This window comes from Shewanella mesophila (assembly GCF_019457515.1).
GTDB lineage: Bacteria > Pseudomonadota > Gammaproteobacteria > Enterobacterales > Shewanellaceae > Shewanella > Shewanella mesophila.
The window spans coordinates 1-57671 of sequence record NZ_CP080421.1; the positions used below are offsets into that span (position 1 = coordinate 1).

47 protein-coding genes, 1 pseudogene and 1 riboswitch (1 of these 49 running past the window's edge) are annotated in these 57671 nt (G+C 44.9%); of the genes and pseudogenes, 21 read left to right on the top strand and 27 right to left on the bottom strand.

The genetic code is table 11. From position 1 onward, the window contains the following. From dnaA to gyrB, 4 genes are all read left to right on the top strand, one after another. Complete coding sequence (gene dnaA / locus K0I73_RS00005) at window positions 1-1383, top strand: chromosomal replication initiator protein DnaA (RefSeq protein WP_220062570.1); 1383 nt, start codon at window positions 1-3, stop codon at window positions 1381-1383. 20 nt (window positions 1384-1403) lie between these two features. Then, on the top strand, window positions 1404-2504 hold the full coding sequence (gene dnaN, locus K0I73_RS00010) for a DNA polymerase III subunit beta (protein ID WP_220062571.1): 1101 nt from the start codon (window positions 1404-1406) through the stop codon (window positions 2502-2504). 69 nt (window positions 2505-2573) lie between these two features. Next, complete coding sequence (recF, locus tag K0I73_RS00015) at window positions 2574-3656, top strand: DNA replication/repair protein RecF (RefSeq protein WP_220062572.1); 1083 nt, start codon at window positions 2574-2576, stop codon at window positions 3654-3656. Window positions 3657-3672: 16 nt separating this feature from the next. After that, the gene (gene gyrB, locus K0I73_RS00020; protein WP_220062573.1) at window positions 3673-6090 is read left to right on the top strand and encodes a DNA topoisomerase (ATP-hydrolyzing) subunit B; all 2418 of its coding nucleotides are present in this window, start codon (window positions 3673-3675) and stop codon (window positions 6088-6090) included. A gap of 177 nt (window positions 6091-6267) precedes the next feature. On the opposite strand, the gene pxpA is transcribed toward gyrB, so the two are convergent. From pxpA to glyQ, 5 genes are all read right to left on the bottom strand, one after another. Beyond that, on the bottom strand, window positions 6268-7020 hold the full coding sequence (gene pxpA / locus K0I73_RS00025) for a 5-oxoprolinase subunit PxpA (protein WP_220062574.1): 753 nt from the start codon (window positions 7018-7020) through the stop codon (window positions 6268-6270). Next, entirely contained in the window at window positions 7010-7942 is a 933-nt protein-coding gene (locus K0I73_RS00030) for a 5-oxoprolinase subunit C family protein (RefSeq protein WP_220062575.1), read from the bottom strand. The genes pxpA and K0I73_RS00030 overlap by 11 nt, the downstream gene beginning before the upstream one ends. Further along, on the bottom strand, window positions 7939-8601 hold the full coding sequence (gene pxpB / locus K0I73_RS00035; RefSeq protein ID WP_220062576.1) for a 5-oxoprolinase subunit PxpB: 663 nt from the start codon (window positions 8599-8601) through the stop codon (window positions 7939-7941). Before pxpB ends, K0I73_RS00030 begins: the two co-directional genes overlap by 4 nt. Window positions 8602-8778: 177 nt before the next feature. Then, window positions 8779-10848, bottom strand: a complete 2070-nt coding sequence (gene glyS, locus K0I73_RS00040; protein ID WP_220062577.1) for a glycine--tRNA ligase subunit beta — start codon at window positions 10846-10848, stop codon at window positions 8779-8781. A gap of 13 nt (window positions 10849-10861) precedes the next feature. Then, window positions 10862-11767 carry a glycine--tRNA ligase subunit alpha gene (gene glyQ / locus K0I73_RS00045; protein WP_110458781.1) on the bottom strand — a complete coding sequence of 302 codons (906 nt, stop codon included), beginning with the start codon at window positions 11765-11767 and terminating at the stop codon, window positions 10862-10864. A gap of 109 nt (window positions 11768-11876) precedes the next feature. Here glyQ and K0I73_RS00050 point away from each other — a divergent pair, with 109 nt between their 5' ends. Then, window positions 11877-12446, top strand: coding sequence for a DNA-3-methyladenine glycosylase I (locus K0I73_RS00050; RefSeq protein WP_220062578.1), 570 nt, complete (start codon window positions 11877-11879; stop codon window positions 12444-12446). A 394-nt stretch (window positions 12447-12840) separates the two neighbouring features. Here K0I73_RS00050 and K0I73_RS00055 read toward each other — a convergent pair whose 3' ends face one another. The 7 genes from K0I73_RS00055 to fadB all read right to left on the bottom strand — a co-directional run bounded on the left by K0I73_RS00055 (window position 12841) and on the right by fadB (window position 21593). Beyond that, entirely contained in the window at window positions 12841-16035 is a 3195-nt protein-coding gene (locus K0I73_RS00055) for an amidohydrolase family protein (RefSeq protein ID WP_220062579.1), read from the bottom strand. A gap of 186 nt (window positions 16036-16221) precedes the next feature. Beyond that, window positions 16222-16677 (bottom strand): MOSC domain-containing protein, encoded by a 456-nt coding sequence (locus K0I73_RS00060; protein WP_220062580.1) that lies wholly within the window; start codon window positions 16675-16677, stop codon window positions 16222-16224. Between the two features lie 68 nt (window positions 16678-16745). Next, window positions 16746-16991 (bottom strand): sulfurtransferase TusA, encoded by a 246-nt coding sequence (gene tusA / locus K0I73_RS00065; RefSeq protein ID WP_220062581.1) that lies wholly within the window; start codon window positions 16989-16991, stop codon window positions 16746-16748. Window positions 16992-17138: 147 nt separating this feature from the next. Continuing rightward, window positions 17139-17606, bottom strand: a complete 468-nt coding sequence (gene ybaK / locus K0I73_RS00070) for a Cys-tRNA(Pro) deacylase (RefSeq protein WP_220062582.1) — start codon at window positions 17604-17606, stop codon at window positions 17139-17141. Window positions 17607-17625: 19 nt separating this feature from the next. Continuing rightward, window positions 17626-18087 carry a GNAT family N-acetyltransferase gene (locus K0I73_RS00075; RefSeq protein ID WP_220062583.1) on the bottom strand — a complete coding sequence of 154 codons (462 nt, stop codon included), beginning with the start codon at window positions 18085-18087 and terminating at the stop codon, window positions 17626-17628. Window positions 18088-18257: 170 nt separating this feature from the next. Continuing rightward, entirely contained in the window at window positions 18258-19421 is a 1164-nt protein-coding gene (gene fadA / locus K0I73_RS00080; RefSeq protein ID WP_220062584.1) for an acetyl-CoA C-acyltransferase FadA, read from the bottom strand. 21 nt (window positions 19422-19442) lie between these two features. Further along, entirely contained in the window at window positions 19443-21593 is a 2151-nt protein-coding gene (fadB, locus tag K0I73_RS00085) for a fatty acid oxidation complex subunit alpha FadB (RefSeq protein ID WP_220062585.1), read from the bottom strand. A gap of 270 nt (window positions 21594-21863) precedes the next feature. Here fadB and pepQ point away from each other — a divergent pair, with 270 nt between their 5' ends. The 4 genes from pepQ to hemG (K0I73_RS00105) all read left to right on the top strand — a co-directional run bounded on the left by pepQ (window position 21864) and on the right by hemG (K0I73_RS00105) (window position 25939). After that, complete coding sequence (pepQ, locus tag K0I73_RS00090) at window positions 21864-23183, top strand: Xaa-Pro dipeptidase (protein WP_220062586.1); 1320 nt, start codon at window positions 21864-21866, stop codon at window positions 23181-23183. A gap of 12 nt (window positions 23184-23195) precedes the next feature. Further along, window positions 23196-23810 (top strand): YigZ family protein, encoded by a 615-nt coding sequence (locus K0I73_RS00095; RefSeq protein ID WP_220062587.1) that lies wholly within the window; start codon window positions 23196-23198, stop codon window positions 23808-23810. 144 nt (window positions 23811-23954) lie between these two features. Next, window positions 23955-25412: a TrkH family potassium uptake protein gene (locus K0I73_RS00100; protein WP_220062588.1), complete on the top strand. Its 1458-nt coding sequence runs from the start codon at window positions 23955-23957 to the stop codon at window positions 25410-25412. Beyond that, complete coding sequence (gene hemG / locus K0I73_RS00105) at window positions 25412-25939, top strand: menaquinone-dependent protoporphyrinogen IX dehydrogenase (RefSeq protein ID WP_220062589.1); 528 nt, start codon at window positions 25412-25414, stop codon at window positions 25937-25939. The genes K0I73_RS00100 and hemG (K0I73_RS00105) overlap by 1 nt, the downstream gene beginning before the upstream one ends. Window positions 25940-25964: 25 nt before the next feature. Here the strand turns inward: hemG (K0I73_RS00105) and K0I73_RS00110 are convergent, their stop codons facing one another. Next, a complete protein-coding gene (locus K0I73_RS00110) occupies window positions 25965-26270 on the bottom strand; it encodes an ArsR/SmtB family transcription factor (protein WP_028763438.1) in 306 nt (101 codons plus the stop codon). 273 nt (window positions 26271-26543) lie between these two features. On the opposite strand from K0I73_RS00110, the gene hemG (K0I73_RS00115) reads away from it, so the two are divergent. After that, complete coding sequence (gene hemG / locus K0I73_RS00115; protein ID WP_220062590.1) at window positions 26544-27077, top strand: menaquinone-dependent protoporphyrinogen IX dehydrogenase; 534 nt, start codon at window positions 26544-26546, stop codon at window positions 27075-27077. A gap of 159 nt (window positions 27078-27236) precedes the next feature. Continuing rightward, window positions 27237-27767: a thioesterase family protein gene (locus K0I73_RS00120; protein WP_220062591.1), complete on the top strand. Its 531-nt coding sequence runs from the start codon at window positions 27237-27239 to the stop codon at window positions 27765-27767. Between the two features lie 22 nt (window positions 27768-27789). Here K0I73_RS00120 and K0I73_RS00125 read toward each other — a convergent pair whose 3' ends face one another. Further along, window positions 27790-28437 carry a glutathione S-transferase family protein gene (locus K0I73_RS00125; RefSeq protein ID WP_220062592.1) on the bottom strand — a complete coding sequence of 216 codons (648 nt, stop codon included), beginning with the start codon at window positions 28435-28437 and terminating at the stop codon, window positions 27790-27792. 120 nt (window positions 28438-28557) lie between these two features. Further along, the gene (locus K0I73_RS00130) at window positions 28558-29451 is read right to left on the bottom strand and encodes a LysR family transcriptional regulator (RefSeq protein WP_220062593.1); all 894 of its coding nucleotides are present in this window, start codon (window positions 29449-29451) and stop codon (window positions 28558-28560) included. A gap of 229 nt (window positions 29452-29680) precedes the next feature. Between K0I73_RS00130 and K0I73_RS00135 the strand changes: the two genes are divergently transcribed. From K0I73_RS00135 to K0I73_RS00150, 4 genes are all read left to right on the top strand, one after another. Then, window positions 29681-30367, top strand: a complete 687-nt coding sequence (locus K0I73_RS00135; RefSeq protein ID WP_258405363.1) for a DNA-3-methyladenine glycosylase I — start codon at window positions 29681-29683, stop codon at window positions 30365-30367. A 358-nt stretch (window positions 30368-30725) separates the two neighbouring features. Further along, the gene (locus tag K0I73_RS00140) at window positions 30726-31886 is read left to right on the top strand and encodes an efflux RND transporter periplasmic adaptor subunit (RefSeq protein ID WP_220062594.1); all 1161 of its coding nucleotides are present in this window, start codon (window positions 30726-30728) and stop codon (window positions 31884-31886) included. Window positions 31887-31895: 9 nt separating this feature from the next. Continuing rightward, complete coding sequence (locus K0I73_RS00145) at window positions 31896-35048, top strand: efflux RND transporter permease subunit (RefSeq protein WP_220062595.1); 3153 nt, start codon at window positions 31896-31898, stop codon at window positions 35046-35048. Between the two features lie 126 nt (window positions 35049-35174). After that, the gene (locus tag K0I73_RS00150; protein WP_220062596.1) at window positions 35175-37013 is read left to right on the top strand and encodes a M14 family metallopeptidase; all 1839 of its coding nucleotides are present in this window, start codon (window positions 35175-35177) and stop codon (window positions 37011-37013) included. A 34-nt stretch (window positions 37014-37047) separates the two neighbouring features. On the opposite strand, the gene K0I73_RS00155 is transcribed toward K0I73_RS00150, so the two are convergent. After that, window positions 37048-37830, bottom strand: a complete 783-nt coding sequence (locus K0I73_RS00155) for a class I SAM-dependent methyltransferase (protein WP_220062597.1) — start codon at window positions 37828-37830, stop codon at window positions 37048-37050. A 216-nt stretch (window positions 37831-38046) separates the two neighbouring features. On the opposite strand from K0I73_RS00155, the gene K0I73_RS00160 reads away from it, so the two are divergent. After that, on the top strand, window positions 38047-38814 hold the full coding sequence (locus tag K0I73_RS00160) for a DUF4097 family beta strand repeat-containing protein (RefSeq protein ID WP_220064191.1): 768 nt from the start codon (window positions 38047-38049) through the stop codon (window positions 38812-38814). A gap of 96 nt (window positions 38815-38910) precedes the next feature. Here the strand turns inward: K0I73_RS00160 and K0I73_RS00165 are convergent, their stop codons facing one another. The 4 genes from K0I73_RS00165 to K0I73_RS00180 form a co-directional block, all read right to left on the bottom strand. Further along, a complete protein-coding gene (locus K0I73_RS00165; RefSeq protein WP_220062598.1) occupies window positions 38911-39789 on the bottom strand; it encodes a phosphatase PAP2 family protein in 879 nt (292 codons plus the stop codon). A gap of 303 nt (window positions 39790-40092) precedes the next feature. Continuing rightward, window positions 40093-40932, bottom strand: a complete 840-nt coding sequence (locus K0I73_RS00170) for a phosphatase PAP2 family protein (protein ID WP_220062599.1) — start codon at window positions 40930-40932, stop codon at window positions 40093-40095. A 141-nt stretch (window positions 40933-41073) separates the two neighbouring features. Next, window positions 41074-41376: a GIY-YIG nuclease family protein gene (locus K0I73_RS00175; RefSeq protein ID WP_220062600.1), complete on the bottom strand. Its 303-nt coding sequence runs from the start codon at window positions 41374-41376 to the stop codon at window positions 41074-41076. Further along, the gene (locus tag K0I73_RS00180) at window positions 41376-43454 is read right to left on the bottom strand and encodes a S9 family peptidase (protein WP_220062601.1); all 2079 of its coding nucleotides are present in this window, start codon (window positions 43452-43454) and stop codon (window positions 41376-41378) included. Before K0I73_RS00180 ends, K0I73_RS00175 begins: the two co-directional genes overlap by 1 nt. Window positions 43455-43596: 142 nt before the next feature. Next, a riboswitch (FMN riboswitch) is annotated at window positions 43597-43787 on the top strand. Between the two features lie 163 nt (window positions 43788-43950). On the opposite strand from K0I73_RS00180, the gene ribB reads away from it, so the two are divergent. Beyond that, window positions 43951-44604 carry a 3,4-dihydroxy-2-butanone-4-phosphate synthase gene (gene ribB / locus K0I73_RS00185; RefSeq protein WP_220062602.1) on the top strand — a complete coding sequence of 218 codons (654 nt, stop codon included), beginning with the start codon at window positions 43951-43953 and terminating at the stop codon, window positions 44602-44604. A 333-nt stretch (window positions 44605-44937) separates the two neighbouring features. Continuing rightward, a complete protein-coding gene (locus tag K0I73_RS00190; RefSeq protein ID WP_220062603.1) occupies window positions 44938-48168 on the top strand; it encodes an EAL domain-containing protein in 3231 nt (1076 codons plus the stop codon). 32 nt (window positions 48169-48200) lie between these two features. On the opposite strand, the gene ftnA is transcribed toward K0I73_RS00190, so the two are convergent. Together ftnA and K0I73_RS00200 are read right to left on the bottom strand one after the other, a co-directional pair. Next, on the bottom strand, window positions 48201-48725 hold the full coding sequence (gene ftnA / locus K0I73_RS00195) for a non-heme ferritin (RefSeq protein ID WP_220062604.1): 525 nt from the start codon (window positions 48723-48725) through the stop codon (window positions 48201-48203). A 229-nt stretch (window positions 48726-48954) separates the two neighbouring features. Beyond that, window positions 48955-49173: a hypothetical protein gene (locus K0I73_RS00200; RefSeq protein ID WP_220062605.1), complete on the bottom strand. Its 219-nt coding sequence runs from the start codon at window positions 49171-49173 to the stop codon at window positions 48955-48957. On the opposite strand from K0I73_RS00200, the gene moeA reads away from it, so the two are divergent. Both moeA and moeB read left to right on the top strand, forming a co-directional pair. Next, a complete protein-coding gene (gene moeA / locus K0I73_RS00205; protein ID WP_220062606.1) occupies window positions 49152-50396 on the top strand; it encodes a molybdopterin molybdotransferase MoeA in 1245 nt (414 codons plus the stop codon). The two genes, K0I73_RS00200 and moeA, sit on opposite strands and share 22 nt — an antisense overlap. 13 nt (window positions 50397-50409) lie before the next feature. Continuing rightward, window positions 50410-51180: a molybdopterin-synthase adenylyltransferase MoeB gene (gene moeB, locus K0I73_RS00210; RefSeq protein ID WP_220062607.1), complete on the top strand. Its 771-nt coding sequence runs from the start codon at window positions 50410-50412 to the stop codon at window positions 51178-51180. 91 nt (window positions 51181-51271) lie between these two features. On the opposite strand, the gene folM is transcribed toward moeB, so the two are convergent. Continuing rightward, window positions 51272-51979 (bottom strand): dihydromonapterin reductase, encoded by a 708-nt coding sequence (gene folM, locus K0I73_RS00215; protein ID WP_220062608.1) that lies wholly within the window; start codon window positions 51977-51979, stop codon window positions 51272-51274. A 128-nt stretch (window positions 51980-52107) separates the two neighbouring features. Then, window positions 52108-52350, bottom strand: a pseudogene (locus K0I73_RS00220) (FolB domain-containing protein); the annotation flags it as partial. 368 nt (window positions 52351-52718) lie between these two features. On the opposite strand from K0I73_RS00220, the gene K0I73_RS00225 reads away from it, so the two are divergent. After that, window positions 52719-54290 carry a BCCT family transporter gene (locus K0I73_RS00225; RefSeq protein ID WP_220062609.1) on the top strand — a complete coding sequence of 524 codons (1572 nt, stop codon included), beginning with the start codon at window positions 52719-52721 and terminating at the stop codon, window positions 54288-54290. A 49-nt stretch (window positions 54291-54339) separates the two neighbouring features. On the opposite strand, the gene K0I73_RS00230 is transcribed toward K0I73_RS00225, so the two are convergent. The 3 genes from K0I73_RS00230 to K0I73_RS00240 form a co-directional block, all read right to left on the bottom strand. Continuing rightward, window positions 54340-55059, bottom strand: a complete 720-nt coding sequence (locus tag K0I73_RS00230) for a 3'-5' exonuclease (protein WP_220062610.1) — start codon at window positions 55057-55059, stop codon at window positions 54340-54342. 7 nt (window positions 55060-55066) lie between these two features. Further along, entirely contained in the window at window positions 55067-56956 is a 1890-nt protein-coding gene (locus K0I73_RS00235; RefSeq protein ID WP_220062611.1) for a DUF294 nucleotidyltransferase-like domain-containing protein, read from the bottom strand. A gap of 266 nt (window positions 56957-57222) precedes the next feature. After that, window positions 57223-57671 carry the end of a substrate-binding domain-containing protein gene (locus K0I73_RS00240; protein ID WP_220062612.1) on the bottom strand. It continues 457 nt past the right edge of the window, so only the last 449 of its 906 coding nucleotides appear in the window; its start codon lies off the right edge, out of view; the stop codon is at window positions 57223-57225.

The window sequence follows — 57671 nt, forward strand, 5'->3', positions numbered from 1 at the left end:
GTGGCGGTTTCACTTTGGCAGCAATGTATCGGACGACTACAAGACGAGCTATCTGCTCAGCAATTCAGTATGTGGATCAGACCGTTACAAGCCGAAATGGACGGGGATACTCTAGTGTTATACGCACCGAATCGATTCGTTCTCGATTGGGTTAGAGATAAATACCTTAATAGCATTAATCAATTTTTCACTGAGCAATTAGGTAGCAACGCGCCTAAGTTGCGTTTTGATATTGGTAGTCGTCCAGCGAACAAACCAGCCACTCCAGCAGCGTCAGTGAGAATGCCTGCTGCGCCATCAGCCAATAAATCGCCCAGCAAGCCCTCTTTTAATACCAATGAACCTTCGGTAAGCACTAATCATAGAAGCAATATCAACCCTACTTATCAGTTTGATAACTTTGTTGAAGGTAAATCGAACCAACTGGGTAAAGCTGCTGCACTGCAAGTATCAGAAAATCCGGGTGGCGCATATAACCCGTTATTTCTTTATGGCGGTACTGGTTTAGGTAAGACCCACTTATTACACGCTGTGGGTAATGGCATTATCAAGAATAATCCGAATGCTAAAGTGGTTTACATGCATTCAGAAAGATTCGTGCAGGATATGGTTAAAGCCCTGCAAAATAATGCGATTGAAGAGTTTAAGCGTTACTACCGCAGTGTCGATGCGTTATTTATTGATGATATTCAGTTTTTTGCTAATAAAGACAGATCACAAGAAGAGTTTTTTCATACCTTTAATGCCTTACTCGAAGGCAATCATCAGATCATCTTGACCTCTGATCGTTATCCAAAAGAGATCGACGGCGTTGAAGATCGTCTTAAGTCTCGTTTTGGTTGGGGACTAACGGTTGCAATTGAGCCACCGGAATTAGAAACTCGTGTTGCTATTTTGATGCGTAAGGCGCAAGAGAGTGGTATTAACCTTCCAGATGAAGTAGCTTTCTTTATTGCGAAGCGTTTGAGATCCAACGTGCGTGAGTTAGAGGGCGCGTTAAACCGTGTTATTGCTAACGCAAACTTTACTGGTCGTCCGATCACTATCGATTTTGTGCGCGAAGCACTAAGAGATCTCTTGGCTCTGCAAGAAAAATTGGTCACTATAGACAATATTCAGAAAACCGTAGCCGAATATTACAAGATCAAGATGGCCGATATGTTGTCTAAGCGTCGTTCTCGCAGTGTGGCACGTCCAAGACAGATGGCAATGGCACTTTCTAAAGAGTTAACTAACCAAAGCTTACCTGAGATTGGTGATGCCTTTGGGGGTCGTGACCACACCACGGTATTGCATGCGTGTCGTAAAATCGCGCAGCTCCGTGAAGAAAGTCATGACATTAAAGAAGATTATGCTAACTTGATCCGTACGTTATCTTCATAAAATCTGGGAAATTGAAACTAATGAAATTTTCAATTGATAGGGATGCCCTATTAAAGCCGCTTCAACTCGTTAGTGGAGCGGTGGAGAGACGACATAACTTGCCTATTTTGGCAAACCTTTTAGTTGAAGTAAGTGGTCACTCACTTAAGTTGACCGGTACCGATTTAGAGGTTGAACTCGTCGGTCAAGCGCAGCTTGAGGGGGAGGTCATTGAAGGGCGGACTACCGTTCCGGCGAAGAAATTTCTCGATATTGTTAAATCACTTCCCGATCAAGTCGAACTTAAAATTGAGCAACAGGAAAACCGCCTGTTGCTGCGCTCTGGTCGCAGTCGTTTTACTTTGGCCACATTACCTGCCGAAGAATACCCGAACGTCGAAGCCTTCCAGGCCGATATTCAATTTACGATCAAGCAGGGTACGCTTAAGTCACTTATCGATGCGACTCAGTTCTCGATGGCCAACCAAGATGTGCGTTATTACCTGAATGGTTTGTTATTTGAGACCGAAGGTAATGTATTACGCGCAATTGCCACCGATGGTCATCGCTTAGCATTAAGTCATCGTATGATTGAAGAGTCTCTACCTGAAAAGCAGGTCATTGTGCCACGTAAAGGCGTGTTAGAGCTGCAGCGCTTGTTTGAAGGCGAAGATCTGGATGTCACAATAGCTATTGGTGACAATGCGATTCGTGCGACGACACAGAGTGCGGTATTTACCAGTAAGCTAGTCGATGGTCGGTTCCCTGATTATCGCCGCGTATTACCAAAGGGTGGCGATAAAGTGGTTATCGCTAGCCGTAACCACCTTAAACAGGCATTGCTACGCGCCTCTATTCTATCGAATGAGAAGTTCCGTGGTGTGCGTGTACAGCTAGAGCAGAATTTAATTAAGATCACCGCTAATAACCCTGAACAGGAAGAAGCGGAAGAGATCTTAGATATCGAATATGACAATACCCCGCTAGAAATCGGCTTTAACGTGAGCTATCTGCTGGATGTATTGAACAACTTACCTTCCGATGATGTGCGCATTACCTTAATCGATGGCAATTCGAGTGCTTTGATTGAGAACCATATCGAAGAAGATTCTATGTACGTTGTTATGCCAATGCGCCTCTAATTCGGTCCTTATTAACGCCACATCCTGTGGCGTTAATTTATTTGCTTAGGCTGAACTACTGAGTAATTAATGAGTTTAACCCGTCTTCATATCGACTCTTTTCGCAATATTACTAGCGCACAACTGCAGTTAGGCGATGGATTGAACCTTATCTATGGCCAAAATGGTAGCGGTAAAACCAGCATACTCGAAGCGATCTATTTTCTTGGTATGGGACGTTCATTTCGCAGTCATCTATCTCAGCGTGTCATTCAAAATAGTGAAGATAAGCTCACCCTATTTGCTAACTTAAGCCAAGGCGATCAAGAGCAAAAAATTGGTTTACGCCGTTTTCGCTCAGGTGATACCGAGGTAAAAATCAATGGCGATAAGGTTAAAAGATTATCAACATTAGCGGAAACTTTACCCATACAAGTGATCACTCCCGAGAGTTTTTCACTACTTTTTGAAGGGCCAAAATCTCGGCGTCAGTTTATCGATTGGGGGGCCTTTCATACCGACAAAAACTTCCACTCGGCATGGGCTAATGTTAGACGAATTTTAAAGCATAGAAATCAAATGCTTAAAAATGAAACGCCCTATCATCAGGTTCAGTTTTGGGACAAGGAATTGGTGCGTTATGCCGAAATTGTCACTGAGATACGAAAGCAATATGTAGGCTCGTTAAATGAACGACTTAAGGGTATAATCGAAGAGTTTTTACCTCAGGTTGATGTTAAAGTTTCCTTTACTCGAGGTTGGGATAGCAAAACTGATTATCATGAGTTGTTGCAGGCACAATATCCCAGAGATTTAGCGGCAGGACATACAGCGAGTGGGCCCCATAAGGCTGACCTAAGGCTGCGTGTTGGAACATTGCCTGTTCAGGATGCGTTATCCCGAGGCCAATTGAAATTGTTAGTGTGTGCGTTGCGCATTGCACAGGGAAAGTTGCTAAAACAACAAATAGATAAAAACAGTATTTATCTGGTGGATGATTTGCCATCGGAATTGGATGCAAGACACAGACAACTGTTGCTGCAGCAGCTAAGCGATACAGGAGCGCAAGTATTTGTGACTGCCATCGAGCCTGCGGCAATAATAGATTCGTTAAACACGCCACCTGCAAAGGTGTTCCATGTGGAACAAGGGCGTGTAACGGTAATTGAATAACCGACGAGAGAATAATATGTCAGAGAATAGTTACGATTCTTCGAGTATTAAGGTTCTAAAAGGCCTTGATGCGGTACGTAAGAGACCAGGAATGTATATCGGTGATACCGATGATGGTACGGGTCTACATCACATGGTATTCGAAGTGGTCGATAACTCTATCGATGAAGCACTTGCTGGCTATTGTAGTGACGTTACGATCAAAATCCATGCAGATGGTTCGGTATCAGTTAAAGATGATGGCCGTGGTATTCCTGTTTCTATCCATGAGGAAGAAGGGGTTTCTGCTGCTGAAGTTATTATGACTGTACTGCATGCTGGTGGTAAGTTCGATGATAACTCTTACAAAGTATCAGGTGGTCTTCATGGTGTGGGTGTTTCGGTTGTAAACGCGCTGTCAGAAAAACTACAGATGACCATTCGTCGTGAAGGTAAGCTTTACGAGCAGTTTTATACTCACGGTGTACCTGATGCACCGATTAACGCGATTGGTGATGCGACAACCACAGGCACAGAGATCCGTTTTTGGCCTAGTAGCGAAACCTTCACCGATGTCGAATTCCATTTCGATATTCTGGCTAAACGTGTCCGCGAACTGTCATTCCTAAACTCAGGTGTGGGTATTCGTTTAGTTGACGAACGTGATGACCGTGACGAGTTTTTTAAGTATGAAGGTGGTATTAGCGCTTTCGTTGACTACTTAAACGTTAACAAGACGCCAGTAAACAAAGAGGTTTTCCACTTTGTTCAAGAGCGTGAAGACGGCATTACCGTTGAAGTTGCGATGCAGTGGAATGACGGTTTCCAAGAAAACATCTTCTGTTTCACCAACAATATTCCACAGCGCGATGGCGGTACTCACTTAGCGGGTTTCCGTAGTGCACTGACGCGTAACCTAAATACTTATATGGACCGTGAAGGTTTCAATAAGAAAGGCAAAACTAGCGCCACAGGTGATGATGCGCGAGAAGGTTTAACCGCAGTTATCTCGGTTAAAGTGCCTGATCCTAAGTTCAGCTCGCAAACCAAAGATAAACTGGTTTCTAGTGAAGTTAAAACAGCGGTTGAGCAGACGATGGGTGAGAAGCTAGGTGATTACCTAATGGAACATCCAAATGAAGCTAAATTGATTGTTGGTAAGATCATCGATGCGGCTCGTGCTCGCGAAGCCGCTCGTAAAGCGCGTGAAATGACTCGTCGTAAAGGCGCATTAGATTTAGGCGGTCTGCCAGGTAAGCTTGCCGATTGCCAAGAGAAAGATCCAGCGCTTTCTGAAATATACATAGTGGAAGGGGACTCTGCTGGCGGTAGTGCCAAGCAGGGGCGTAACCGTAAGAATCAAGCCATTCTTCCTCTAAAAGGTAAGATCCTCAACGTTGAGAAGGCCCGCTTCGATAAGATGCTGTCTTCGCAAGAGGTCGCTACACTGATCACCGCATTAGGTTGTGGTATTGGTCGTGACGAGTACGATCCAGATAAGACCCGTTATCACAACATCGTTATCATGACCGATGCTGACGTCGACGGCTCGCACATTCGTACGCTGCTGTTGACCTTCTTCTTCCGTCAAATGCCTGAACTGATTGAGCGTGGTTATATCTTTATCGCTCAACCACCGCTATATAAAGTTAAGAAAGGTAAGCAAGAGCAGTATCTGAAAGATGATCCAGCTTTGGTTGAATACTTAACGAACTTAGCGTTAGACGGTGGTGAAATTCACCCTTCTCAAGACGCGCCGCCAATGTCGGGTGCACCGTTAGAGAAGTTGGTTTATCAATATCGCGAAGTCGAGCAAATTTTTGATCGTCTAGAGAAGCGTTATCCACTTATGTTGACTGAGCGTATGCTTTATCAACCAGCGTTAACCAGTGAGTTAATGGCGGACGAAGCTAAAGTTAAGCAGTGGTGTGATACTTACGTTGCTGCGTTGAAAGAAGCTGAGTCTGGTGGGTTTATCTTTAGTGGCGAAGCTTTCCTTGACCCTGAGCGTCAAGTGTATCTGCCTAAGATCACTATTCGTAAACACGGTATCGATACTCACTACTTGTTCTCTTACGATTTCTTAGTGTCTAGCGACTATCAGCGTATGTCAAAGCTTGCTGAAGCGCTTGATGGATTAATCGAAGAGGGTGGCTTCGTTAAGCGTGGTGAACGTGTTAAAGAGATCACTTCGTTTGTTGAAGCATTAGATTGGTTGATGACCGACTCTAAGCGTGGCCTTTATATCCAACGATACAAAGGGTTGGGTGAGATGAACCCTGAGCAGCTTTGGGAGACCACAATGGATCCTGAGTCGCGTCGTATGCTTCGAGTGACTATCGAAGATGCTATTGGCGCCGATCAATTGTTTACCTGTTTAATGGGTGATCAGGTTGAGCCGCGTCGTGATTTTATCGAGTCAAACGCACTTAATGTGGCTAACTTGGACGTGTAAGTTTTATTGACCGTTAGTGAAGCAAAAGCCTCAGAGAGATCTGGGGCTTTTTTATTGCTATTTTTTAACTACTTACTGGGATCTGTAATGACTTTAAAGGGGAGCGCTTTATCATCCATTCGCCTTGAATTCACCAGAGCTATTCAATTCGTTTGCTAAAAATAAAAAGCGCGTGGCTTATGCTGATTGGTACAGATGTCGGCTGATAAGCTTAGCGAAGGCTAGTGCGTGTTCATTGTCGCCATGCAAACAAATACTGGTCGCCTTTATGATGACCGATCCACAGTCTAGCGTAGCAATAGGTTGACCGTTGATAATGTTCTCAACTTGTTTCATTGCGGTTTGAGGGGTTTCGATAACGGCGCCTGCAAGGCGGCGTGATGCCAGTGCGCCGCTGGCTAAATAGGCTCTGTCGGCAAAGGCTTCTTCAATAACCTCAATACCTTGCGCACGTGCTTGCTGGACGAGAGAGCTACCGGCTAACATCATGAGTTTTAGATTTGGATCGACGCGCTTTATCGCATCGATAATTATTTGCCCTAAATCGCTGTTGTCAGCGGCTTGATTGTATAGAGCGCCATGTGGCTTAACATGATGTAGTTTTACCTCTAAGGTGTCGCAAATTTGCTTTAAAGCGGTAATTTGACCATATAGCGAGTCCAATAACTTATTCGGGCTTAGCTCCATGGTTTGACGGCCAAAGTTAGCGCGATCTGGATAACTTGGGTGGGCACCTATCAGCACATTGTACTGTTTAGCGAGTTTTACCGTTTGGCGCATGGAGGTTTGATCGCCCGCATGTCCACCACAGGCAATATTGGCGCTGGTGATCATTTGCAGTAAGGCTTGGTCATTTACACCTCCCTCACCTAAATCGGCATTGAGATCGATAGGATAACGCCGCCTAATTTGCTTTGTGTTAACTGCCATCCATTGCCCTCGCTAAACGATAATGATACTGCTGCCATTCATAGTTGGCACTTTGTGCCTGACTTGGACTGATGTGTTGGAATATCAACGCTTGTCTTGGCCTAGTTTGCGCCACCTTCCATAAATCTGCGGCTATCACGCAGGCGATTCTAGGATATCCTCCTGTGGTTTGCGCATCTGCCATCAATACTATCGGTTGACCGTTGGGTGGAACTTGTACCACCCCAGGCATTACGCCATGGGAGCGTAAGCTAATGTCGGTTTCGGTTGAAAGGGGCTGACCATCTAGCCGAGTCCCCATGCGGTTGCTTTGATTGGAGACTTTCCAAGACGTATGCCAAAAGGCTTTTTTACTGAATTGACTAAAGAGCGCTAACTCTGGGCCGGGAAGGGCTCTTAAGATACCGTCGTTAGCACGTTGCACCGCGCCAATCGGACGGCTGAAGTTACCGAGGGCTGTCACGCCGATGTTTAATCGATCCCCCGCTTCAAGATAGCGCCCATGATGCCCGCCAAACTCGTTGGTGATATCGGTGCCTTTACCCTTTAAAACCGTCTCGCAATCTATACCTCCCATGATGGCAAGGTAGCCGTACATCCCTTGTTTCGGACCGCGAATATACAACGACTCCCCTTTATTAACTTTACCGCGCCATCCATTCCATAGGGGTCTGTTACTGATGCTGGCATCAAAGTGTCCGCCACATAGGGCGACCCAAGTGTCGATTTCAAAGCGGATAGTAAATTCTCCAGCACTAAACTCCAATGCGGCACAGTTATCGGGGTTTGCCACTAAGCGATTAGCGAGGGTCAATGCCTGTCTGTCTATAGCTCCGCCGATAGGGACACCTAGATGGGCTACACCTGTGCGGCCTAGATCTTGGATCGTAATATGGCTGTTTGCTTGATCAATGTGCATCATGATGTAAATGACCTGACAGGAACAAAAGTGACGATATCGCCAGGCTGTAATAGGTTGGGAGAGCGCTGCAGCGGGTTAAATAGCTTGAGATTGGTTTGGCCGATAAGCTGCCATCCTCCAGGGCTTTGGCTTGGATAGATGCCTGTTTGCTCTCCGCCTATCCCGATTGAACCAGCGGGCACTTGCTGTCTAGGTATTGATAATCTTGGGGTATGCAATGAGGTCGGTAAGCCATCGAGATAGGCAAAACCTGGTTGAAATCCAATGAAAAAGACTCTGTATCTGGCGCTACTATGCAGGCTTATTACCGCGTCGACACTAAGCTGGTGGGCATTGGCGACATTATCGATATCTGGGCCATACTCACCACCATATATCACGGGGATATCGATATTTCGTTGGGGTAATGAATGTTGCTCAGCCTCATCCCATAGTTGTTGTAGTATCGCTTCACCAGATTTAAGCCGTTCGGGATTGTCAAAATAGAGAGTTAGGTTATTCATCCCGGGAACAGCATTGAGCACACCAGCTAGATTTCGGCTGCTGTCAGCTATCCAGCAAAGTTTACTTTGTAGGGAATAGTCGATAGCAGCTCGCGGCGCTGGGTCCAACACCAAGGCGTTTTCACCTAGAGGATAGATGATACTTTCAGGTACCATGGCAATTTAGACCTAGTTGCGGGAAAGATAGGGTTAAGTCTAACTTGGCTTTGTATCATCGCTCAAGTATTGCACTGAAATGAGTAGATTCGAAATTGTGTGCAGAGGATGTATTACTATCCTCGGTCATAAAAAAACGCACCACTAAGGGTGCGTTTTTATTAGCAAACTTTAGGCTTATTGCAGTAACGAAATGTCTGCCGCGTGTAAGAACTGCTCACGTAGGCTCGATAACAAGGCTAGGCGGTTGTTCTTCAGCGCTTCATCATCGGCCATCACCATCACGTCTTCAAAGAAGGTATCCACGCTTTCACGTAGGTTTGCCAGCAGTGAAAGGGCTTCTTGATAGTTGGCAGCTGCAAACAGTGGTGCAAGCTGAGGTTGAAGTTCATTAAGCTTAGCGGCTAGAGTTTTTTCGGCGCCTTCAACTAACAAGTTATCGTCGATAGCGGCTGGAAGCTCACCTTCGACTTTAGCTAGTATGTTAGATACACGCTTATTGGCTGCAGCGAGTGCTTGAGCTTGCTCAAGGGTTCTAAAGTGAGCAACCGCTTTGATACGGCTTTCAAAATCGGCTGGTGAAGTAGGGCGACGCGCAAGCACGGCTAAGATCACATCGACACTCACATCTTGATCTTGATACCAAGCACGGAAGCGGCCCATAAAGAACTCAAGTACCTGCTCGGCGACTTTGTCATTGCTGAGGTTTTCACCATGAAGCGCTTGTGCTTTTGCAATCAGATCAACAAGATCAAGCGGTAAGTTGTTTTCTAAACAGATACGCAGCACACCAATGGCGGCGCGGCGAAGGGCGAATGGATCGGCTGCGCCTTTTGGTGCTTGGCCAATACCAAAGATACCCACTAAGGTATCGAGCTTCTCTGCTAATGCTACGCAGATAGAGATAGGTGCGGTTGGCACTGTATCGCCAGAAAACTTAGGCTTGTACTGCTCAGCAAGTGCAACCGCTACAGCATCGGTTTCACCATCTAGACGTGCATAGTGCATACCCATGGTGCCTTGTAGATCGGTGAACTCCATCACCATGTTGGTCATCAAGTCTGATTTAGACAATAGACCGGCACGGGCGGCATCTATGCTGTTGGCATCGATACCATTAGCGATGAAGCCCGCTAAAGCCGAAATGCGCTCGACGCGCTGCTTGATGGTGCCAAGTTGCTTTTGGAATACCACGGTTTCAAGACTAGCAAGACGCGTTTCGAGTGACAGTTTTTTATCTGTCTCGAAAAAGAACTCTGCATCGGCAAGACGTGGGCGAACCACTTTTTCGTTACCTGAGATAATCTGCGCCGGATCTTTAGATTCGATGTTAGTTACGAAAATAAAGTTAGGCAACAGTGCGCCCGCTTTATCGAATACTGGGAAGTATTTTTGATCACCTTTCATGGTGTAAACCAAGGCTTCTGCTGGTACGTCGAGGAACTTTTCTTCGAAATTAGCCGTTAACACAACAGGCCATTCAACCAGTGAGGCGACCTCTTCCAACAGATCATCTTCAAGATCCGCAACGCCACCTATCTTAGCGGCAGCGGCTTCGGCGCCCGCTTTGATGATCGTTTTACGTTCAGCATAGTCTGCTAATACTTTACCTTGCTCTTTTAGCGCACTGAGATAGTTGTCGGCATGATCTAGTTCTAATGTATCTACGCCCATAAAGCGATGGCCGCGTATGGTACGCGCAGATTTTATGCCAAGTAGTTCGCCTTCAATTAGCTCGCTACCCATAAGCATGGTCACTGTGTGCACAGGACGGATAAATTGTGTCTTGCTGCTGCCCCAACGCATAGGCTTTGGAATCGGGAGCTTGTCTAGTGCACGCTGGGCCATGTCGGCGATCAGTGACTTTGTTTCTACACCAACCACTTTAGCTTGATGTAATAGCCACTCGCCTTTATCGGTTTTTAGGCGCTCGGCTTGTTCAACGGTAATACCGTTACCACGAGCCCAGCCCATTGCAGCTTTGGTTGGGTTGCCATCGGCATCGAATGCTTGAGCGATTGCAGGGCCGCGCTTCTCTACAACCTTGTCGGCCTGTGCCAATACCAGTTGCTTAACCTTGATTGCCAAACGACGAGGAGCGGCGTACCAAGTTGCCGATTCAAAACTGAGTTCTGCTTTGTTTAGCTCTTCTTCGAAGTTAGCTAAAAACGATTCTGCTAAGTTACGTAGTGCTTTTGGTGGTAACTCTTCGGTGCCTACTTCAATGAGTAAGTTTTCAAATTTCATCTTTTATAATCCTCTACTTACACATTGGGAAACCAAGCGCTTCACGGGCTTGGTAATAGGATTCTGCAACGGCTTTTGCCATGGTACGAACGCGTAAAATATAACGCTGTCGTTCGGTTACCGAAATCGCATGGCGAGCATCAAGTAAATTAAAAGCGTGAGAGGCTTTCATTACTTGCTCATAAGCAGGCAGTGGTAGTGGTGTTTCAAGTGCGAGTAGGTGGTTACACGCTTTTTCGCAGTCATCGAACTGCTTAAACAGCACTTCTACGTTGGCGTGTTCAAAGTTATAGGTAGACTGCTCAACTTCATTCTGGTGGAAAACATCACCATACATAATCTTGCCCATTGGACCATCGGTCCAAACAAGATCATAAACGCTGTCAACCTCTTGAATGTACATGGCTAGGCGCTCTAAACCATAGGTGATCTCGCCAGTGACTGGACTACACTCTAGGCCGCCGACCTGTTGGAAGTAAGTGAACTGAGACACTTCCATACCATTTAGCCAAACTTCCCAACCAAGGCCCCAAGCGCCAAGGGTTGGAGATTCCCAGTTATCTTCAACGAAACGTACATCGTGGATACCCATATCGACACCAAGCGCTTCAAGTGAGCCTAAATACAGCTCTTGAATATTGCTTGGTGACGGCTTTAGCACAACCTGGAACTGGTAGTAGTGTTGCAGGCGGTTAGGGTTTTCACCGTAACGGCCATCGGTTGGACGGCGACATGGCTGGACATAGGCGCTACTCATTGGTTCTGGGCCTAATGAACGCAAGAAAGTCATTGGATGGAATGTACCCGCACCCACTTCCATGTCCAGCGGTTGAACGATAGCGCAACCTTGCTGCGCCCAGTATTCTTGCAGGGTTAAGATAAATCCCTGGAATGTTTTTACGTCGTGTTTCGTCGTCATGTCTACTACTGTCAGCTGGTGATAGAAAATGGTTTCGATTATACCTTGTTGAAAACGGCTTATGTAGGTTATTTTTTACCTTAACTGAGGAAAATTGAGAAAAAATACCATGGAAGTTAAACGTTGTGGTTGGGTGAGCAATGATCCCTTATATCAAGCTTATCATGACGAAGTGTGGGGAAGACCTGTCTATGACAGTCAGGAACTGTTCGCTAAACTCTGTTTAGACGGACAGCAAGCGGGCTTATCTTGGATAACTATTCTTAAGAAACAGCAAAATTATGAGGCGGCCTTTGCCCATTTTGACCCTAAGATCATCGCCACTTTTGATGAGGAAAAGGTAGAAGAATTATTGCAAAATCCAGGCATTGTGCGTAATCGGTTAAAAGTAAATTCGATTATTAAAAATGCCAAAGGCTATTTGGCATATGTAGAGCAGGGTAATGATTTTTCTACATTTTTATGGAGTTTTGTTGGTGGTAAACCCATTGTCAATCACTTCACTTCTTTAGAGCAGCTACCAGCACAAACGCCAGAGTCAGAAGCGATGTCAAAGGCGCTTAAAAAGCTAGGTTTCAACTTTGTCGGCCCGACAATTTGCTATGCATTTATGCAGGCTGTGGGTATGGTTAACGATCACTTGGTCGATTGCTTTTGCTATCAACAGGGTGATAAGTGATGCCGCGTTTAGAGAGGGAGAACTAGTGATAATAAACGTATCTCAAACAGCCCTTTATTCCGCTAACTGTGTTGGATTCACTTGCAATAGGCGGGCTATTGACGCGTAAATATGCCTTGTTTGCAAAACAAATGACAAGTTTGAGATGAAATAAACATAAAACGGCTAATTCATATAGCGTTATTCCATCTCTTAACCCGAGTTCAGGTTATTTATATTCGTCATTTCTAAAGTGTGGTGTCCGCAAAATATTTCTGTGATAAGAAGAAAAGGGTGTTCCACGTGGAACACCCTTTTCGTCTTTTTGATAAAGCCTATTTTTAATCTGATTTTAAATTTTCATGAAATTAAAATTTGCGGCCAAAGTCTGGCAGATTTTAAAATTCAATTATGATTAAAGTTCGAAGAAAAATGGTTTGCGCTTGGTTTTCTTACCGTTAAGTTGGTTCATGGTTTCGGCATTGTAAAGTTTGCCGTTGACCATGGTATAAGTCACTCTGTCGGTAACACGAATGTCTTCGAGTGGATTGCCATCAATTACGATCAAGTCGGCAAGCTTACCTGATTTAATCGACCCCAGTTGATGATCCATGGCGAAGGTAATGGCAGGGTTGATGGTTGCCGTTTTTAACACTTCCATATTACTCATGCCACCTTGGGCGAACATCCACATTTCCCAATGAGCAGCTAAACCTTCGCGTTGTCCGTGTGCGCCAATATTAGGTTTTACACCCAGCTCGTTTAACTCGTTGGCAACGCGTGCAACATTAAAGTGGTTATAGTGTTCATCTGGTGCCGTTGGGCGGCGCATAGAGCGAGCTTGCAACAAGTCACCAGGTACATATTTCGACAGGCGAGGGTGCGACCACACATCTGTTTTATCGTACCAATAATTTTCGCCTGAGATACCACCATAGGCAACCACTAAGGTTGGAGTATAGTGCACCTCAGTTTGGCTCCAGAACTGCTTAATGTCGTTATAGATAGCTGCGGCTGGTAGTGAATGTTCAATGGTGGTGTGGCCATCAGCAATCATGGTGAGATTATGCTGCAACAAGCTGCCGCCTTCAGGTACCACCATCATCTCTAACTCACGCGCCGCGGCGATCACCTGCTGGCGTTGGTTACGGCGAGGTTGGTTGTAGCTCTTAACACTAAACGCACCGACTTTTTTGAGTCGCTCTAAGTGAAACTTAGCATCATCGAGTGAATCGATATGTGAGGTGTATCCTGGTGCATTTGCACCATACAGGATTGTGCCAGTAGAGAAGATACGCGGTCCGGCGATATTACCCGCCTTTTGTTGCTCTGAGGCGGCGAAAATTTCAGTGGTATCGTTAGAAGGATCATGAATAGTGGTGACACCTAGGGACAAGTTGGAGTAAAGCTCCCAGTTCTGTTGCGGAATGATCTCACTTTCACCTTGTGATCCGTGAGCATGTGCATCAAATAAGCCTGGCATTAGTGTCTTGCCTTTGATATCGATAACCTCTGCGTCAGCAGGGACCTCCGTTGATGCATCACCTACAGCAACAATCTTGTTGTCTTTGACAATCACTATGCCGTTATCGATAACCTTATCATCTTCCATGGTGATCACTTGGCCACCAACAAAGGCGATAGTTCCACGTGGAACATCCGCCTTCTTGCTAAAGCCGATATCAGTGATCTTAGGTTCGCTGTTCTCTGATTTGGCGCCTTTTTCTGCTGTGGTGTAGCTGTTATCCACGCTAACTTGATACAGCTCTGGGCCCAGAGTCCAGTAGAGTTGATTGCTGTTGTTGTTCCAACTGATACTCTCACCCGCACGTACACTTAATTGGGTAACTGGCAGATTGCTGGCTTTCGGACCAATATCTATGGTCTCGCCATGTTTAGCGAATGGGGTGACCCAGACTTTAAAGCGCTCAGCAAACGCGAGTTGTTTGCCGTCCGGTGAGACTCTAAATTCGGTGGCGTGCTTACTGGTGTAATGGACTCGCTTTTGAAATCCATGGAGATTAATCGAGGATAGTTGTGGTGTCTCTGCGTGATCGAGAAAGAATACTCGGTCCGATTCTGCGCCGAACTGAGGCTGGTATCCATCGGGTGTGATCTTTGTGTTAGCTTTGCCTTTGATGTCGACCACATAGAGGCCGGGTTCCTGAGACCAGGTTCTTGGCGTGATATTGCCGCCTTTTGCTTTGCGGTAAACGACTAACTCTCCATCTGGGGAAAAGGTGGGTTCAACATATTTACCTGGCTCTTGGGTGAGGATTTTTGCCTTACCACCGCGCGCGCTGATAACACGGACACTACCTTGCTTGTCATCATCCCAAGTGGTGAAGACTATCTGTCTGCCATCGCGAGACCATTGCGGGAATAGCTCTCGCAGATCGGCATCTAGCTTAGTGAGTCGAGAGACCTTGCCATCAGGTAAAGTTTTAACCCATAACTTACCTAGGGCTTCATAGACCACCTTCTTTCCATCGGGAGATACCTGTGCCATACGTAGCATTTTGACATCGAAAATATCCTTGTCGATGTTCTGCTTAAAGCGCACGGATGGTTGTACAGCTAGCTCTGTTTTAACCGAGAAGGGGATCTGGCTAACTTGTTTGTTGTCTATCTTTAGACGGTTTATCTTGCCACCGGCCCAGAATATGATCTCTTGGTTATCGGCGGTCCAGCTCATTGTTGGATATACGCCATGAATCGCCCAAGTCTCCTGCATGTCACGGTCGAGCTTATCGTATAGCTTGGTTTTTTCACCCGATTTTAGATCGAGTAGATAAAGTGTCGACTGGAAACCATCTCGTTTTATATAGGCTAACTTAGTTCCATCTGGGCTAGGTGTTGGACGTATCGCACCACCAGTGCCCTCGATGAGTACTTCTATATCACCCGTTTGAGTATCGTAACGCTTAATCTTATAGATGCCTTTCACCGAATCTTTAGAGTAGTGGAAGGTTTTGCCTGGCGTGGCGTCTTGACTGAAGTAAACGTAGCGTCCATCTGGAGAGTAGGCTGGCTCACCCAAATCTTTCTGTTCGTTGGGTCGTTCTGTGAGCTTAACGCCATCGCCACCAGCAACATGATACAACCAGACTTCACCGGCACCTAAACTGCGGCTACCTGTAAAGTGTTTACGGGCGATCAGGTACTGTGAGTCTGGGCTCCACGCAGGACTATTAAGCAGACGGAACGTTTCCTTTGTGACAGGGCGAGGGTTGCTGCCGTCGGCATCCATAATCCAAATGTTATCGCCGCCATCTTGATCGGAGGTAAACGCGATAGATTTTCCATCTGGGCTATAAACAGGCTGCATCTGCCAAGCGATGCCTTTGGCGATGGCCTTGGCTTCGCCACCTTCGATGGGCATTTGATAAATATCGCCTAACAGATCAAATACTATCGTTTTTCCATCTGGGCTGACACTGACGTTCATCCAGGTGCCTTCGGATACGTCGATTTTGACTTGTTGAAGGGGAGCGTTTGCAGGCGCATTGACCTGCCAAGTCGTTTCATCGGTCTTGTCTTCTGCCCATACAGGAAGGCTAAGGCTTAAGGCTATAGCGGCACAGAGCGGGGTGAGTTTTTGTTTAAACATTAATGTCCCGTTTATTTGTTTTGTTTTGTGGGTGAGTTTTTTACTGATTGTTGATGTTCGTCGAATTTTCGCTGTTATTTATCGCATAATTTGCGTAACAGTAAAACCATAATTCTGTGACATTTAGTGAATAGTTTGCGTGTTCAGAGGGGAACAGCCCACTGATGCAGGCTGTAGAGTGGCGCGTTAAAGCAATTCAAGTTGTTCGGTAAGGTATACTGGGTCACCAATATTGATGTTGGCATCATTTAGTACTCGACAGGTGATGCCGCCACGCCAATCTGGGGTCAGTGCGGCTTTCAAGCCAGGCTGTGTCATTTCCATCTTTTTACAGGGATCGGTTTCGCCAGTGATATGCAGCCGTAGGTCGCCGATATGAAGTACTTTACCTACAGAGAGAGGGCTAAACTCAAAACCTTCGATAAGTAGATTGGCTCTGCGGGTGGTCCAAGGGAGATCTATGTTGAGTTCGTTACAGGCTAATTGCCATTGCTGGGCAGAGAGCACTGTAACTTGGCGTCTACCAGGCTTGCCAAACACATCCTGTGCGACTCCTGTCGTCGTGGTGACGAGTGCATTGCTTGTTTCGAGCATGGGGCCGCCTTTGACGACCTTATAACTAATACCTTGTAAACTCGCCATCTTGTTCCCGTCCTTTTGAGTGCTGTTTTACAGTGTAAACCGCACGTTGGTAGGGATGCAAGATATGCTTATAGGCCTTTTTTTATCAAATACCGATAGGGGGTTGTGGCTGTTTCGCTAGCAATTAGCGTGTGGTCCATAAACTCACAGAAGCTTGGGATATCTCTGGTGGTGGCTGGATCATCTGCGATAATTAACAGGGTTTCACCTTCTTGCATCTTACGCACCGATTTTCGAACCATCATCACGGGTTCCGGACATCTTAAGCCTAAGGCGTCGAGTTGGTGTTGTGCGTCAGAAAAAGTGTTGCTCATAGATATAACCTTGGATGATGAAAAAACCACTTTAAACAGTGGGGGCTAATATTACGCTAGCCAAGGGATTGTGCCAAGTTGGGTTAAGTTTTTTGTGAGTTAAATAGCCGTGAAGTGTTTCACGTGGAACAGCTTCATAGTGTTGGGCTAATCGATCAGATTGCTTAACTGGCCGTTGGTGATTGCTCTGAGGTCATTCGGTGCTAAACCAATATCGAATCCCCGTCGGCCGCCGCTTACGTAACATTGATCTAAGAGTGCGGCACTGTCATGGATAAAGGTAGCGAGTCTCTTCTTTTGACCGATAGGGCTGACGCCACCGAGTACATATCCCGTTGCGCGCTGAACATCTTCTGGTGAGGCTATGGCCGCTTTCTTTGAGCCTGCTGCTTTGGCAAGGCGTTTCATATTAAGCTTTTTATCCACAGGAATAATCGCAACCACTAACTTATGGTTATCGATTTCGGCAACCAGTGTTTTAAATACGCAGGCGACATCCAGATTAAGTTTCTCTGCGGCTTCTAGGCCGTATGCACCGCTACCAGCCTGATGTTGGTATTCGTGAACTGTGTAATTGATTTTTGCTTTATCTAGTGCTTTGGTTGCTGGGGTCATAACTTGTTGTTTCCGATATTTACAGTTGGTTTACCATGATGGATATTGTAGTGCCGTGGCAGTCCTGAGCATCTATTTTCTGCCAGCCTTGTTGACGATATAGCTTGATATTATGACTCTCTGTTTGAAGGTAGAGCGTGGTGATATTCATTGTGCGAGCTTTCTCTATCGCTAACTGAATAATCTTATTGCCCAGCCCCTTACCTCGCTCACTCTTTTTGACATAAACACCACCAAGCCAGTGAGAGTCTTTAGGATAGTCAGGATTTTCTTGAAATCTTAACTGAGCAACAGCGAGTGGTTCATCACCTCGGCACAGCATTAAAATCAATGGTAGTGTATCGCGATTTAAATAGTCAGAGAGTGATGATTGCACGGTTTCTAAGGTGCGATCAGCGCTTAAGTGTCCCCACTGGTGATAATACCAACTTGCAATCGTGCAGGCTGCATTGGGGTTGTCGGCAAGTGTCTGACTGTGCATTGAGTGATCTCGTTTGAATTGATTTGTTGATTATTTTCATAAATCAGGACTGAGTACAAGCTGTGTTTGGGCGAGGTTTTACTCGATGGGCGTAAACCGCAAAAAATGGCGAAAAAAAATCGAGTAACTCTCGTTACTCGATTTCTACAAACGCTCATGGGAGGGAAGCGTTACACTCGTTCAAATACCGTTGCGATGCCTTGGCCTAGGCCAATACACATGGTCGCAAGACCTAAAGAGGCATCTTTGCTTTCCATCAGGTTGATTAGGGTGGTAGAGATACGAGTACCTGAACAGCCTAATGGATGACCCAGAGCGATCGCGCCGCCATTGAGGTTAATTTTTTCGTCGACAACATCCATCAAACCAAGATCTTTAACACAAGGGAGTGATTGTGCTGCGAAAGCTTCATTAAGCTCGATGACATCGAGATCGTTAACGGTTAATCCTGCTCGGGCCAATGCTTTTTGGGTCGCAGGAACTGGGCCATAACCCATAATTGCAGCATCGCATCCAGCCACTGCCATAGAGCGAATGCGCGCGCGGATCGGCAGACCAAGCGCTTTAGCTTTCTCTTCTTCCATCACTAGCATGGCTGAAGCACCATCAGATAGTGCCGAAGAAGTCCCAGCTGTAACGGTACCATTGGCTGGATCAAATACTGGGCGCAGGCTTGCTAGTGATTCTAGTGAGGTTTCTGGACGAATAACTTCATCATGAAAAACCTTAATAAGTGCGCCACTGGCATCATGGCCTTCGATAGCATGGATCTCATTGGCAAAACGGCCTTCGATGGTAGCCGCATGAGCACGTTGATGAGATCGTACAGCAAACTCATCCTGCTGCTGGCGAGTAATGCCATGCATTTTACCTAGCATCTCTGCAGTAAGGCCCATCATTCCAGAGGCTTTAGCCACATTGTTGGCAAGGCCTGGGTGGAAATCGACACCGTGATTCATTGGTACGTGACCCATATGCTCAACACCACCCACAATAAAGGTGTCGCCCATGCCAGTCATGATGGCGCGTGCGGCTTGATGCATCGCTTCCATTGATGAACCACATAAACGGTTGATGGTCACTGCGCCAGCTTGCTTTGGAATACCAGCCAGTAGGGCTGCATTACGTGCAATGTTAAAGCCTTGCTCTAAGGTTTGCTGAACACAGCCCCAAATCACATCTTCGATGGTGTTTGGGTCGAGTTGTGGGTTACGCACTAAAAGTGCTTTCATTAATTCTGCAGAGAGGGTCTCTGCGCGTACATTTCTAAATACTCCAGCCTTAGAGCGGCCCATGGGAGTACGGATACAATCTACAATAACTGCTTGTTTCATTATTCTATTCCTTCCCGCTGATTAGGCTTGGTAGTAACTACCGTTGTTGGCTGCAAGTTCACGCATCTTGTCTGTTACTTGGTATAGACCACCTAGATGCGCATATTTGTCTGCAAGTGCGACAAAGTTGGCTACGCCCATGGTGTCTATGTAACGGAACACCCCCCCTCTAAATGGAGGGAATCCAAGACCATAAACCAGTCCCATATCGGCTTCAGCTGGCGTGGCAATAATTCCTTCTTCAAGACAACGTACCGTTTCGATGATCATTGGGATCATAGTGCGAGCGATGATGTCCTCTTTGCTGAACTCTTTTAGCTCACCAAAGGCTGCGCCCAGCAATTCATAGCTCATGGCATCAATATCTTTCTTCGGCTTACCGCGACGATCGACTGAGTATTGGTAGAAACCTTTAGCATTCTTCTGACCAAAACGCTGCGCCTCAAACATCACATCAATTGCGTCTTTTCCGGTTTTGCCCATTCTGTCTGGGAAACCTTCAGCCATCACAGCTTGTGCATGATGACCGGTATCTAGACCAACCACATCAAGCAGGTAAGCAGGACCCATAGGCCAGCCAAACTGCTTTTCCATTACCTTATCGATAGCTGCAAAATCAGCACCATCGGCAAGTAGGCCACTAAAGCCAGCAAAGTAGGGGAACAATACGCGGTTAACGAAGAAACCTGGGCAATCATTTACCACAATAGGCGTTTTACCCATCTTAGCTGCATAGGCGACAACCGATGCGATGGTTTCTTCAGAGCTGTTCTCGCCGCGGATCACTTCAACTAATGGCATCTTATGCACAGGGTTAAAAAAATGCATACCGCAGAAACGTTCCGGTTTCTTCAGGCTCTTCGCCAGTAAGTTGATTGAGATGGTTGATGTGTTAGAGGCGATGATGGCATCTTCGCTAACGTGTTGCTCTACTTCAGCCAACACCGTTGCTTTCACTTTTGGATGTTCGACAACCGCTTCGACAACAACGTCAGCTTGCTTAATAGCACTGTAATCTAAGGTGGCAGTGATGTTATTGAGTACCGCCGCCATTTTTTCTGGGGTAGAGCGGCCACGCTTGATCTGCGCAGTCAGCAATTTAGATGCTTCGCTTAAGCCAAGCTCAAGGGCTGGCTGGGCAATATCTTTCATTACGATAGGAGTGCCTTTGCTGGCACTTTGATATGCGATACCGCCACCCATAATCCCTGCTCCTAATACGGCGGCAGACTTCGTTGGATGAGCTTGTTTTGAAGCTTTTTTCGCTTTGCCTTTTACTAGCTGATCGTTAAGGAAGATACCGATAAGCGCTTGGGCTACTTCTGTCTTAGCCAGCTTTAAGAAGGCTTGATGCTCAACTTGTAAGGCTTCTGTTCGTTCGGCGCCAGCAGCCTTTTCGATCACATCAATTGCAGCCATTGGGGCTGGATAGTGTTTGCCAGCAACTTGGAATACCATGCCCTTTGCCGTTGCAAATGACATCATAGCTTCAAGTTTAGGTAGGGTTAATGGCGACAGTTTACGTTGACGGCGCGCTTGCCAATCAATCTCTTCTGCAATCGCATCTTTTAGCATTTGAATCGCTGCGGTTTCTAGCGCCTCAGGTGCAACAATAGCATCGATAGCACCGACTTTTAATGCTGAATCTGGGCGCTGGTCTTTCCCTGTGGTGATCCACTCGAGTGCGTTATCGGCGCCAATGACGCGAGGTAGTCGTACCGTACCACCAAAGCCTGGAATGATCCCTAGTTTGGTTTCTGGTAGGCCAATGCGTGCGGTCGTATCCGCTACGCGCATATCTGTTGCTAAAATCGTTTCGCAACCACCGCCTAAGGCAAAACCTTTGATAGCAGAGATGGTTGGGAAGGGAAGATCTTCCAATTTATTAAATACGCTATTGGCTTCTTCTAACCATTTTAGAAGTACGGCATCATCTTGGGCGAATAAGCCTAAAAATTCGGTGATGTCTGCACCAACAATAAAAGCGTCTTTGCCTGAAGTAAGCACTAGACCTTTAATATTATCTACTTGCGTTAGGCTGTCTAATGCGGTGTTGAGAGAGTCGAGGGTTTCTCTGTCAAATTTATTGACTGAGCCCGCGGCATTGAAACAGAGCCGAGCGATATTGTCTTCAAGTAATTCAACCTGAATTGTAGGACTTTGGTAGATCATTGCTTGCTTCCTTATTGCTTAAAGAGCATTACCCACTATTGATTTTGTATGGCGTAGGTAAATCCCTATTTTACAGCAGGCCATCATTTGACCAGTTGTTGCTCAGTGTGCGTCTAAATTAAGAAAATTTCAACACCCAATTTAAACGGTTGTTTAATTTTCTTCAGTTAGGCTGAATTTTGTCCTTTATGTTAGACTCACTGGATCACTGCCTAACCCTATATTGTTAGGGGTAGTCATCTTTATTAGAACAATAATAGGAACCGAGAGATGGAAAACTTAGCGCCTCTTTATCCAAACCATATCTTTGAATTAAATCGTCGTGTTGCTGAGATCATGGCTCGTGAGCAGCTAAGCGGTTTGGTCATTCATTCGGGACAGCCCCATCGCCAGTTTCTCGATGACATGGATTATCCTTTTAAGGTTAATCCGCAGTTTAAAGCTTGGTTACCTGTGCTCGATAATCCTCACTGTTGGTTGTTGGTGAATGGTAAAGATAAGCCACAGCTTATTTTCTATCGTCCTGTCGATTTTTGGCATAAAGTCGCCGATCTTCCTGATGCGTTTTGGGCTCAAGAGTTCGACATTCAATTGTTAACCAAGGCCGACAAGGTTGCCGAGTTATTACCTAAAGATATAGGAAGTTGGGCATATATTGGTGAGCACTTAGAGGTCGCTGAGGTGTTAGGTTTTAAGTCTCGTAATCCTGAGGCGATCATGAGCTATCTGCATTACCACAGAGCCACTAAAACTGAGTACGAATTGGCTTGTATGCGCAGGGCAAACGAAATTGCGGTTAAGGGGCATGATGCAGCAAAAAGTGCATTTTATAGCGGTGCTAGCGAGTTTCAGATCCAGCAAGTTTACTTGGCAGCAACAGAGCAGGGTGAGAACCAGATGCCTTATGGCAATATTGTCGCCCTTAATCAAAATGCATCGATATTGCATTACACCGCACTTGAGCATGACACGCCTGCTCAGCGATTGTCTTTTTTAATCGATGCGGGTGCTAGTTTTCACGGTTACGCCGCGGATATTACTCGTACTTATGCTTTCGAAAAGAATCTTTTTGGTGAGTTGATCACGGCAATGGATACACTGCAACTGGAGATCATCGATATGATGCGTCCTGGGGTTAAATATCCAGATCTTCATATCGTGACTCACCAGAAGTTGGCGCAAATATTATTGGATTTCAAACTTGTCACCGGTGAAAAGCAAGGATTAATTGATCAAGGGATCACCAGCGCCTTTTTCCCCCATGGACTAGGTCATATGTTGGGCTTGCAGGTACACGATATGGGAGGCTTCCTCCATGACGAACGTGGTACTCATATTGCGCCGCCAGAGGCCCATCCATTCTTGCGCTGTACTCGCACCTTGGCCGCCAATCAAGTGTTAACTATTGAACCTGGGCTCTATATTATCGACACCCTACTCAATGAGTTGAAGCAAGATGCTCGACAGCAGATAAATTGGGATAAGGTTGATCTTCTGCGCCCATTTGGTGGTATTCGTATCGAAGACAACGTCATTGTTCATAGTGATCACAATGAAAACATGACACGAGATCTCGGATTGAATAGTTAGGATTGATGACCATTGAGTGAAAGCTATTTGATTCCATCGGCCTCATTAATGGTTGAAGAAGAGATAAAGCATAGTCGCTTTGTTTCTTTCTTATTTCACTGTTCATCAGAGAAAGAGCTTAAGTGTGCGCTCACTAACATCAAGGGGGAATACCCGGGGGCCAATCATTATTGTTATGCCTTCGTTGCCAGTGATCCTAGTAATACCGTCGCCACGGGCTCGAGTGATGATGGCGAACCCGCGGGGAGCGCCGGCCGGCCAATGTTGGCGACATTACAAGGAGCAAACATCGGCGAGTTAGGGGCTATCGTTGTGCGTTATTTTGGTGGGACTAAGCTGGGAGTTGGCGGTTTAGTTAGGGCTTACAGCTCAGGGATTAAACAGGGACTTACCCAGCTTGAAACCGAGATAAAGTTACTTCGTTATCCCGCTAAATTGATGTGTGATTATCATCAACTCAAAGATGTTGAGTATTTCTTGGCTCGTTGCGAGGCGATCGTTACAGATAAGGAGTTTACAGATAAAGTATTACTCCACTTTATGATCCCTAAAAATCAACAATGTCAGCTTTCACAAGAGCTAGCAACCATGAGTCAAGGCTCGCTTAAGCCACAATTTGAAAGCTAATTTTAGCGTGCCATCTGTCATTGTGATTGTTAAAGCGACATGGTTTCACAATGTAACAATAAATTTTATACAACTGCGTGATGAATATGTGCGAAAATGCCGAAGTCTGCATGATGTCGCTATATGGATGAATAGAAAGCTTAGATGCAATATAGAACCATAATAAGAATAACGGGTTTGTTGATGGGCCTGTTTTCTTTGTCACTACTCCCACCTGCACTCGTTGCCGTGATCTATAAAGATGGTGGAGGAACGGCATTTATTCAGGCATTCTTTCTGAGTTTACTTCTCGGTTTTTTGTTTTGGTATCCGAACCGTCACCATAAGAAAGACCTACGAACTCGAGAGGGCTTCTTGCTGGTGGTATTGTTTTGGGGCGTTCTGGGCTCTATTGGTGCCGTTCCCTTCATTTTTTCTAGTCAGCCAGATTTATCTGTTACTGACAGTGTTTTTGAATCCTTCTCGGCACTGACCACTACTGGGGCCACGGTATTAGTTGGCCTAGATACTCTACCGAAAGCAATTTTGTTCTATCGTCATCTATTACAGTGGTTAGGGGGGATGGGGATCATTGTGCTTGCTGTCGCCATTTTGCCAGTATTGGGCGTCGGGGGGATGCAGCTTTATCGAGCTGAAATACCTGGGCCAGTTAAAGACAGTAAGATGACCCCGAGAATTGCCGAAACTGCCAAGGCATTATGGTATATCTACCTTGCGCTGACTATCACCTGTGCCTTTGCTTATTGGGTCGCTGGAATGGATGTGTTTGACGCCATCTGTCACTCTTTTTCGACGATTGCGATTGGCGGTTTTTCCACTCACGATGCCAGCATGGGGTATTTTGATAGTACGGCCATTAATATGGTTTGTGTGGTGTTCTTATTGATCGCCGCCCTCAATTTTAGCCTCCATTTTGCTGCATTTACCCGACGCGGTATTAATCTGAAAGTGTATTTTAGAGATGCTGAATTTAAAGCGTTAATCGTGATTCAATTAGCCTTGACCCTTATCTGTTTTATTACGCTATATCACTCCGGTATCTACGACAGCGCCGAAGAGACCTTTGATTTTGCGCTGTTCCAAGCCGTATCAATATCTACCACCGCAGGTTTTGGTACTGAAAGCTTTCACATGTGGCCGCTGTTTTTGCCAATGCTATTGATTTTTTCGAGCTTCATCGGTGGTTGTGGTGGCTCTACTGCTGGTGGCATTAAGGTGATGCGGATGATCTTATTGTTGCTGCAAGGCTCTAGAGAGCTAAAGCGTCTAATACATCCTCGGGGAATGTTCTCTATCCGTATAAATGGCAAGGCATTACCTGATCGTGTTATCGATGCCGTTTGGGGATTCTTTTCTGCCTATGCGTTGGTTTTTGTAGTGTGCATGTTGATCCTGATGGCTCTTGGCATGGATAATATTACCGCCTTTAGTGCTACCGCTGCCTGTTTAAACAACCTAGGTCCTGGACTGGGTGAGGTTGCGAGTAACTATGCGAGTATCGGCGATGGTGAAAAGTGGGTTTTGGTCGTGGCGATGTTATTCGGTCGATTAGAAGTGTTTACCTTATTGGTGTTGTTTACACCGACTTTTTGGAAGAATTGATGAGTCGTACATTAATTATTTACTCAACTGTTGATGGTCAAACAAAAGCGATTTGTGATCGGATCCAGGAGATTTGTAAGACAGAAACACAGATGGTGACTATGGTTTCGTTAGAAGAAGCTCAGTCAGTCAACCTATCCTATTTCGATAAAGTGATTATCGGTGCCAGTATTCGCTATGGTAAACATAGACCCGAGCTGTTTCAGTATGTAAATCGTCATCGCGCAGCGCTGACCAGTAAGAAGAATGCCTTTTTCACCGTTAATGTAGTGGCGCGAAAGCCTGAGAAAAATACCCCAGAAACCAATCCCTACATGAAGAAGTTTATTCAACTTTCATTATGGCAACCGCAGCAGTTGGGCGTGTTTGCCGGCAAGATTGATTATCCAAAGTATCGCTTCTTCGATAAGTTTATGATCCGTCTTATCATGTGGATCACCAAAGGGCCGACAGATACGTCTGGCACTTACGAGTTTACCGATTGGGATAAAGTTGATGAGTTCGCTAAAGCCTTCAGCGAGCGCTAAAGGCAGTACACACTATCGAAATGATTTATGCGCAGTAACGCTTATAAAGAATTGAGATAACTTCTGTAACCTGTTCATTCTTTAAGGTGTAGTAGACGATCTGAGAACTCTTTCGGGTCGCAACTAAATCTTCTGCGCGTAAAACGGCTAAGTGTTGTGACAATGCTGATTGGCTTAGTGGCACAGTTTCATTGAGCTGGGTGACGCTTAATTCGTTATCGAGCAACTGGCACAAGATCATCAGTCTGTATGGATTCGCAATCGCTTTTAGCCATTTGGCAGCGCTCTGAGCGTTAGTGACCATGGTATCTACATCAATATCTTTTTGCATATGATGACTCTCTTGTACTCTGCTTGATTAGATAATTCTAATTGAATGGTGTGGTGAAAGCAATGATACTCAGATAGTAGAAAGTGCTCAAACTTTATAATGAGCCAACTCGACAATTCCATTACTTCTATTATGTTTCTATTCTATCGCGATTTTTTGTCTCATTTGGTGGTGTATTTCACAAAACCCTTAACTAATTTGTGATCTGCAGGCCTGTTTTAGGTGCACTTTATTGTAACAATATCGTCAGACTTATCTGATAGTGGATGCTTTATGGCTTCGGTACTTATTGTTTACTATTCGCGTGGCGGACATACCGCAAAGATCACTCAAGCTATGGCAGAGCATATTCGTCAACAAGGACGTGAGTGCGATCTGTTTAGGATTGGCGAGCCTAGTGAGATAAATTGGGATCTGTATGATAGCGTTGCCGTCGGCGCCTGCGTGCTTTACGGCACTTATGACAAATCTGTTTTTGCCTTTGTAAACCAATATCAGCAGCAACTAGAAACGAAACCTAACAGCTTCTTTAGCGTCAATGTTGTTGCGCGTAATCCTGAGAAACGTATCCCTGAAAATAATAAGTATCTTCAGAAATTTATCGAATTGTCAGCTTGGAAACCTAAAGATGTAAAAGTGATTGCTGGTAAAGTGGACTATCCTTCGTGGCGTTGGTATGACCGCTGGATGATCCAATTAATCATGAAGATGACTGATGGACCTACCGATCCTAAGGCGGTCATCGACTACACAGATTGGCAAGATGTTAATGTGTATGCCGAGCATTTGATTGGCTTAGCCAAATAATTGTTCACTTTCCAAAGAGCCTATATGGCTCTTTTTCTTTTCTACTAGCGAACATTTCTTGCTAGAGTCATAGCCCTCTTGTTGCACCATCACGGATGCTTGTTATCTGGTAAGACCTCTGTTAGCCTTTCTGCCCCTATTTATACGAATGTTAATGTTATGAATCTCTATTTCCGCTTGTTTTGGCTAATGTTTTGGCGAGTTCGTCATTGCCGTAAGATCGATTTTCTTGGTATCAGTAAGATTGAATATCGGGCATTACCATTAGATTGCGATATCAATTTCCATCTGACTAACTCTCGTTATCCCGCTTTTATGGATCTTGCTCGTACTTATATGCTTGCAGAGATGGGGCTGTTAAAACGCTTCTTAAAACTTAAGTGGATGCCGATCGTTAACGCCGCTGAATTTACCTATATCCGCGATATTAAGCCGCTACATAAATTTCAAATAGAGAGCAAGGTGGTCGGCTGGGATGAAAAATACTTTTATATTGAACAGCGTTTTGTCAGCGACGGCACTTTACGTTGTATCGTTCATGTTCGTGGGGTGTTTGTCTCTAATCGTAAGCAAGTGCCAATAGCTGAGATGGTTAAAGAAGCGGGATTTGAAGGTGAGACACCTGTTCTGCCGCCAGAAGTTGCAAAATGGAAGGAGTTTTTACAGCTCAAAAAAGAGCGAAATATCTAAGGCAGTGTCCGCTGACGACCCGTTAAGGAATAGGACGGAAACCTGCGAGTACAGCGGCTTTTTGCAGGTCAACCTCCTCCTTTACTTGTGTCCAGGCGCCACGGGTTTCTGCTTGATATAGATATCTATCGATTGCATCAAATTCATATAGCTTAAATCCACTTTTTGCGTCGATGAGGCAGGGGATCAGGGCGCAATCTGCCAGAGTAAAGCTGTCACCACATATCCAATGATTTTGAGCCAGTTTATCATTCAAGCTGCTAAGGGTTGCCAAGATCTCTTTTTCAAGCTGTTTTAGTTTGATCGGATTTTGCTCCGCTCGAGCTTGCATTTTTTCAATTAAATAGAGCTTGTTGTTTAAATCGTTATCGATCAATCGATCAAACAGCCGCACATCAAGAGCGCGTTCGAACGTCTGTGGGATCAGTTGTGTTCCCGTCGAAAACTCATGATCTATATATTCGATAATTATCGTTGATTCTGGCAGTAACTCTCCCAAGCTGTTTTTGAGTAAAGGGAGTTTTCCTGGTGGATAGTGATGCTTAAATTGTTGCCGTGAGAATGGGTCGCTTAATTCTATGACTCTTGGGTAGAAGTTAGCCTGCTTTTCATAAAGTGCAATTAGAACTTTTTGAGAGTATCGAGACAGGGGATGGTAGAACAATTCCATCGTTATCAGTCTCCGTATGTCTCAATTTGATACTTTAACTGTAGCGTGACTTTCGCATTTTGGCTGGAACTTTCAACGAAAATGACGACTTTAGGAGGCTAATCTCATGCTTGTTATCTTTTACTGGCAAAAGTGTTGCCGCAGAAAAGTGAGCATGGCATTAACTCTTGGTGGGATAACATCATAAAAATTGTGTAGTGCGAATATCCCGCCTTTGCCTAAGTGATAATCAGGCATCAGTCTAACCAATTGGCCTTCTTGTATAGGTTGTTGAACGAGATGCTCAGGTAACATGGCTATGCCTAATCCCTCCTTGGCTAATGTTAAGGTACCTATAAGGGTATTGCAGTTAATAAAGGGAGTTAGCTGTAGGTTAAATTTGTCACCATCACTATTGTCAAACTGACAATTGCGCGGTAACTGATGTGTACTGTGCATAATCCATTGATGATGGGTTAGGCTGTCGGGATGTAAGGGCGAGCCATGATTTGCGATATATTGCGGGCTGGCAACTAAATATTCATCATATTCGGCTAATTCAATAGCGACTAGCTGTTCGTTATCGGGGTGGCCTGTTTGTATTGCAATATCAATATTATGTTCGAATAAGTCGAGTTTTTTATCTTCAAATAATAAAGAGAGATGTACTAGGGGGTAGTGTTTATTAAATTCTCGCAGTAAGGGGACTAGGGCAAGCTCGCCAATGGCAACTGGGGTAGAAATTTTTATCGTACCTTGCAACTGTTCATCGCTGGGCATTATTGCTGTGTCGGCTTGTTTTGCGAATTTGAGTAGCTCTGCACAGTAGTAATAGAACTGTTTTCCTTCTTGAGTTAAAGAAAGCTTACGTGTAGTTCGAAATAGTAGCTTGAGTTGGCATTGATTCTCTAAGCGTTTTAGATGCTGACTCACCATCGACCGACTAATATTAAGCTCTTCACCTGCGGCAGTGAGTGACCCTTTTTCCACTACGCTGGCAAAAACTAGCATACGGTAAAGTTGTGATGCATCCATACTATTCCCCCTCATCACACTTGATTGTTTATTTTTGCTTATCAAATAAGCTTCCTTATGGTTACTTATTACCCAATACATGCAATGTGTCAAAGTGGTTTATCATTGTTTGGCTATATTGTTGCAGGACTAATTGATCGATTTTTAAGTTTGAGTAGTATTGTCATTCGATGTTTGTGAACATCACTTTGGTCGATGTTATTTCGTCAGAATCATTAATTTTAGAGACATACCTTTGGAATCTTTTGAACAAATTTATGAGCGGGCCTGTGAGCGCAAAGGCGGCGAAGCCTCTTTGAAGGCTTTGATGCCACAGGTGGCTGATAGTAAAACTATTGAGCAGTATCACGATGCGCAACTGTTATCTGAAATAAGTAAGAAAGTGTTTCAATGTGGTTTTGTTTGGCGGATTGTTGACAATAAATGGCCCGCATATGAACAGGCTTTTTTTGATTTCGAACCCCACAAGGTGTTGATGCTATCGCCTGAGCAATTACAGCAGCGTGCTAGTGATGAGAACTTGATTCGCCATCTCAAGAAAACCATGGCGATATATGATAACGCCTTGATGATCCATGAGGTGAAATTGAAATATGGCAGCTTTGCCAAGTTTATTGCCGATTGGCCAAGTGATGACATCATAAGCTTATGGAGTGAGCTTAAACGTCTTGGTAATCGTCTTGGCGGCAATACTGGCCCCTATTTTTTAAGAGCGATAGGAAAAGACACCTTTTTACTGACGGATGACATAAAAGGTTACTTGAAGGCCCATAATCTCATTGATTATGGGTTTTCCTCTAAGAGCGGACTAAAACAGGTTCAAGCTGTGTTTAATGCTTGGCAGCATGAGTCTGGGTTATCATTTGCCGAGATCAGCAGGAGCGTCGCGTGCAGCATTGGGGATAACCGTATTTAGTCTTGATAAGCTGTCAATTGATATTGTTTATTTAGCTTTTTATATCGTACTTTTAACTGATTTTTACTTGATGTGATGATGTATATAGTCGATCGTAGCGATCACATTTTTTAAACATTATCTATGCTTTTATTGGTCTTTCACTGCTCTTTTAACTTAATGGCAGCATTGGTAAATGGTTTAACATAATAATTTGCATTAACTTACAAAATTGGCCGTGTATTGTTCTTGTTGGCATTGGCTAGGTGTGAGATAAATACTGTCTCAATTTTTAAAATAAATAATGCTTCCAAAAGATAGCCTTATAGCATTTGCTATTAATGGGCGTTTTTTGTTGTGGCCTTGATTAGGAGTTATCATGCGGCAAATAGTCAAAATTGCCTCAGTTATTGGTGTGGCGTTATGGATAACGGGTTGTGGTCAGCAAGAGGAACAAAATCAGTCGACCGCTGCTCCACTAAGTACCGAAGTTGGCGTGATCAAGGTCGTTGCTCAACCACAGGCTATTCAGGTTGAACTACCTGGTCGTAGCAAGGCATTTCTTGAGGCTGAAGTACGCCCTCAAGTTTCAGGTATTGTTACCGAACGTGGTTTCGTTGAAGGGGCAGACGTTAAAAAAGGACAGTCGCTTTATCAAATCGACTCGTCAACTTATCGTGCTGCGTTGATCAGTGCTGAAGCCGACCTCGCTCGTGCAAACGCAAGCTTAGCTTCCGCTAAGGCGAAGGCCGCTCGTTATAAGGCATTGCTGACAACGAATGCAATTAGTGAACAAGACTTTGACGAAGCGGATGCGGCTTATAAAGAAGCATTAGCTGGTGTCACAGTTGCTAAAGCTGCGATAAATACCGCGACAATTAATCTTGAGTATACTCAAGTTCAAGCGCCGATCTCTGGCCGTATTGGTAAATCTAGTGTCACCGCCGGTGCATTGGTTACTGCAAATCAAAGCCAAACGCTAGCGACTATCCAGCAGCTTGATCCTATCAATGTTGATATTGCGCAGTCGAGTGCACAGCTGCTGCGTTTAAAAGCCAAGTTGAAGCAGGGGGCATTACAGGCTACTGAGAATGCAGATGTCGCTTTGATTTTGGAAGATGGAAGTCAGTATCCACATTCTGGAACCTTGCGTTTTTCTGAAGTGAGCGTCGATGAGAATACTGGCTCTGTGACGCTACGTGCCGAGTTCCCTAATCCCGATGGCGTATTGCTACCAGGTATGTATGTGCGTGCAGTGCTCAATGCTGGTACAGATCCCAAAGCGATTTTAGTTCCTCAAAAAGCGATCACCCGTAATACTAAAGGTCAGGCGGTTGCCATGGTTATTGGTGCCGACAACAAAGTAGAACCGAGAGTGGTCACGACTGCAGAGGTGATCAATCATCAGTGGCGCGTTACCGATGGATTAGTGGTTGGTGATCAACTGATTGTCGAAGGATTGCAAAAAATTCGTCCGGGAGCACCTGTTGTAGGTAAGCCTTTAAGCGATATGACATCAGATAAGCAACAACAAAAGTAGGGTAAAGTTATGGCTCGTTTCTTTATCGATCGCCCTATCTTTGCCTGGGTGATCGCAATTATCGTTATGTTGGCTGGGGTGCTTTCTATAATGAACCTCCCTGTGTCGCAGTATCCAAGTATTGCGCCGCCAACCGTTGTTATTAGTGCTAGTTATCCTGGCGCTTCAGCAAAGACCATGGAAGATACAGTTACTCAGGTGATTGAGCAACGTATGACGGGGATTGATAATCTTCGTTATATTTCAGCCACCAGTGATAGTTTTGGTAATGCGCAACTTACTTTGACTTTTAATGCTGAGGCTGATCCTGATATTGCTCAGGTTCAAGTGCAAAACAAGCTCCAACTTGCTATGCCGCTATTACCTCAAGAGGTTCAAGCACAAGGGGTTAAAGTCGCTAAATCCAGCTCTGGTTTCTTGATGGTATTAGGGTTCGTATCTCAAGATGGTTCGCTGGAAAAGAATGATATTTCGGATTATGTGGGATCAAATATTCAAGATCCTATGAGTCGTGTTGCAGGAGTGGGCGAGATCCAGCTGTTTGGTGCGCAATATGCGATGCGTATTTGGCTCGATCCGCTGAAATTAACTCAATATAACCTCACCAGCCAAGACATTATGGCATCGATTCGTGAGCAAAATGCTCAGGTTTCTGCTGGTCAATTGGGGGGAGCGCCATCAATTCAGGGGCAGGAGTTAAATGCAACCGTCTCTGCACAGAGTCGTCTGCAAACAGCTGAAGAGTTTAAGAAGATCATCATTAAGTCTGATACTTCTGGTGCTAAGGTTTTCCTTGAAGATGTCGCTCGTGTTGAACTTGGTGCCGAAAGTTATGCGGTAGAATCTTATTATAACGGTAAGCCGGCAGCGGGTTTGGCAATTAAGCTCGCCACGGGCGCTAATGCATTGGCTACAGCAGAGCTCGTGCGCGAAAAGGTTGATGAGATGAAGCCCTTCTTCCCTCAAGGGTTAGATGTGGTTTATCCCTATGATACAACTCCATTTGTTGAGAAGTCGATTGAGGGCGTTGTTCACACGTTACTAGAAGCTGTGGTATTGGTGTTTGTTATCATGTACCTCTTCTTGCAGAACTTCCGTGCAACCCTAATTCCAACGATTGCCGTTCCTGTTGTGTTACTTGGTACTTTTGCCATTTTGTCGGCGGCTGGTTTCTCTATCAATACACTCACAATGTTTGCGATGGTGCTAGCTATTGGCTTGCTGGTGGACGATGCGATTGTGGTGGTCGAAAACGTTGAGCGTGTGATGCAAGAAGAGGGCTTAAGCCCACTCGAAGCGACACGTAAATCGATGGATCAGATTACTGGAGCTCTTGTCGGTATTGGTTTGACTCTGTCTGCGGTATTCGTACCCATGGCCTTTATGTCTGGCTCTACAGGGGTTATTTATCGTCAGTTCTCGGTAACCATTGTGTCTGCTATGGCACTGTCTGTCATGGTGGCGATTATCTTAACGCCAGCGCTTTGTGCGACCATGTTAAAGCCTATTGCAAAAGGTGAAAGCCACACTAAGGCCGGGTTCTTTGGTTGGTTCAACCGTAAATTCGATGAGATGACATCTCGTTATGAATCTGGGGTTGCATCGATGATTAAGCGTACTGGCCGAGTTATGTTGATTTATCTAGCATTGGTGGTTGCTGTTGGTTGGATCTTCATGCGTATGCCAACGGCTTTCTTACCTGATGAAGACCAAGGTATTTTGTTTACTCAGGCTATTTTACCAACAAACTCAACCCAAGAAACCACTAAGAAAGTGATGGAGAAAGTCACAGACTTTTATCTCAATCAAGAGGGAGACAATGTTAAGTCGGTCTTCAGTGTTTCAGGCTTTAGTTTCGCTGGTAGCGGTCAAAACATGGGTCTTGCGTTTGTCGGATTAAAGGATTGGTCTGAGCGACAAAATCCTGGTCAAGATGTAAAGTCTATTTCTGGACGCGCTATGGGGGCCTTCATGCAGATGAAAGAAGCCTTTGTATTTGCGTTTGTACCGCCAGCGGTAATCGAGCTGGGAACAGCCAATGGTTTTGATCTCTATCTGCAAGATAGAAATGGTCAAGGTCACGAAAAGCTGCTCGAAGCGCGTAATATGCTGTTAGGTATGGCTGCACAGAATCCTAATTTGGTTGGTGTTCGTCCTAATGGTCAAGAAGATGCGCCCATGTACCAAATCCATGTTGATCATGCCAAGCTTAGGGCGTTGGGGATCGATATCGATTCGGTAAACAGTGTCCTCGGAACTGCTTGGGGTGGTAGTTATGTGAATGACTTCATTGATCGTGGTCGAGTTAAGAAAGTATACGTTCAGGGCGATGCGCAATATCGTATGCAACCTGAAGATCTTGACTCATGGTATGTGAGAAATGCTCAAGGTGAGATGGTTCCTTTCTCGGCATTTGCAACTGGCAGTTGGGAGTTTGGCTCTCCACGTCTCGAACGTTTTAACGGTCTGCCAGCGATGAATATCCAAGGCGGAACAGCACCAGGTTACAGTACAGGTGCGGCGATGGCAGATATCGAGGCTATGGTGGCTAAGTTGCCCCCTGGGTTTGGTGTTGAGTGGAATGGCCTTTCCTATGAAGAGCGTTTATCGGGCAATCAAGCACCTGCGTTATACGCGTTGTCGATTATGGTCGTGTTCTTGGTACTTGCTGCACTCTATGAGAGCTGGTCGGTACCATTTGCGGTGATCTTAGTGGTTCCTCTAGGGATCATTGGTGCACTACTGGCGATGAATGGCCGCGGCTTGCCCAACGATGTGTTTTTCCAGGTGGGTTTGTTGACCACGGTTGGCTTAGCGACCAAGAACGCGATTTTGATTGTTGAATTTGCGAAAGAGTTCTACGAGAAAGGTGCAGGTCTAGTCGAAGCAACCTTGCACGCGGTTCGTGTACGTTTGCGCCCAATCTTAATGACCTCACTAGCCTTTGGCCTAGGTGTTGTGCCGTTAGCCATCAGCAGTGGTGTTGGCTCTGGTAGTCAGAATGCTATCGGTACTGGTGTATTGGGCGGCATGATGAGCTCGACGTTCTTAGGGATCTTCTTTATTCCTATCTTCTTCGTGATCGTCGAGCGAATCTTCAGTAAACGAGAGCGCAATGGCGGTAGTGATGTTGCCAAAGTGGACTCACCAATAAAAGATTAATCGGTCAGAGATCTGAAATCGAAAAACCCAGCGCAAGCTGGGTTTTTTATTGTCTATATGGTGTTGCACTTAAAGGTTTTTTCGTTAAAGATGTTTGCCTAATAATAAGCCGTTAGGTAATCAAAGATGCGCCCTAAAATCTCCTTTCTCTCCGCTCTCCTCTTCATATGCGTAAATGCCTCAGCCTCAGATAGCGGCACCCAAGTACAGACTCCTCAAGTTGCCGATACTTACGTCAATGACGCGACTCTGCCACCAAGCATTGTCTGGCATGGTGAGAGTGAATCAGTTCTGATGGCCGCTGATGAACCATGGGCAACGCCTTTTGAACAGCAGGGGTTGAAGACGAGTCCGAGCTATGATGAAACCTTTGCTTGGCTCGATAAGTTGATAGCCAGTAGTGAACGATTACGTAAAGTGTCGCTAGGCAAGAGCCCGCAAGGTCGTGATATTTGGATGGTGATTGCCTCGAGTGAGGGCGCGCAAACACCTGAAACCCTACAGGCTAATCAAAAGCCTACTGTTTTAGTGCAAGCGGGAATCCATTCTGGTGAGATAGACGGTAAAGACGCGGGGATGATGCTGCTTCGCGATATGGTAATGGGGGATAAGGCTGGATTACTCGATAAGGCTAACCTGCTGTTTGTGCCTATCTTTAGTGTCGATGCCCACGAACGCAGCAGTGAATTTAACCGAGTGAATCAACGCGGTCCTGTTAGAATGGGATGGCGGACGACATCCAATAATCTCAATTTAAATCGTGATTATGCCAAGGCCGATACTTTAGAGATGCAACATATGCTGCGGGCAATTAATCAATGGCAACCCGATCTCTATATCGACGTACACGTGACCGATGGTATCGATTATCAATATGATGTGACTTTCGGCTATAACTTGTCACAAGGGCTTAGTCCATCCAGTTTTCGTTGGTTAGATAAGCAGTATCGCCCCTATGTTGAGGGAGCATTAGCGGGTCAAGGGCATATTCCTGGGCCGCTGGTCTTTGCCCTCGATAATCGTGATTTGAGTAAAGGCTTGTCCTTGTGGCATGCCAGCCCGCGTTTTTCCAATGGCTATGGTGATGTCCGTCATTTACCAACGATTCTTATCGAAAATCATAGTCTAAAGCCTTTTAAACAACGTGTTTTAGGGACTTATGTCATGCTGGCGGCTACGTTAGAGTTTGTTGGCGAAAAAGCGATATCGTTGAGGTCGGCAATCCAACAGGATAGTTATCGATATAGCAAGCGGATACCATTAACTTGGAAGCCTCAACTGCAACCGCAGGGATGGGATTTCAAGGGTATAGGCTATACGTTAGAGGATAGCCCCATTAGTGGTGAGCAAGTTGTGCGCTGGAACGGCCAACCTAAATTGTACGAAAACCTGCCTGTGACGGGGAACACCCTTGCTGATATCAAAGTAAATCGGCCATCCACTTATTATATCCCTCCACAATGGACGGACGTTATTGCACGTCTTGAGATCCATGGTATTCGCATGAGTCGGCTTGAGCATGCTAAATCGATGTCATTGAGTCAATACCAGTTCGGCGAGGCGAAGTTCTCTAGTGAAGATTATGAAGGACGCCAGCGTGTAAGTGCGAATGTCTCGTCTAAGGTAGTTAATGCCACACTACCAGCAGGAACTGTTAAAATTGATACGCGGCAACCACTTGGGGACTTAGCTATTTTGCTGCTTGAGCCACTATCTCCTGACTCATTATTTCAGTGGGGTTTTTTCAATCCTATTTTTACCCGCACAGAATATATTGAGCACTATGCCGTTGAGCCGATGGCTGCCAAAATGTTAGCGAAAGACCCAGCGTTACAGGCTGAGTTTGATAAGGCGTTGCAAGATAAAGACTTTGCCGCCGATCCCAAAGCCAGACTAAGTTGGTTTTATGAGCGTAGCCCCTATTATGATCAGCAATATTTAGTGTATCCGGTGTTGCGCCATTAGTGATGAAAGAAAAAAGCAGGCTTAGCCTGCTTTTTTATGCCGTTTTGATAGCTGAGACAGTGTAAACCAGCGGTACATTTTGACCTTGGTGTTGCAGGTAATAGCGGGGGCGATCATGGGGCGTCTCCCTAATTTCAAGCCCGTCGAATGCATCGTAGGGGCTGAAATCAAACTCCTTTAGCTCAGTAATCACAAGGCCTGCATTTAATAGTGCACTGATCACATCGGCTAATGAGTGCGGCCATGTCACCATAGTGTGCTTCTCATCTGGGCTATTTTCTGTATAGGTGGCTTCCTCTTCAATGTCGGGTTCGGCTTGCCCAAAGTAGCTGTATCCTTCCATTAATGCTTGCACCGGATGGAACTCCGCCATATAGAACTGCCCTCCAGTTTTAAGCGCCTTAGCGATGATATTGGCCCAACCTTGTAGGTCTGGTAGCCAGCATAATACTCCGTATGAGGTGTATACGATGTCAAACTCTTGTTTAAGATGCTTAGGGGCTTGGTAAATGTCGCAACAGATAAAGTCGGCATGTAGTTGACACTGTTTAGCTAGCGTCTGGGCTTGCTCTATTGCAGTGGATGACAGATCAACGCCCGTTACCTTGGCGCCTAGCCGTGCCCATGACAGTGTATCGAGTCCAAAGTGACACTGTAAATGCAACAAGCTTTTCCCTTGCACATTTAGAGCCTTCAGTTCTATTTCTTGTAAGGATGTCTGACCTGCGATAAAGCCTGCAACATCATAAAACTTGGAGGCAAGGTGAATTTTGGCTCGCTGATCCCAGGCGTGCTTGTTTAGGGCGAGATAGTCCATTAACGCTTCCTTTCGCTATCGGTTTTTTTAACCAACATCTAGTGTATTTAGCAACTTAGTGATGGGGTTGCCGAGTTGTAGTTGTTATTTAATGAAATATAACATAGTTAAAACAGATAGATACTGATTTGGCACGGTATCTGCAGCTGTCTTTGTTCGCGCATATAAAAATAGCTAATAAAATCAGTTTATAAGATTTAACAAGGAAACTTTATGATGGTTTTACGTCCCCTAGTATTGTCGGCAGCATTATCTTTTTGCCTAAGTGGTTGCATTATAAATGTGAACGGCGCAGGCAAGACATCATTCGACTACCATAGAACCTCTGAACTCTCTTTAGATGCTAATGGCCTAGATGGATTAGCTGCCGAAACTGGAGCCGGTGCTTTGACTATCGAAGGTATTGAGGGGTTAAACGAAATCACCCTCGAAGCCGATATCTATGGTTATGATGGTGTCGAGCCCGAGTTAACCTTAGTGCGAGATGGCGACCAAGCCAAGCTGGTGGCAAATTTCGATTCCTTCTATCGCGTATCATTCAACGGGTCATCACCCTATATGGATGTCACCATCAAGGTGCCTGCATCAATGTTGCTCGATATTGATGATGGCTCTGGCAGCATAGACATCAAGGGAGTGAACGCCGACATTAGGGTTAAAGATGGCTCTGGCAGTCTCAATCTGGATGGTGGTAAGAACTTAGTCATTGATGACGGTTCTGGCAGCATTGTGCTGACGAATGTCGATGGCAATATAGATCTTGATGATGGCTCAGGCAGTATTGAAGTGACTAATGTTAAAGGCGATGTGGTGATTAACGATGGCTCGGGTGGTATGAGTATTGTAGATGTTGCTGGCAAGGTCACCATCGACGATGGTTCAGGCAGTATAGAAGTCAACAATACCCAAGGGCTGACGATCATAGAGGCCGGCTCTGGGGACTTGAGCTTTAACAACATTAATGGTCCCGTCAGTATGAACTAGACTTCCCGGCGCAGCGGCTAATCACTATCAGATTAATCAATTACAAATTTGATAGTGTTAGCCTATGCCCACCCTATTAGCTTGGGCGTTTGAGTTTTAACGTTTTCTATGCTGTGTTAACGATCTTGAACCTAGTTCAACCATATTCTTCACTCGTTGCCTTGCCTTTGAAACACAAAACTCACGCTGAACGATCACCGATTTATGCTGCTGCAATAACATAAGGGTTGCTATACCAATTAAGCTCCAGCGCATTAAGATTACCGGCCAAATTAATTGGCTGCTATTCTCACTTAATTCGCAAGCGATCAAGATAACAAGCAGCGTAGCCAAGGTGCTGGTCCTTACTTTGCCTGATACTTGAACTAGCGGAAAAACCGACGCTAGATAGGCGCAGCTTAATCCTACTATTGCTCCCATGACGACATCAATTGGCCAGTGTGCTCCAACCGTAATGCGAGAGAGAGCAACTAATATGGCGCCTAAGATAAAAATCAGTTTGTAGCGATAGTATTGGCAAGTTAAGAATAAGGTACCAGCAAATAAGAATGCACTAGTGCTGTGCCCTGATGGAAAACTGTGTGATAGGCGTTTATCGCCTACAATATGAAGCATCTCAAGCACAGCCGCAGGACGAGGAGCATCAAAGAATTGCTTCAGCAGGGGGACTAAAATTAACGACAATATCGAGGCAATAAGTACTCGGATAATGAGTTCTGGTCGCTTAATAAGACAGCAAAGCATCAATACACCTAAAGTTAATCCATTGCCGAGATCAGTTAGCAGCAGTTGCAACCAATCGGCTATTTGAGGAGAGAGTCCGTTGATGCTGCGGAATATAGCCAAGTTGGTTTCTGGGTTATTGATGAGTAAATAGAGAGAAGTGAAGAAAAATAGTAAACTCAAAAAAGCTTTGGTTGTCGCTGGATGGGCGTAAGCAAATTTAGTTAGTTTGGGGAAGAATAGTCCAGCCATACAACTTCTCTTTGATAAGTGAGTTACCAGTTTATCCATAGTTGTGTGAAGGAAGCGTGAATAGAGGGGGTCGCCATGAGCCAATATTCGAGTCATGGCGTGTAGTTAACTAACCTGAACTCGGAATAATAAACGTATCTAGCCCTTTATTCCGCTAACAGCGTTGAATTCACTTGCAATAGGCGGGCTATTGACGCGTAAATACGCCTTGTTAGCAAAAAAATGACAAGTTTGAGATGAAGTAAGCGTAAAACGGCTAATTCATCTCGCGTTATGCCATCTCTTAACTCGAGTTCAGGTTGACTAGCGAGTCTTATTAACCGCGATGAATTTACTTTTCTCTCTTTGAGATATTAAGCCTTTAATATCATACTGATACCATATTAGACTCGCCGAAATGGTGAGGAGCCCCCATCTAAGTGTCACCACCTGCCAAATGATCTCTTTATCAAAGCTCTTTTCTAGCTCACAGATTAGTAGCACCAACCAGAGGAAACTGACCATGATGGCATTATGTAAATTAGATAATTTTGTCTGTGGGAAATAAGCGGCGACGTAGGCACAAAACAATCCAACAAATGCGCCCATTATTATATCTAGTGGCCAATGTGCACCGACGATGACGCGAGATAACCCGATAATGCTAGCGAAGCCAATGACTAATATTTTTATATTTCTACATTGATAGGCAAAAAATAGAGTTCCAGCAAACAGAAACGCACTCGCTGTATGGCCTGATGGAAAGCTATGGTTTAAGCGAGTTTTACCTACAATATTAATGATTTCTAATAATGCTGCTGGTCTAGGTGCATCAAAATATTGTTTCAAGGTGGGTACTATAATCAGTGATAACACACTGGCAACTATCACCCTTATGATTAACTCTGGACGCTTTATTATGCAGCAAAGTGTGATGAGTCCGAGCGTGACACCATTACCCAAGTCGGTAAGTAGTATCAGTGACCAATCTGGGAAGTGTGGCGCAATACCGTTGAGTTGCCTAAAAATACTTAGGTTTATCGAAGACTCTAATGTGAATAGATAAAGAATCAAAAATACCAATAGTAAACCTAAAAATCCCCGTCCTTGGTGCTTATCTTGCTTAGGCAATCCTTCTGCCTTCGCTTGTAAAAATATGCTCATGTTGTTCTCAAATAAGCGGGGTAGCCCACAATAGAGGCTTGTTATGGGGAAGTAAAGTCGAACAACTTTTGTTAAACAGGTTTTTTACAGTTTTTTAGCGTTATATCTCGCTTTACTTAGCTGTTAGTCGCTAATAAAAGCTTAGGTTTGGTCGACCGTGTTGAGAGTATGACAATTTGCATTATTTTGTATTAAAGCTAATTTCAGCTGTTTGTTGAGCTTCTTAACTGCAATCTCTCTTTTCAATGCTTGTGAGCGGTTTCCAACAAACTCCCTATAAACCAACCTAAGTGGAGCCTTGCCACGCAGAAACTTAGCGGCTTTTGGGCCGCTAAGTTGGTGCTCTTTGAAGCGACGCTCTATATCAGTGGTTATGCCTGTGTAGAGTTGGCCTTGGCGGCATTCAATGATATACAAGAACCAAGGCTTTTCTGTTATCGGCATTACCGTGCGCTAACCGTTTGGTGCTGATTAATAAGACCAAGAAAAAAGGCGTATTCCTCTGCGGTATCTTGGTAGCGGCGATAGCGGCCACTTTTACCGCCGTGACCAGCCTCCATATCGATATGGAATAACAACAAGTGATCGTCAGTTTTGTATTCTCTCAGTTTTGCCACCCATTTAGCGGGCTCAAAATATTGAACCTGCGAATCATGTAGGCCTGTGGTAACCAGTAGGTGAGGATAACTTTGGCTAGTTACCTGATCATAAGGCGAGTAACTCAGCATATAATCGAATGCGGCCTTTTGATTAGGATTACCCCACTCATCATACTCGTTGGTTGTGAGCGGAATGGACTCATCGAGCATGGTAGTCACAATATCCACAAAGGGGACATGGGCTGCGACCGCAAGATAGCGTTGTGGGGCTTGATTGATCACGGCTCCCATCAATAAACCGCCGGCACTACCTCCCGCTGCCACAATTTTGTTTGGATCGGCATATTGCAGTTTAACGAGGGCGTTGGTGACATCGATAAAGTCATTAAAACTATTTTTTTTGTTCATTAACCTGCCTGCATCGTACCAAGGACGACCAAGCATCTCGCCACCTCGAACGTGGGCAATGGCATAAATAACGCCTCTATCGAGCAGGCTTAATATGGAACTGTCAAAATCTGCGTCTATGGTGTAACCGTAGGCGCCGTAGCCATATTGGTATAAGGCGTTAGTGCCATCCTTGTTAAAGCGATCTTTACGATAAACTAAGGTGACTGGGATCTTGGCTCCATCTCTGGCGTCAACGAATAGGCGCTCAGTCTGGTAATTATTGCTGTCAAAATCTCCGAGGACATTCTCTTGTTTTAATCGTTTTCTGTTAGACGGGTAATTTAAATCGTATTGATAGATAGACTCTGGTGTGGATGGGCTCGAATAGTAGAGCCTAAGCTGCTCGCTCTCTTGGCTTGGATTGACATCAAAGCCGACCACATAAGCGGCATCATCAAAGGAAAGTTGATAGCTAGCCTGTTCGCTAAATGGATAGACTGTGATATGGCTTAATCCTAGATGGCGATGTTGAACAATGAGATGCTTTTTAAGCACCAGCAGATCTTCTATGCGGCTTTGATCGTCTGCTGGTATCAGTTCTTGCCAGTGTTGTTTGTTGGCAAATTTTGTTTCATTGACTTTCATTAGGCGAAAGTTAACTGCTTGCCAATTGGTGAGAATGTAATAGTCGTCTCCACGTTTAGCGACCGAATATTCATGACCCTCTTCTCTTGTCAGCAATGGTCTGAACTCGGCTAGTGGCTGATCGGCATCGATAACCGAAACTTCGCTGGTTTCCGTGCTTTCATGAATTAACAGGATGCGAGTTTCATCTAAGCTCTTGGTTAAAGAGAGATAGAAACTGTCATCTTGCTCTTCGTAAACTAACTGATCATCTGCTTGAGCTTGCCCTAGTCGGTGACGAAAGACCTGAAATCCAAGTAAGGTTTGCGGATCCTTTCTGATATAAAAAAGATGTTGATTGTCATTGGCCCACACCAAACTGCCATCTGTGTCGCTAAGGGTGTCAGATAATAGGTTACCGCTGCTAAGATCTTTTATGTGGATGGTATAAATACGGCGACTTAATCTATCCTCGCTAAAGGCAAGTAATTGCTCGTTTGGACTAATACTTAAGCCCCCCAAGCCGTAAAAATCGCAGCCCTCAGCGCGTTGATTGACATTGAGTAACACCTCTTCATCGGCGTTGATGGTCTTTTTGCGCGCAAAAATGGGATATTCGCCCCCGAGCTGGTAGCGGCTAAAATACCAATGCTGGTGCCAGTAGTAGGGCGCGCTTGACTCATCTTTGTCGAGTCGGCCAATCAGTTCTTGAAATAGATCGTCTTGCAGGCGCTTAAATGGAGCAAATTGCGCTTGGTAATAATCATTTTCATGGTTGAGATGAGCTATCACCTCGGGGGAGTGGCGTTCATCATCACGCATCCAATAGTAGTGATCTATTCGAGTGTTACCATGCAGTGTGAGTGAATGAGGAATTTTTGCTGCAATGGGCGAGGGTATTGATGACATCAAATTTAACCTTTTGTCGAAATTTAACTATTGGGTTTGGGCTCATCGTTGAGATTAGGTGATCTAGGTAATACTTGTCACCCTCTAGCTTGTCATTTAACACAATTTGGCGCACCATTATCGCGCTTGTCTATTACAAGACAGCAATTCTCAGGGCGGGGTGTAACTCCCCACCGGCGGTGATAGTTTGTTATAGAACTTAAGCCCGCGAGCGCCTAAATTATCAAAGATTTAGGGTCAGCAGATCTGGTGCGCTTTACGCCATGTAAAGTCATTCCAGAGCCGACGGTAATGAGCACTAGGTGCGCTAAGTCCGGATGAAAGAGAATATAAGATGTCGTGACTGTGCAGCATTACCTCATTGGAGCTAAAGCTGACTAGGTCTATTACCATTCTTATTCAACGCAACAATAAGCGATAGCTTGTGCTGTGTTATTTTCTGTATGCCCTGATTCTGGAAAAAAACCATTTTATTAGTATTACTAAGGATTTAACCATGAATCAGTCTTTACTTTCCCCTTTTGGTGACGCAATTACACGTGTCGAAACTGCGCTTGCAGCGTTACAAGCTGGCAACGGGGTTCTCGTTGTTGACGATGAAGATCGTGAGAATGAGGGCGATCTTATCTATTCTGCAGAGCATTTAACCAACGAACAGATGGCACTACTTATCCGTGAATGTAGTGGTATTGTGTGTCTCTGTTTACCGCCAGAGAAGGTCGAACAGCTTGAATTGCCGCCTATGGTTGAGGATAACTCTAGCCAATATGGTACAGCCTTCACAGTAAGTATTGAGGCGAAAGTGGGTGTAACTACAGGCGTTTCGGCGGCCGACCGTGTGACCACAATTAAAGCGGCGATTGCCGATGGTGCCACTGCAAATGATCTCGCTCGTCCTGGTCATGTTTACCCATTACGGGCCCAACCAGGTGGTGTGCTTACCCGTCGTGGTCATACCGAAGGTACTATCGATTTAATGCAATTGGCGGGTTTAAAGCCAGCTGGAGTCTTGTGTGAAGTCACTAATGTCGACGGAACGATGGCAAGGCTACCTGAGATTATCGAATTTGGTAACCAACACAATATGCCAGTATTAACCATTGAAGATATTGTTGTTTATCGTAAATCCCTCATGGCTGAAGCCTGCTAACCGTGTTTTTATTAACAAAGAGCCTAATCTGGCTCTTTGTTAATTTATATGCACAGATATAATTCTGTATCATATGACCTTTGAAGAGTTTTTTACTGGGACAATCGCCAGTGTAGATATTTTTCGTTGAAGTTTTGAGGTGAGTCGTTGTTCGTTTCTCAAAATAAGAATAAAAAATAATAACTTATGATAGCTAAGTTGTTTTAACTCCATTTTCGTGACCTAGATTAGACTTTGGTGAACTAGGCGTGACCTTAAGTATCAGCTATGGTAATTATCTCAGACCTAGAATTTGCGTCTGCTCTTGATTATCAAGCATGGAGCGCTTAGAAAATGTCATCTTTTCTCAATCGGATTAGCCTTAATCAAAAGCTGATCCTGCTCGCAGCTATTCCTATGTTGCTATTTTTGATATTTGGCAGCTTAAGAATGTTCGATCTGGTGATGCAGTATCAGATTGCCCAGCGTAATGCGGTCGGCGTCTCGGTTTCTAGGCTTGCTGAGGTAGTTATTTTTGACATTCAGGCCGAACGTGCTCTTTCTGCTGGTTATATGAGTGGTAATGGCGACGAGAGGCACCAACAATTGGTAAGCCAAAGAAAAGCGACCGACAGTCACATTCGGGCGCTATTCGATTCCCCTTTTTTAGCTGATTTGCCCCAATTAGCCAATTCACAAGCATCCACCAAAACCAACCTGCAACATCATATTCAACAACTTAAATTGATGGGAAGTCGGTTGGAAAACGCACGCCAATGGGTCGATTCGCAAAGTGATCAGTTGTTTTTCTCATTTTACAATAAGTTTAATCAGCATCTTTTTGCCTTGATTGCTCAATTGCAAGTTTTGTCACAAGATATTGAGCAGCAACAAGCCTATGGCAACCTTCTTTCTATGCTCAAATTTCAGGAGCTGATGGCTAAAGAGCGTGGCTTGATGAACCAGTTTATCTCCGCAGATCAAATTGATGTGAAGGCATATGTGGTTGTGACCGAGGTAGAAAATGATCTCAGGTTAGCTATCGATGAAATATTTTTAAACGCATACCCTCAATATCGCTTATCCATTCAACAGAGTTTGGACAATCAATTCACTCATCGATTACAGATCATGCGAGAGGAAACTCGAGGCCAGGTAGAATTAGCTTCGATGGCGAATCAGCTTGGCACTGTTTTAGGTTATGGGGGAATGATCCATAGTTTTAAAAATTACCTGTTACGTGGAGAAGAGCAAGATTTAGACCGCTTCAATGTGGCAGTACAGAAAATTTGGACGATTTTAGATAGTCGAGATTCCCTTGGGCCACTATCTGTTGAGCAATTGAGTTCAATAGAGGTGGTCGTGGCAGGCGTTAAGCGGTATCAGCAGAACTTTAACAAATTAGTATTGTTAAAACAGCAAGGTGTGTCGGTAGATCTGCAGGATAGTCTGGTGCGGATTGATGAAACTCCCATTATTGCGGCATTGTCAAAGTTGCAGCAACAGGTTCCAAGTGTCAGTGCCGAGTTATGGTGGCAAGTCTCCAGTGAAGCTATGGATCAGCTTTCTCGGCTCAATTCTCAACTCACCGATAATATTGCGCAGATTGACGAAAGGCAGAAGAGAGAGGCGCTAACTTATTTGCTATTAGGTATTGCCGCTGCGTTAGTTAACCTTTTACTTTTAATCTTTATGGGGCGTTATGTCGTCAAAAACTTGAGCGATCGCATTTCGACTATTTCTAATCTCATGCATCGTATGAGCAGCGACATCGATTTGCAGTTAACGGTACCAGTCGATGGTAGCGATGAAGTGGCAAAGATGTCGATGGCGCTAAATCATATGTTGACCGAACGTTTAAAGGCTCATCGCCAGCTTAATCTTGCTTCAGCGGTATTTGAGCATTGTACCGAAGGGATTATGGTTACCGATAAAGATAATTTGATTGAAGCGGTTAATCCTGCATTTTCTGACATTACAGGTTACAGTTTTGATGAGATTAAAGGGCGCTCACCATCGGTATTAAGGTCCAACCATCAACCCGCCCATTTTTATCAGCATATGTGGGAATCACTATCGAAACAGGGGAAGTGGCAAGGGGAGATTTGGAACAAACGTAAAAATGGTCAAATTTATCCTGAGTATCTAGCCATTACAGTCGTTAAAAATGATCAAGGTCAGGTGTTACAACATATTGGCCTATTTCTCGATATCAGTAATAGTAAAAAATATGAAAAGGATCTCTGGTATAAAACCAATTACGATGCTTTGACCAACTTGCCTAGCCGTGAACTTTACCATGTCCGCTTGTCGCAGATGTTGCAGTTGGCGGAGCAAGCGTGTTGCGCTATTGCCGTACTGTTTATTGATTTAGACCGATTTAAATATATCAATGACATTTATGGTCATACGATTGGTGATGAGCTATTGCGGATTGTTGCTGCAAGACTTGAATCATTGCTACAACAACATGATTTTGTGGCAAGATTAAGCGGCGATGAATTTGTCGTCGTGGTCGGCCACACCGAAAATCAAGGGCATATCGAATCCCGAGCTAATGAAATTTTAAAGCATCTTTCATCTCCCTGTGGGATTAATCGTAATGATCTATTGATTTCAGCCAGTATTGGTATCAGTTGTTATCCTAATAATGGCAGTGATGTCGAGTCTTTGACTCGTAATGCCGAGACCGCCATGTATCAAGCGAAGCTGGAGGGTAGAAACTGTTTTAGTTTTTTCTCTGCCGATATGAATACCAGTATGCTTGAACGAATATCATTAGAGCAGGCTCTACGTCGCGCCGTATTGCAAAATGAGTTCTGTCTCCGTTACCAGCCGATTATTAATACGCTGACAGGCCAAGTGATTGCGGTAGAAGCGCTTATTCGTTGGCAAGATCCTAAAAATGGGCTTGTTTCACCAGAGAGGTTTATTCCTATCGCAGAGGAGACTGGATTAATTGAACCCATAGGTGAATGGGTACTCAATCAGGCGTTGAGCGATTTAAGAGAGTGGCACGACAAAGGCTATATGATCAATATGGCCATCAATGTCTCTGGTCGTCAGTTGGTTAAAAGCAAAGACAATCATTTCGCATGCCTTCTTAATGGGTTGCTGCAGAAGTTTGATGTTTCCCCTCAGTCACTTCATATTGAAATTACCGAGTCGATACTCATGGATGACACAGAGAAATCACTATATGCGCTAAATAGTATTCGCTCCCTTGGTATTGAGATCTATTTAGATGATTTTGGTACTGGATATTCATCACTGAGTTATCTCAAGCGTTTCCCGATTTCTGTGATTAAAATTGACAAAAGCTTTGTCGATAACATGTTAGATGAGCCAGCCGATGCCAGTTTGATTAAGGCGATCATTACCATGGGGCAAAGTTTAGATATGAAGCTCGTTGCCGAAGGGGTCGAGGACGATTCGCAGTTACGGTTTTTACAAAAGTTAGGCTGTGATTACACCCAAGGTTACCTAGTATCAAAACCTCTTGAAAGTGATGATTTACTGGTGTTTTTGGCGGAGAGTGGCGCGCGGCAACTTGAGGAGATTGAACTGAGTTGTGAACCAATATAAGGGCAGAAGACTGCCCTTATTAGTGACTAAATCTATACGCCTGCAGTCATCACGCTGGCTGACTCTTCAATCGCCATTTGAGCTAAGTCTTTATCGACAAAAAATAGTGCCTTACCATCTTCACCGACTAAACGGATTTTATCCACGATCGATTTAAACAGTTTTTCTTCTTCATGCTGTTCAGAGACATACCATTGTAAAAAGTTAAATGTTGAGTAATCTTGATTGGTAAAGGCTGCATGAGCTAATGCATTAATCTTACTGGTGATCATCTGTTCATGCTCATAAGTATGTTCGAACAGGGCCAGCAAGGAGTCAAATTCTGATTGCGGAGCTTCAATCGCGCCCAGCAGTGGCATACCGCCTGTTTCACTCACATAAGTAAATAGGCGATGCATGTGCTGCATCTCTTCATTGGCATGGGCACGCATAAATTTTGCGGCACCCTCGAAACCCTTGTCTTCACACCAAGCGCTCATCTGTAGGTAGAGGTTTGAGGAGAAGAACTCCACATTAATTTGTGCGTTCAACTGATCAATCATCGTTTGTGCCAACATAGTAGATCCTTTTAAGTTCATTTTTTGCTGAGCTATTGTGTAAAAGCCTCCTAGCAAATGCAACCAAATTTACGTTATTTAATTCTTTAAATACAAATGGTTATTATTTGTGTGGGTGTGTCATGGTTAAGTTGTTGCGCCAGCTCTGTTTGTTCGTGGCTTTGTATCGTATTTGGAAACACCCGCCTGTTAGGCGTGTTTTGACTTCCTACTTCTGCGTTGAACGGCCTCACAAGGGATCAACCATTCCATTGTCCATTCGCCTTGAATTAGTTGCTAAAAAATACGCTGAGTAGATCTCTGTCTTATACTGATTGGTATTAATCAATAATCGTGAAGAAAAATTGGTGTTAAGATCATAGTCTTCTGATATCAGCATGGCATAATGACTGTCATTTTTGTTGCTATTGATATCTAAGGTAACCGATGCCCATGAAAGTCGATCCATGTTCTCAACCAAGCCTAATGCATCCCGATGACGCTATCGTCAAGCTACTCGATCAAGTGTGCCAGCTCGATGAGTCTGAAATGGTGCAATTACCTCATGCGTTGGGACGAGTATTGGTGGAAGATTTGGCATCGAGTATCGATCTCCCGCCATTTAATAACTCTGCAATGGATGGTTATGCCTTTCGATATGAGGATTTAGCCGGCAACGAGCCTTTGACTCTGATAGGCGAATCATTTGCAGGTCACCCTTTTGGAGGTGAAGCTAAAGCTAAGACCTGCGTGCGTATTATGACTGGAGCCGCGGTTCCACCAGGCTACGATACGGTGCAGATGCAAGAGAAGGTCACCACCAAGGAGGATCAGATCACTATCGAAGCGCCAAAGACGATTGGCGCTAACATACGTTATCGCGGTGAAGAGGTGAAAACAGGCGGCAAAGTATTACAGTCTGGTACTCAGATCGGCGCTGCCGAAATGGGAGTGCTGGCAACTATTGGCGTGAGCCAAGTTCGCGTTAGTCGCAGGGTTAAAGTGGCGTTTTTCTCCACGGGTGATGAACTGCGTCCTGTGGGGAGTGAGCTAGCTCCGGGGCAGATTTATGATTCTAATCGTTACAGTATCCTAGGTTTACTGGGTCGCGCGAATGTTGAGTGGATTGATTTAGGCGTAATTCAAGATGATCCTGAGGCGATCCGCGCCGCATTTCGCTCTGCTGCGGCGCAAGCCGATATGGTGCTCACCTCTGGTGGCGTATCTGTCGGCGATGCTGATTACACCAAGCAAATTTTAGGGGAAGAGGGCGAGATCACCTTCTGGAAACTGGCTATCAAGCCTGGTAAGCCCTTTGCGTTTGGGCGTCTAGGTAAGGCTGTTTTCTGTGGTCTTCCAGGCAATCCTGTCTCTTCTATGGTGACCTTCTATAAGTTGGTGTGGCCGTTAATTAATAAGATGCAGGGGTTACCTCAGGCAAAACCGTTATTGATACAAGCAAAGCTTACCAGTGACTTACGTAAATTCCCTGGTCGTGTCGAATATCAGCGCGGGATCTTGAGTCACGATGCAGAGGGTCAAGCAGAAGTGACCATTACTGGAGGTCAAGGTTCTGGCATGTTGACCTCGATGAGCCTGGCTAACTGCTTTGTTATCTTGGCACAGGAGCAGGGTGATACTGCTGCTGGCTCGCTCGTTACCGTCGAACCGTTTAATTCTGTGCTGTGCTAATTAGGTGGGCGAGATGACATTAGACGTTGAAGGTGACGATATCCTCTCTGATAGTGAGATATTGAGATACAGTCGGCAGATCTCTATTAAAGCGATGGATTTTGAAGGGCAGGAAAAGCTAAAGCTTGCCAAGGTGCTGGTGATCGGTGTCGGCGGATTAGGTTGCGCGGCAACGCAATATTTAGCAGTTGCAGGCATAGGTAAAATGACCTTGGTGGATTTCGATACTGTCGAAACTTCTAACTTGCAGCGTCAGGTGTTACATCAAGATCATAATGTCGGTCAGCCAAAGGTCGAGTCGGCCAAGGAGACCCTAACTCAGCTTAATCCTCATATTGAAATTTCGACCATTAATGCAGTGCTCGATGATCCCGAGCTGGATGTACTAGTCGGCCAACATGATCTGGTGCTCGATTGCACCGATAACATTAGTGTGCGTGAGCAGTTAAACCTAAGCTGCTTTCGCCATAAAATTACCTTTGTCTCAGCTGCTGCCATCCGTATGGAAGGCACGGTAAGCGTATTCGATTACCATAGCGATAGTCCATGTTATCACTGCTACAGCAAGTTATTTGGTGATCAACAGCTTACCTGTGTCGAGTCTGGGATCTTGGCTCCGCTGGTTGGCATGATAGGTTGCTTGCAAGCGGTAGAGGCGATAAAGGTGATCACCCATATGGGTAAGCCATTGGTCGGCAGAATTTTGATGATCGATGCAATGACGATGGAGTTTCGCGAGATGAAACTTACAAAGCAGAAATCCTGCAGCGTTTGCAGTGAGTAAGCGCTTTATTTTTGAACGGTTTGTGGTGCTGTGTTATAAATATCAGCACCCAAACTCAACATTCCTAAGCCAGATATAGACAACTTTGGTGTTATTTAAGATGGCGTCCGCCATCTAATGCCAATGAGCGTCCAGTAATATAGTGACTTCCCATCAGGTAATTGACGGCATTTAAAACCTCTATCTCGCCCGCTTCTCGCTCGAGTAGCGACTTGGCTAATGCCTGCTTCTTATAGTCATCATCATCATGTTCGTTAAAACAGATCAAGGCTGGTGCAATGCTGTTGACCTTTACCTTGGGGGCTAGTTTGGTCGCAAAGGACAAGGTCATGTTTTCCAGTGCCGCTTTGCTGGCAGCATAAGCAATATGTTTCTTGCTGCCTTTTTGGGCCACGTAATCGGTCAGATGAATGATGTCGGTAAGGCGATCGCCTTGGGTTAGCAAAGACGCTAACCCAAGATTTATCTGATAGGGCGCGCTGACATGAACTTGCATCATGGTGGTCATGATATCTCCAGCCGGCATTGGGCTATTGTCTGGTAGCCACTGTGAGGCGTTATGAATGATGGCATCTAGCTGCGAGTATTTGTTAGCTATAGCCTCAATAAAAGAGTTCACTTCTGCATTGCTGGTAAAGTCGCAGCAATAGAGATCCGCACCTGCTTCGCTTAAGGTATCTAAGCTTGGATAGTGGCTACGAAAAGTGCCTATCACATGGTAACCCTTCTCGATGAAGGCATTCGCGAGATAGAGTCCGATCCGTTTGCCCACACCTGTAATTAAAATGGTTGGTTGCATAGTTAACCTATGAGTCATGAGTGTCTATACGCTATTTAACCAAGAAATTCGGCTCTTGTATGTGGGTTTAACTTAAAACATCCACCTAATGCTGTGGTTTGGGTTGAAGATTGGTTATCCATAGTACCGCGTGACTTGGCAGTAGCTACCCATGGATGCTCGCCGCTTATTTCAAGAATGTCTGCAACTAACTTTTCTAACAGTAAAAATCTGCCCTCTTCAACATGCTGGATGACCTTTTTAGTGATCACCTTGTAATTGAGTGCATCGTTTACATTGTCTGTTTGCGCTGACAATGACGCCGGATAATGGATTTCAATGTTGATCACTACATCTTGCTGTTTTTCTCGCTCTTCAGAATTAAAGCCGATCTAGGCTTTTAATCTCAGGTTCGTGATTTTAATTTTGGCGTGGCTGATGTTCATATTCGTTCATTGCTATGCTTGGTTTATATACTTGAGAATGCCTGTTTGTTGATGGGGTTAAATATGGATATTAGTTAGTGATCTAATGATAACTACTGTTGCTAATACTTTAGGTAATAGCCGAATTGGGCTAGTTTAAGCCATTTCGACCCATTTAAGTTCGCAAAATAGGGCTTTTTATTGGACCTAGATAGACATAGGGGTACAATAGGCGATTATGTTACTTAGTATATTACTATGAGCTGAAATCATTTTTAGATGAATGAAGTGATTTCCTTATGATGATGGTTTTGTTTTTTTAGCGGAGAGAATCGATGACGAAAGGTATTGATAAATACAGTATCGATAGTACCGACTATACAATTGGTCAGGACAATGTACAGAAATGGGGTTTCGATGTTCATAACCCCGTTTTCGGTGTAAGCGCTGGGCTGATAGCCGCCTTTTTACTTGCAACGCTATTGACTGATCCTGAAGTTGCTAAATCGGTATTAGATGGGATTAAGTGGAAAATTATCGGCGCATTTGATTGGTTATTTATATGGGCGGGTAATATTTTTGTCCTGTTTTGCTTGTTCTTGATCGTTTCTCCCTATGGCAAGATCCGTTTGGGCGGTAAGGAAGCTACCGCCGATTACTCCTTTGTTTCATGGCTGTCGATGTTATTTGCCGCGGGGATGGGTATAGGTTTGATGTTCTGGAGTGTGGCCGAACCTACCGCTTACTATACTGGTTGGTATGAAACGCCTTTAGGCGTTGAAGCCTATACTCCTGAGGCCGCCAAGTTAGCGCTGGGGGCAACGATGTTCCACTGGGGATTACATCCTTGGGCTATTTACGGTGTTGTGGCCTTGTCGTTGGCATTCTTTGCCTATAACAAAGGTATGCCTTTATCGATCCGCTCTGTTTTTTATCCCATTTTAGGTGACAGAGCCTGGGGATGGGCTGGTCACATTGTTGATATTTTAGCAGTATTGGCCACCCTGTTTGGATTAGCAACATCGCTAGGTTTAGGTGCGCAGCAGGCAGCTAGTGGTATCCATCATGTGTTTGGTGTCGACGCTGGCATTGGTTTGCAGATCATCGTGATTGTTTCAGTGACCTTATTAGCAGTTGTATCTGTGGTGCGTGGTATCGACGGTGGTGTGAAAGTCATCAGTAATATCAACATGATAGTGGCATTTTTGTTACTCATTTTGGTGGCGATGATTGGTTATGCGGTTACCCTTGGTACTATCCCAACCACATTGATGGCTTATATTGAGAATATTATCCCCTTGAGTAATCCGCATGGACGAGCCGATGAAGCTTGGTTCCAAGGTTGGACGGTATTCTACTGGGCGTGGTGGATCTCTTGGTCACCTTTTGTCGGTATGTTTATCGCCCGAGTATCAAAAGGACGCACCGTACGTGAGTTTATTACGGCAGTATTGTTGGTGCCGACTTTTGTCACCTTGATTTGGATGTCAGTGTTTGGTGGTTTAGCTATTGATCAGGTAGTGAATAAGGTAGGTGAGCTCGGTGCTAAGGGGCTTACCGATGTGTCTTTAGCTATGTTCCAGATGTTCGATGTGCTGCCATTTGGTAATATATTGTCTATCATTGCCGTTATTTTGGTTCTGGTGTTCTTTATTACATCATCAGATTCTGGGTCATTGGTGATCGACAGTATTACCGCTGGGGGTAAGATTGATGCTCCAGTGCCACAACGTATCTTCTGGGCTATGTTAGAAGGCGCGATTGCGATCGCACTGTTGTGGATTGGCGGGACTCAGGCTGTTCAGGCCTTACAAGCTGCGGCAATATCCACCGCCTTGCCATTTACTTTGATCTTGTTATTGATGTGTGTCAGCCTGATCAAAGGGATGCGTACAGAACGGTTTTAATGGTTAGTGCCCAGGGCTTAGTAAAAAGGAGGTGATTTAACCTCCTTTTTTATTGCCAGAACTTTTCGATAGCCTGCTGGGGATCATGATGATGCGCGATCTGTGCTTGCAGTAGCTCCGCCGTTGCAATGGCATCCGTCAGCGCATGGTGAGGTGGATAAGCGGGTAGGCCATAACGTTGGCGACAGGCACCTAATCTTATCGATTGTGGTTTAGTGCCCTTAAGTCGATGCCATATTCCTCCGCGTAACTTCTGTTGAATTTTCGATTCGAGCACCATGGTGTCGACTACAGGGAATTCTATGCCCTTATTAATTCTGGTCATCAAGGCTCGTTCGAAAAACTGACGCTCTATTTGTTGGCAATGTACCACGATGATCTTGCCAGCCATCTCATTCAATATCTGTTCAAATATCACAGATAGGTCGGGTGCGTCGAGGATATCGGTATGGGTGATGCCATGAATGATCACCGACTCTTCAGCTAGTTTTTCCCTTGGCCTAACGGTCCAATATTTAGCTCGATTGACTAAGATTCGTTGTAGATTAAAGGGGACGGTTCCGACACTGATGATGTCATCTTTTTCCGGATTTAACCCTGTTGTCTCAAAGTCCATCGACAAAAATTCTACCTCGCCAATAGGCTTATTCCCTTCTGGCAAAGGCGCTGAGTAATAAGCGATTAAGGTATCGTTTTTAATCATATTGAGCTTTTGCTTAAACTTGCCTGGCCAGTCTATGGTTGGCGGCGAAAGCAGTTTCTTTAGCATGATGCACTCACTTGAATTGATTATTGGCTTGATAACGGAATTTAAGGAAGTTCTGGCCGTTACTTAATATTTGAAACGCATCTTTTAGGTTACGTCGTTCAAAGTCAGATAAGTTTTCTGGTTCGATATTGTTATCAGGATCGATGCCAAGTTTGACGTCGAAGGCCTGATGACGGATACGCACCATAGAGATGAACTCCATCGCATCTCGCAGATCTTGCGCTCTGCCTTTGGGGAGTATGCTGGCATCGATAATGTCATCGAGTCGCTCGAAAGAGTTTCTCGCTCGTGATCCAACCGACAATGCGTGCACACGAATCAGGTCTGCAAGCGGGGCGGTGCCACGACGTTTGAGGTTGATGGAGTTATTGTGGCGACCATCTTTTTCCATCACAAAGTCTTTGAAGAACCCTAGCGGCGGGGTGCGATTAAGGGCGTTTCTTGCCAAACAGGCCAAGAAGCGATTGTTTTTTCTTGCTCGGCGAACGATGAAGCCGTTGAGTTGCTCCGCCCATTTTAGCCTGCCATATACGCCATCAAGATCGAAGAAAATCGAGGCGTTAAGTAAGGCTTTTGGGTTGGGGTTGTCAATCCAGTCGGCGAAACACTCCTCCCACTCTTTGCGGGTCATACGCCACATTGGGTTGGTTGCCATTATGTCGCCAGTACAGTAACTATAGCCACATCGATCTAGCCCATCACAGACAAATTTAGCCAGCTTAGCAAAGTATTCATCATGTTTCTCTTTATCGAACTCGTCTCCCAAGATAATGGCATTATCTTGATCAGTAACGATAAGTTGCTCATCTCGGCCCATTGAGCCTAACGCTAAGAAACAGTATGGGACTGGTGGTGGACCAAATTGTTCTTCGGCTAGTTCGAGTATGCGCTGCTTGAAGCTACGCCCAATTACCGACATCGCACTACCAACCATGTGAGAATTGGCATCTTCATTGACCATACGCTCAAAACTGTCTTTAACTTGTTCTGATAGCACCACCAGATCGTCGATAGACAACTGCTGGAAGATGCTACTTACTAACAGCAATGAGTTTTGAGATTCGTAGCGAACGATATCTGTCGCTTCGATAATTCCTATCGGTGTGCGTCCTTTTAATATGGGCAGATGGTGAACGTTGTACCTAAGCATGGTTAACATTACTTCATGGACATAGGCATTATGATCTAGGCTGATCACATCAGTGGTTACTACTGAGTCTAGGGTATCGCTCGGATCTATCCCTTCGGCTAATACTCGTGTGCATAGGTCCCTATCCGTAATGATCCCCATTAGCGGGGAGGTCTCGTTCTCCTCATCTTCCAATACATCGGGATCGATCACCAGCAGCGCCGATACGTTATCCTTAGCCATTAAGATGGCTGCACTTTGGATGCTTTCTGTTTTGTTGATGTAGGGGGGCTCACGAGTTAATAGGGTTCGCACTTTAGGTGACGTGAGATCATCTTGACTAGTCGAGTTGGATACGGCTTGGCGCAGGCGAGCGTTATCTTCTACTTCGACAAAGTCGGCAAATACATCATGTTGATCGTAAAGCTCTTGAAAGATGTTTTCTGGAAGACAGTAAACTAATGTGTCCTCAATAGCCTTGACGGGAAAGCGGATCTTGTTATTGGTTAATAAACCCATTTGACCAAAAAGATCACCCGTGTCGAGTCGGTTATAGAGTTCGCCTTTGCGGCGATAAACTTCGACTTCGCCGCTGCGAATGATGTAGAGGTCATTGATATGATCACCAGCATGAATGATAGGCGTATCTTTACGGTAATAAGCGATCTCGATATGGTGGCTGACGTGTGCGATAACCTCTTCGGGGAGCGAGTCAAAAGGTGGGTACTGTATTAAGAAGTTTTGGATCTCATTTAGCTCTGCTTCCACGTTATCTCCTTCATGCCATTACATGAAATATCATGCTTACTACAATACTAACCTATTGCGCCGATGTTTCGTGAAAGATCCACAGGATATTATGGTTTTATCAGAGTATATCGAGGTTCGTTTTTAGCGCTAATCCATTGAGCAACTCAATAGTGGGCATTTATTGGCTATGTGGGAAGCGACTTATGCAGAGTAACTACTTGCCATCGCTTCGGACTTGCCCCACATAGACGACAATAAAAATCATTGTATAAGCTTATATTGTCCTAATTGGCGGTCCACAACATCTGGCCACATTGACTCAGATCGTAACCGCCAAGCTGGGCTGCCAGTTGTCTGGTTTGAGTGCTGCCTAACATATCAAATAGTGCCTGCAGTTGACGGCGGAAATAGATACCTTGAGGCATCACAAAATCAAACGACTCGGTGATCAGTGGCACAAAGCTTAAACCGCTTTCCATGGCAACCGATTGGCAACCAAAGCCGATATCTGCTTCATCTCTAGCAATAAATCCGGCTAACTCTCGTTCGCTGTAGGCGGTTACCGACACGTTGAGCTGTTCAAGTGAAGCGCTCTGTTTCATCAGCCAGTGTTCTAAATGTTGTTGGCTACCTGCCCCCGATTGCCTACCGACCCAGCGCCAAGGTAATCCAACTACCTTATCTTCCTCTTGGCACCTGTGATGCATTTCGCTGCGCATCATTAGCCCCTGCT

Excerpts from the sequence above, each read along its gene's own strand:
- dnaN (WP_220062571.1), top strand. The coding sequence starts at position 1,404 with ATGAAATTTTCAATTGATAGGGATGCCCTATTAAAGCCGCTTCAACTC.
- recF (WP_220062572.1), top strand. The coding sequence starts at position 2,574 with ATGAGTTTAACCCGTCTTCATATCGACTCTTTTCGCAATATTACTAGC.
- gyrB (WP_220062573.1), top strand. The coding sequence starts at position 3,673 with ATGTCAGAGAATAGTTACGATTCTTCGAGTATTAAGGTTCTAAAAGGC.
- pxpA (WP_220062574.1), bottom strand. The coding sequence starts at position 7,020 with ATGGCAGTTAACACAAAGCAAATTAGGCGGCGTTATCCTATCGATCTC.
- K0I73_RS00030 (WP_220062575.1), bottom strand. The coding sequence starts at position 7,942 with ATGATGCACATTGATCAAGCAAACAGCCATATTACGATCCAAGATCTA.
- pxpB (WP_220062576.1), bottom strand. The coding sequence starts at position 8,601 with ATGGTACCTGAAAGTATCATCTATCCTCTAGGTGAAAACGCCTTGGTG.
- glyS (WP_220062577.1), bottom strand. The coding sequence starts at position 10,848 with ATGAAATTTGAAAACTTACTCATTGAAGTAGGCACCGAAGAGTTACCA.
- glyQ (WP_110458781.1), bottom strand. The coding sequence starts at position 11,767 with ATGACGACGAAACACGACGTAAAAACATTCCAGGGATTTATCTTAACC.
- K0I73_RS00050 (WP_220062578.1), top strand. The coding sequence starts at position 11,877 with ATGGAAGTTAAACGTTGTGGTTGGGTGAGCAATGATCCCTTATATCAA.
- K0I73_RS00055 (WP_220062579.1), bottom strand. The coding sequence starts at position 16,035 with ATGTTTAAACAAAAACTCACCCCGCTCTGTGCCGCTATAGCCTTAAGC.
- K0I73_RS00060 (WP_220062580.1), bottom strand. The coding sequence starts at position 16,677 with ATGGCGAGTTTACAAGGTATTAGTTATAAGGTCGTCAAAGGCGGCCCC.
- tusA (WP_220062581.1), bottom strand. The coding sequence starts at position 16,991 with ATGAGCAACACTTTTTCTGACGCACAACACCAACTCGACGCCTTAGGC.
- ybaK (WP_220062582.1), bottom strand. The coding sequence starts at position 17,606 with ATGACCCCAGCAACCAAAGCACTAGATAAAGCAAAAATCAATTACACA.
- K0I73_RS00075 (WP_220062583.1), bottom strand. The coding sequence starts at position 18,087 with ATGCACAGTCAGACACTTGCCGACAACCCCAATGCAGCCTGCACGATT.
- fadA (WP_220062584.1), bottom strand. The coding sequence starts at position 19,421 with ATGAAACAAGCAGTTATTGTAGATTGTATCCGTACTCCCATGGGCCGC.
- fadB (WP_220062585.1), bottom strand. The coding sequence starts at position 21,593 with ATGATCTACCAAAGTCCTACAATTCAGGTTGAATTACTTGAAGACAAT.
- pepQ (WP_220062586.1), top strand. The coding sequence starts at position 21,864 with ATGGAAAACTTAGCGCCTCTTTATCCAAACCATATCTTTGAATTAAAT.
- K0I73_RS00100 (WP_220062588.1), top strand. The coding sequence starts at position 23,955 with ATGCAATATAGAACCATAATAAGAATAACGGGTTTGTTGATGGGCCTG.
- hemG (WP_220062589.1), top strand. The coding sequence starts at position 25,412 with ATGAGTCGTACATTAATTATTTACTCAACTGTTGATGGTCAAACAAAA.
- K0I73_RS00110 (WP_028763438.1), bottom strand. The coding sequence starts at position 26,270 with ATGCAAAAAGATATTGATGTAGATACCATGGTCACTAACGCTCAGAGC.
- hemG (WP_220062590.1), top strand. The coding sequence starts at position 26,544 with ATGGCTTCGGTACTTATTGTTTACTATTCGCGTGGCGGACATACCGCA.
- K0I73_RS00120 (WP_220062591.1), top strand. The coding sequence starts at position 27,237 with ATGAATCTCTATTTCCGCTTGTTTTGGCTAATGTTTTGGCGAGTTCGT.
- K0I73_RS00125 (WP_220062592.1), bottom strand. The coding sequence starts at position 28,437 with ATGGAATTGTTCTACCATCCCCTGTCTCGATACTCTCAAAAAGTTCTA.
- K0I73_RS00130 (WP_220062593.1), bottom strand. The coding sequence starts at position 29,451 with ATGGATGCATCACAACTTTACCGTATGCTAGTTTTTGCCAGCGTAGTG.
- K0I73_RS00140 (WP_220062594.1), top strand. The coding sequence starts at position 30,726 with ATGCGGCAAATAGTCAAAATTGCCTCAGTTATTGGTGTGGCGTTATGG.
- K0I73_RS00145 (WP_220062595.1), top strand. The coding sequence starts at position 31,896 with ATGGCTCGTTTCTTTATCGATCGCCCTATCTTTGCCTGGGTGATCGCA.
- K0I73_RS00150 (WP_220062596.1), top strand. The coding sequence starts at position 35,175 with ATGCGCCCTAAAATCTCCTTTCTCTCCGCTCTCCTCTTCATATGCGTA.
- K0I73_RS00155 (WP_220062597.1), bottom strand. The coding sequence starts at position 37,830 with ATGGACTATCTCGCCCTAAACAAGCACGCCTGGGATCAGCGAGCCAAA.
- K0I73_RS00160 (WP_220064191.1), top strand. The coding sequence starts at position 38,047 with ATGGTTTTACGTCCCCTAGTATTGTCGGCAGCATTATCTTTTTGCCTA.
- K0I73_RS00165 (WP_220062598.1), bottom strand. The coding sequence starts at position 39,789 with ATGGCTGGACTATTCTTCCCCAAACTAACTAAATTTGCTTACGCCCAT.
- K0I73_RS00170 (WP_220062599.1), bottom strand. The coding sequence starts at position 40,932 with ATGAGCATATTTTTACAAGCGAAGGCAGAAGGATTGCCTAAGCAAGAT.
- K0I73_RS00175 (WP_220062600.1), bottom strand. The coding sequence starts at position 41,376 with ATGCCGATAACAGAAAAGCCTTGGTTCTTGTATATCATTGAATGCCGC.
- K0I73_RS00180 (WP_220062601.1), bottom strand. The coding sequence starts at position 43,454 with ATGTCATCAATACCCTCGCCCATTGCAGCAAAAATTCCTCATTCACTC.
- ribB (WP_220062602.1), top strand. The coding sequence starts at position 43,951 with ATGAATCAGTCTTTACTTTCCCCTTTTGGTGACGCAATTACACGTGTC.
- K0I73_RS00190 (WP_220062603.1), top strand. The coding sequence starts at position 44,938 with ATGTCATCTTTTCTCAATCGGATTAGCCTTAATCAAAAGCTGATCCTG.
- ftnA (WP_220062604.1), bottom strand. The coding sequence starts at position 48,725 with ATGTTGGCACAAACGATGATTGATCAGTTGAACGCACAAATTAATGTG.
- moeA (WP_220062606.1), top strand. The coding sequence starts at position 49,152 with ATGCCCATGAAAGTCGATCCATGTTCTCAACCAAGCCTAATGCATCCC.
- K0I73_RS00200 (WP_220062605.1), bottom strand. The coding sequence starts at position 49,173 with ATGGATCGACTTTCATGGGCATCGGTTACCTTAGATATCAATAGCAAC.
- moeB (WP_220062607.1), top strand. The coding sequence starts at position 50,410 with ATGACATTAGACGTTGAAGGTGACGATATCCTCTCTGATAGTGAGATA.
- folM (WP_220062608.1), bottom strand. The coding sequence starts at position 51,979 with ATGCAACCAACCATTTTAATTACAGGTGTGGGCAAACGGATCGGACTC.
- K0I73_RS00225 (WP_220062609.1), top strand. The coding sequence starts at position 52,719 with ATGACGAAAGGTATTGATAAATACAGTATCGATAGTACCGACTATACA.
- K0I73_RS00230 (WP_220062610.1), bottom strand. The coding sequence starts at position 55,059 with ATGCTAAAGAAACTGCTTTCGCCGCCAACCATAGACTGGCCAGGCAAG.